We start from the raw sequence: 57,671 nt of genomic DNA, 5'->3' as shown, positions 1-57,671 counted from the left end.
CCTCAATCACATGCCCCGAGATCCCCTATGCAAGTATGCATAATCACAAAGAGGTATATGCAAAAATGCATAACCCACGGAGATCGAGATCACCCAAATGTTAGCTAGGGCCTGTTGACCTTTTGAGAACAAATTTTGTTCTAATTGAGCACGTTCAAATCGCGGCAGGAGGCTTGGAGTATAGTTATTCTATATAAAAGCCGAGTAATAAAGAGTTGAACGTGCTCAAGACGAACCCTGCGGGCAGCGTCTGTATCATTTTTCTACTGCGTTATCGCTCATTGATATAGCACACTAGATTACAATCGCTCTGCCTTGTATAAAATCGATACAGAGTGCTGCAAAAATGAACGCGAAAGATAAACAGGCCCTAGATAAGAAATCGCTAATTCGCGTAATACAGCACAGTTTATTGCATCGGAAAAATGTAACATTTCCGCATGAAACGCTTACTTATCTGCCTACTATTTATCAGCTTTCCTGCACTGACACAGGAGAGCATCGTCTTTGGCGTCCACTCTAAGACCGCGCCGCTAGAGTGGCGCAACAACGGTGTTGACCAAGGCTTCAACATAGAGCTGATGCACAGAATAGGCCAGCTGATCGACAGGCGGATCATCATCCGCCGCAAGAGCTTTCAGCAGCTGGTAAAAGATGTGCACAATCCCGGCAGCGACATAGATGTGATCGCCGTGGTCAGCCCGGTGAATCTGGATCGCAAACTCAGCCAGTCCGATCCCATCTATGCCACCCACGCCAAGGCCTACACCCTACAAGGCAAGGCACTGATCAACAGCTGGACAGATCTGGTGGGTAAACGGGTTGCCATCAAGAAAGGCGCCTTCGTCGACGTCTATCTCTCAGGCTATCCGCAAAAATTTAACCGCGTCGATGTCGACCTGTATGAAACCGGCTTCAAGCAGCTGATTGAGGGCGAAGTGGATGTGGTGATCGCCGAGAGCTTCGTGGCCCGCCGCCTGCTGCCACTCTACCCTTCGGTGCGCAGCTCCAGCGACGCCCTCATCTACGGTGCCTTCAACTTCGTCTGTAACGGCAAAAAGTCGCAGCTGATGCATGAGATCAACGACGCCCTGCGCCAGCTCAAGCTGTCGGGTGAATATGACCGCCTGGTCAACAAGTGGTTTGGTACCGGCCGCGAGAAAGTCGACCTGACCTCGACAGAGAAACGTATGTTTTCTCTGGCGATCTTAGTCGCCATCGTCTCGGCGAGCGGCATGATCTACACAGGCTTCATCAGTGCCAGCCTGCGCAGGCGCAAGAAGGCGCTGGACGCCGAGCTCATTCAGCGCCGCCGGGTCGAGGCGGAGATCTCCAACATCTCCAAACAGTTCCAGTCTGTGCTGGACGGTATTCCTCACGGGGTCACCATAGTCAACCGCGAGCTACAGCGCCTGTGGAGTAACGACAACAATGTGCACCTGCTGATCTCGGAAGCCTTTCATTACATAGATAACCAGGCGTTCGACCTCAGGCCCGCCGTGCTGCAGGTACTCACCCAGCAAAAATCACTGATCGCCGATATGATGTATCAGGAGCAATATTGGCAGCTGCAGATCCACCCCATCGCCAACGATCAGGTGGTGATCCTGCTTGAGGAGAGCACGGAGCAACATCAATTGCGTCAGGCCAACGAAGAGGCCAGTCGTCTTGCATCCCTTGGGGAGCTTTCTGCCGGCATCGCCCACGAGATCAATAACCCGACCGGGCTCATCCTGCACGCCATCTCGCTATTCTCGGCGGCGATGAAAGACTTAAGGCCCGCAGCCAACTACTATCAGCAGCACAACCCCTTCTGGCAGGTAGCCGGCCTGCCTCCCGGCCAAGCCATAGATGAGATGGGCGTGAGCTGCGACACCATAGAGGAGGCCGCCAAGCGCATCAGCCGTATCGTCAAGGATCTCAAGCGCTACGCCCTGCCTAATCTCACCCAGGAACATACTCCGGTGTGCCTCAACGAGGTGGTCGAGGTGGCGCTGCGTCTCACCGCTAACCAGACCAAGACCCGCCAGATCACTAAGCTGCTGCACCTGCCCAGCCCGAAAATTATGGGGGATGCCCAGCAGCTGCATCAGGTGTTAATCAACCTTATCCAAAACGCCTGCCATGCCTGTCCACCCCATGAGGGCAGCATTCAGATCAGCACCCAGATTAGCCAGGGGCGCGCCATCATCAATGTCAACGACAATGGCTGCGGCATGGACAGCAATACCCTTAAGCGCATCACTGAGCCCTTCTTCACCACCCGGCGCACCGAGGGCGGCAGCGGCCTGGGCCTGTCGGTCTGCAGCCGTATCATCAAGGAGCATCAGGGGCAGATGCAGATCCACTCGACACCCGGTAAGGGTACCCGTATCCAACTTAGTTTTGCCTTGGTTCAGGAGTAGCAACGACAGATGAAACTTGCACGCAATATCCTATTGGTCGACGACGAGGCCTCCTGGCTACGCACGCTGGCGGTAACCCTCAACCGTCTGGTCCCCGAGGCAGAGATAGATACCTGTGTCGACAGCCGCCAGGTGCTCAACCGCCTAGAGGTAGGCGACTATGCCCTGGTGCTACTCGATCTCACCATGCCATTTCATTCGGGCGAAGAGCTGCTTGGGATGATCCGCGCCGAACATCCCAATACCCGGGTGATCATAGTCACTGGCGTCAACGAGGTGGATACTGCGGTGCGCTGCATCAAGCATGGCGCCTACGACTACTTCATCAAGACAGACAATGTCAGCGACTTAGCCCATACGGTACGCCGCGCACTTGAGGTGGTGGGGCTAGAGCGCAACTATCTACATATCAAGGAGCGCTTTCTCAGCCGCACCTTAGATAACCCCAAGGCCTTTAATAATATTCTTACCTGCGAGCCTGCGCTGCTGGATCAGTTTCGCTATCTCGAGGCCGTCGCCTTCAGCCCTGAGCCTCTGCTGATTTACGGCGAGAGCGGCACGGGCAAGAGTGAATTCGCCCGCTCCTGTCACCAGCTGTTCAGTCCAGAGCAGCCCTTTGTCAGCCTCAACCTGGCGGGCATCAACAGCGACACCTTCGAGCTCAAGCTCTGTGGCCGCCTGAGCCATAAGCCTAATGGTGAGCTCGATGCGGTGACCGGCTTGCTCCATCAGGCAGGCAGTGGCGTCCTCTACCTGAGTGAGATAGGCGCCCTCCCCCTGAGCGCCCAGATCATCCTGCTGGAGCTTATCGAGAGCAGAAGCTACTCCCCCCAGGGCAGCGACAGTCGTTTCCCCATAAAGTGTAAGTTTGTGGTCTCCACCCAGGATGATCTACTTGCGCTGAACAAGGCGGGCGAGTTTCGTAGCGATCTCCTCTACCGCCTGCGCGCCCACAAGATAAAGCTGCCTAGGCTGGCGGAGAGACCGCTGGATATCGCCATGTTGATCAACCACTTCATTGCCGAGGCCGCCGAGGAGATGTCCCTTAGTGCTCCACAGCAACCCAGGGATCTGGCGCCCAAACTACTGGACTATGACTTTCCTGGGAACCTCAATGAGCTCAAGGGTATGGTATTCGATGCCGTCAGTCGCAGCGACGGCGTCACCCTCAACATCTCCCCCTTCATGGAGGCGGTGAAGGAGCATAAGTCACTCACGGCTACGCCTGGAGATCACATCATCTTTCCAAAGTCCCTGCCGACGCTGGCCGAGATGAACCAGGCCCTGATCGACGAGGCCATGAGCCGCACGGCCAACAATCAGACGGCGGCGGCGCAGATGCTGGGAATAAGCCAGAGCGCCCTCAGCCGGCGATTGACCAAGGGACACTGACCAAGGGACACTGACCAAGGGGCACTGACCAAGGGGCACTGACCAAGGGGCACTGATCAAGGGGCACTGACCAAGGGGCACTGACCAAGGGGCACTGACCAAGGGGCACTGCTCCGAGTAGCCTATCGAGAGGTTAGAAGCTAAAGCAATAAAAAAGGGACGCGTAGCGTCCCTTTTTACTCTCAAGCGAATAAGTTAAAGGAGCTCCAATGTCTTAGTCGCAAGCAAATTGTTATTGAGATCAGATAATTCCACTGTCAATTTACCCTTGAACAGCTCATCGTCGCCAAACGAGATACGCGTACTCCATGTGTCCTCCTGGCTTCCCCACAAGAAGTTCGTCTGCACTATCTCTTTGCGTCCCTTATCGTCCTCTTTAGTCCACTTGGCGATAAAGGCGACCTTGCTCTGTTGATCCACGCCTTTTTGCGGCTCAACTTCGAAGACCATTCCTAACACCAGGCTGGGTGAGGCATCAAAACGCTTACGCTTCTCGTAAATCCTATACTTCTTGTAATAACGACTGTATTCGATTGCGCCGGCTTCAACACCCTCTAACATCACTTGCACATCCGAGACGCCATACTCCTGTTTAACCAAATCCTGGATGAGCTGAATCTCTTTGGCATCAAAATGTCCGTAAGTATAAAGCTGGCTTATTATCCAATGCAGCAACTTACGCGAATCGTCAGTCACGGCATTTTTCTGATCTTTCTTCGGCAAGTCCACCAACTTAGAGAGCGCAAGCAGTTCGGTGCAGCGCTTCACATCTCTCAACTCATCCTTGGCGAGGCAGTATATTTTCCCCATCCTCAGTTGAGATCGCGCATCATAACCCTGCTCCACCGCAGCGCTATAAAACTCCACCGCCTTGGCCAGATCCTGAGTCACCTCTTCGCCCTCATCGTATAACAAGCCGAGCCAATTACTGGCCGACGCATAACCTAAGGAGGAACCTATCTCTACCCAGCTTATCCCATCCGCCACCAGACGAGTGCCTTCCTGACTGTCATCGACCCCCATCAGCTCTGTGGTCTGCTTCCCTTGAGTCTCTTTAAGCAACTGCTTGCCCTTTTGCACCAGCTTAACCCCATAGTTATAGGCAGAGCGTCCATCGCCGGCTAACGCGGCTTGATGATAATAGGCAAGTGCCTGAGAAGGACTATTTTCAACTTTATTATCAAAGTTATAGCCATCGGCAATGATAGCCAGGTCATAGCCCAGCTGGTGTGCAAGTTCAGGTTTTACGCCCGCCATCTCATGGTATTCAGACAGCGCCAAGGTTCGTTTCAAATAATCGGCCACATAAGCATTTTCATGTTGCTGCCAATACCAAGTATTCTGACCGTGCGCCGTCTTGTCATAATAAAGGTGCTCGACCCGCTTACCTTGTTTCTCGAGCACATATTGCATACGTTGCGAGTGTTCAAAGTCGGCGATACGATCCTCTTTACCGGCAATTAGCAGCACTGGTGCTTCTATCTTATCGGCCAGATAGACGGGGGAATACTTCAACAAGTCGTCACTCAGTTCACCCACAACTTCACTCACTGCCTTGCGATATTCCTCTAGCACCTTGTAGTTGCTACCATTAAACAAAAGCGGGAGGTCATAGACACCGTAGGCACCAATGGCGCATTGATAATCTTTAGGATGCTTGATCGCTAACATCAATGCAGAATAGCCACCATAACTCGCCCCCATGGCGCACATCTTCTCGAAGGAATATTGTTTCCTGACATGATTAACCGCAGCCGTGATATCTTGCTCAATCGCCTTACCAAACTCGCCCTTACCGCTATTTAGGAAAGACTTGCCATACCCCTCGGAGCCTCGGAAATTTACCCTTAAGACAGCAAAACCACGGCTTGCAAAATACTGAGTATCATTATTGAAGTAGTTATAGTCACGTATACCGATAGGTCCACCATGGGGCATAACAAGCAAGACACCATTACGACTCTGCTGATTCGGCAGTGTGAGATACCCTTCGACGTTAACACCAGGCACACTCTCTACGCTAAAGACCTGAGTGTCAGACAAGTCAAAGGCCATCAGGTCAGGATTCAGCTCAGTCAACAACTCAACTTTGTCCGCCTCTTGGTCATAGAGATAGTAGCTACCGGGATCATTTGAGGCATAGACAAATAATACTTGGTGCTTGTTATCAGGCGCGTAGGCACTAACGACCCCTTCTTTACCCTTGAAATGATGCTTAATCAGTGAGTCGCCTTCTGTCGTGCCACTATCGAGAAATTGGATAACATGCTGGCCATTCTCAACATAGGTCACCGAACTTATGCCATTGCCGGCATTATTCACCTCTCCGCTGACAAGATCATACTTAGGATGTTCATAGATAAGCTTACCAAGCTTTTGGCTAGCAATATCAAACTCATAGAGCGCAATCTTATCTGTGTTTTCGTTGCTCAAGACCGCCAGCTTATCATCGCCAATAAAGCCAATGGGGCTAAATTGCACCTTCTTATCAGTGATCTCAAACAGCTGCTTCCAGCGTCGATCTGTCAACTCTCGATAAAGCACTTCCCCCTTCATCGCCTCAATATCAACGGTCACGGCAAACAAGGCTTTGCGTATACTGTCCCAACCAAAAAAAGCCACATCTTTAAGTTTTTGTTCGACAAGGCTGCCCTTGTCGAAATCTTTATCCAGCAACTGTGCCAGGGTCAGTTTATAGAGTTGGTAGCTGAGTCGTCCGTCATAGCGATTCTTGGCGAAAAGCACATGGTTGGGCTCATCAACAAGCGGATCCACTAGGTAGCTATCGTTTGGCAGCGGCACCAACTCAGAGGTAAACTTTCCCTCCTTCTCTGACAGCTTGAGTAGCACATGCCTAGATTCACCACGCTTTACATAATGGATATAGAGCACTTCATCATTGATCCAACTATATTCACTCAGTCGCTCATCGCTATCGAATGAGCCGATATGTTGATACTCCTTGTCGCGAGTATCGATAAGTGAAATATAGGATTTGCCCTCCTCCACGATAAGCGCAGAGATATGCTTGCCATTTGGCGTAAATGTCACGTGGGACATCATGGGAGAGCGATAAAGCGTCGAAGCCGGGATAGGCAACGCATGAGTCGAAAGGCTAATGATTAACAGTGCTAAGGCGATCAAATACTTCATAGTGCAGCCTCCTTCGACTCGCTTAAGCCTTCTGCAAATTCGAGAAAGTTATCTTTTCCAGGGCCTGAATAACGCACCTGACGCGACTGCAAAATGTTAGGAAAAGAGGATTCGAGAAAACGCAGTGCCTTGGTTGAACGATTTTCGAGGATAATCTCTGCCGACGTGATTTCCCACAATCCCTGAATTTCTATGTTCAAGTCCCCCACATAGCTCACCTGATTCGGCCGGACTTCAAAATCCCAGTAGCCCTCCTCAAGCTCCATATAGACGTAGCGCCCAAACTTCACATCTTCGATTCGATAATGACCGGCTGGCACATCCACCAATATATAATTACTACCAAACTTAAGATCGCGCTCGGTCAACATCAGCTTGTTATCACCGCCGATAAGAATACTGTGTAATCCCCAATTGGTATCAACACCGATCAGCAGGTAACCACTGTTTTCAGCTAAGGTTTTATCAACATCTTTTGAAATGGACTGCAGCCTTTGGGCACAGCCAGAGAGGGTACTCACCACTATGATGAGTAATAAGCTCATGAATTGTTTCATCGAATTCCCTTTCGTCTATCTATTACAAGCGACGGTTAATTACCGTTTCTCATTTTCTAGTAATAAAGTGCTATATCAACCGCTCTAAAATACCCAAATAAAACAAAAAATCAACACTTTTAACAAACACTTAGTTAACCAAGCGCTAATACACATCGCTGATGAATGACGCTTGCTGGCACCCCTTTCCTCACAATCAAATAATAAAAAGGCCCGCCAGAGGCGGGCCAATTATCGATAAAATGAAACCGTAAGATTAACCTTAACTCACCTCACTGGTACGAGGCACAGTGACAGCCTGCTCCTCTTCATGGGCGTTCTCTGTGGCGTCGACTATGGTGAGCACGGCGGCGTCACCCACGACGTTACAAGAGGTCAGTACCATGTCGATCAGTCTATCCAGTGCCGCGACAATCACGAAGGCCTCGACTGGCAGACCCATCTGGTGAATCAGCACGCCGATCATCACCATGCCGCCGCCTGGCACGCCGCCTGCGCCAACAGACAGCAGGAAGATGCTGAACAGCAGGGCGGGCAGCTGATCCATGGCGATAGGAGCACCGAAGGAGTTAGCCACGAAGAAGATGGCGATGGTGATATAGATAGAGACGCCGCCCATGTTCATGGTCGCCCCCAGCGGCACGCCGAAACCGGCCACGGCGCGCTTCACGCCCAGCTTCTCGGTCAGGGTACGCATGGTGACAGGAATGGTGGCATTCGAGCTGGCGGTCGACAGAGAGAATAGGATCTGCTCCTGGGTCTTGGCGCGGAAGGTCTTGGCCGACACAGGGGTAAACAGGCTCACCGCCCAAGGGTAGACCACGAAGATCCACAGCAGCAGCAGGCTGAGGATCACCACCAGGTATTCGACAACGCTGAGGAATAGGCTAGCCTCCAGGGTCGCGCCCAGCTTAAACATCAGCGCAAACACACCAATCGGCGCCAGCTGCATCACCACACTGATAAGTTTCATCATCAGCTTGTTGCCTTCCGTGAAGCCTTGTTGCAACAGCGGCACGGCGCCATTCATCGCCTTGATGACACCACCTACCAGCAGCGCCATGAAGATCACCTGTAGCATGTTGCCCGAGGTGAAGGCGGCTACCGGGTTGCTCGGTACTATGTTGACGATAAGCTGCATCAGGTTAGGCAGCTCGGTTGCAGTGATCTCTGCGCCCGTGCCCCCCGTCATGTCTACCCCGAGTCCCGGCTTAAGCAGCAGGGCCACGGTCAGGGCGGCGAAGATGGCCACCAGGGTATTGATGATGTAGAAACCGAAGGTCTTGCCGCCAAGGCGACCGAAACTCTTGAGGTCGTCGAGTTCCAGCACGCCGCAGACGATGCTGACGAAGACCAGGGGCACCACCATCATCATGATCATGTTGACGAACATGGTACCTAAGCCGGAGGCGACCTCGACCAGGGTACCGGAGAAAAACCCGACATCGGCCAAGAAATATTGAATGATGCTACCCAGAATCAGGCCAGAAAAGAGGCCGATAAAGATGCGCGTTGAAAGTGATTTAGTCATATGCTTGCCTTGTTTTGCCGCGCATCTATCGTGCGCTTTTTTTCTTCTCCATCTAGCGTGGAGATAGTGATGAGAGCCGTGGCTCTGCCGTTACTGGTCAGTGATAGTGGATCATGCTAGTGATAATTTCAATCATAATCTGGGCAGGTTAACAGCCTACAAAAGGTGAAAGTAAAGAGGATCACAATGCAAGTCATTGATTTAAAAACACAAACATACACACCACCCGTTTAAGGCTAAATAACAAGTTTTACCTGTTAGCACAACAAACCAACAAGGCATTCACAAAATCCTCTCTCAAGCCAGTGAAACACGCCAGCAAGAACAAATTAACCAACATTAAACTCTGACATAACCACGATATTCAGTGAGAGTCATTACTCACAGGCAGAGGCTAGTGAGATCCACTAGGCATAGGCGAAAACACAGCAGATAGCCAAGAAGGCAGATAAACAAAAACCGCTAAACCAGCATTTTGATAAGCTACTGATTTAACGGTTTTAAGTGATTTTTAGCATCAGATAGCAACCGGATAAGCAGTCACTATATTGGTTAACACCTGATCACGGCTAATGCTTAAGCTTAAACTTAGGCCAACCATAACTCCACGTCACGTATGATGAAGTTGCCGCTATAGACAGGATGACGCTCGCCTATGGGCTCAAGCTCGAAATAGCGCCTGTGCTCCTCGGGCAGGCCTTCATAGCCACAGATCACCTGATACAGCCAGCTCTCGGTATCCCAGCTCAGCTCGTTGGCTCTATGATAGTCCAGCGCCGATTGTCTGAGTCCTGAGTCGATCACGGCGCAGAAATACTCATCCACCGCTAGCTTGAGCGGATTATCGGGAATATCGAAGTCTTCCGCCTCCACTAGCGCAAAAGGCACATCATGGTCACGCACCGAAAGATCACGGCCCGCGCGGCTGATGCTCTTGATCTGCGACACCATGGCCAGCAGTTCGGCTTCCTGACCTGTGTTGGTCACATCCACCGCCGCCGGTGCCAGAATCGCCTCGGCGCGATTAAACAGGGTCGGCAGCTGCTTGTGACTCACATGATCCGCCACCTCATAGTCTGGGTGCATATCCGTATAGAGCAGCCAGCCCTTGAGCAGGCGAGTACGCCCCAGGATCTGACGGAAACGGCCAAGTAGCTCCAGCAGGCGTCCCTGCACCACACTCAGTTCCTGGGTACAGTCACTCAGGGTCTCTTGTAAGCGGGTCACCAACAGCTTACGCAGCTCGCGGATATCGCCGGCAATCTGACCCAGCTCGCTAAACTGGAACATCTCCAGGCCGTTGAGCAGCTCGGTCACCTGACTCTGGGCCAGCTCATTTTCACGTATCTTGGCGTTGATGGTGCCTACATAACCGAATTCGTTGTTGATCCGGCTCCAGAGCACACGAATAGAGTACTTCAGCCCCTCGGTAAAGCTGTAGACCTGCTCGCTGAGATCGGCCAGATAGGCCTCGCTGGCGCCGTAATCGGCCGCCTGGCGAGCCTCCTTATAGTGATCCGCCAGGGTCTTGATGGTGGCAAGCGAAGAGCCAACATTGGCATCGATCTGTCGATTGCGCTCATCGCTCAGCACCTCTTCGAGCAGGGCGCGCACCGAGCGTTTCAGCCTCAGTCCCTGCTCGCCGTCGGGTTGCCACAAGATGTCGGCCTTACGCAGCTTGTCGATGGCACCGGCGCGTTCGCCCTCTTCGGTCACAGAGCCAGACAGATAGACATCCATGATGAGATCCGCATGGCGCCCCAGCTGCTTGAGTAGCGTGACCCCCGCCTGATGTAAGTTGCTACTCATATCAGATCAAGTCCCTCTGGGTTGCGGTTTCCGCCTGGGCCTCCAGGCTGAGTCCTTCGGTTTCATCGATAAAGCGGATCACCTCATAGAGATAGTCCAGCTTACCGGTGGCGATATAGATCTGCTTCTCCTGGTTGGGACGCAGCAGATATCCCAGCTCCACCAGGCGTTTAAACACCAACTTGATCTGCGCGTCCACCTGGGTAGAACTTGAGCCAAACAGACGATAGTGGCTGATCTTAGCCAGCTGCTCACGAAACGCCGGCGTATCTTCGATACGTGTCTGTAACTCATTGAGACGCACCGCCGCACCTTCTGACAGGGGCGCATCCTGGCCGCTGGCCTCTTGCACCAGCACCAACCACTCCACCAGTGGGATCAGCGCATGACAGATGTCGCGAAACTGACTGGAGATCACCTTACGCTCATCATCACCCAGTTGCAGATAGCCACAGAAGAACACCTCGCCCTCCCCGGCCGAGGCCAGGGTACGATTGATCTGATTCAGGTATTGCTCGACGCTGTCACGCGTGGTCTGGGATTTAAGCGCGCGCCAGGCGTCTTCGTTACTGGTTCGGCAGATAAACTCGCCGCGCAGCAAGGCTTCGATCAGGGCGCCCTGGCCCACGAGTACGGTTTGTGTGCTAGTGCTCATTTACACAGCCTCCTTGGCAAAACGCTGGCTCAGCTTATCGGCAATAGGGTTAACTTGCGGCTTAACCACCTGTAATTTCTTGGTTTGCTTATTGATGATGTATCGGTTGGCAAACAGGTTAAGCACCTCTGACTCAGGGTTCGGGAAGGCGCCCAGTACCGAGATGTTGTTGTTCTCACAGGCATCGAAGATCTTCTTCACGTTGCCGTGGTGCAGGGTACCCAGCTCGTCGATCGGCCAGTGAATGGTGACATCGGCGCGGCCACGCAGCAGGCGGGTGAAGGCCAGCAGGAACTTACACAAGATCAGATAGGCCATACCATGGCTCGACGACTCGTTGAGCTGACGGTCGGTACGGATCACCAGATCGCTGTTGCCCTCCTTGAGGCGCAGCTCGATCTCCAGCAGCTTGGCGATACCGCCAGTCAGGGCGGCGCGGCCAATAATATCCAAGGCGCGGCGCATGCTGCTGGTGTAGTGCTCGTCAGGCAGATCGGCAAAGCCTTCGGCCTTCCACTGTTTGAACGCCTTAACGAACTCCTCCAGCTCGGGCCAGAACTCGAGCTCGCTGATGCGTGAGCGGATACGCACCGCCGACTCGCTCACCCCGTCGAGGAACAGCTCTTCACCCACCTCGCGGGTGATGCGTGCACTCTGGGAGGCGATGCGGCGGTCGATATCCGCCAGCACGTCGTAAAACGCCGTCAGATCGATACCAAAGTTACGCCCCTGCTCTCGCAGCCCCATGATCGCCTGTGGCACCATTACGTTGAGCAGCTGCTCAAGCTGCGGCACCAGCTTGCGATAATCCAGCAGGCGAATGCCCTTGTCGTTGACGAAGCTCGACTCCTCGCGGGCGCGCTCCCAGGTCTCAGACAGGCTAGAGCCCGACTTGCTGGCGATCACCGAGTCGAAATGCTCGATATACTGCTTCACCGATCCCATCAGCTGATCCCGGCGCAGCAATAACTCTTCGCCCTGACGCAGACGCTCTGTGAGTCCACCCTGCATCTCATCCTGGCTCGATGGCAGCTTAAGCTCTGCCAGCTTGCGCATCACGGCGCGCAGCTTGGTCAGGTTCTCCGAGGCCTCCACCTGGATGGCATCGGACTGTTTACGCTCGCTATCATATTGCTGGCGCTGATGTTTAATCTCGTTGGCCTTAGTGGTGAGCTGTTGCGTCAGCTCGGTCACCGCCATCTTGACCTGACTCAGCTCGGTCTGCAGCTTAGGCTTACGGGCCAGCCAGGTGTGTTGATACCAGTCGTCGAAGCGCAGTACCTCGCTGCGGCGCTGCTCCGCCTTGCTGATGTTGCTCTCCAGCTCGCGGATCTCCTGCTTAAGCTTAAGGATCTTGTCTTCATCCACGCCGCGGGACTTCAGCTCATCCTTATACCACTGCTCGCAGGCCTTCTGCTCCGCCTTGGCCGCCTGGCGGCGATCGTTAATATTCTGCTTAACCTGGGAGAGCTGGGCATCCAGCGCGCCGACCACTTCCTGCCAGTAGGCCTTCTTCTCCATGCGCGCCTCGAGCGCCTGCTCGTTTTGTTCCTCGAGCCACTCCTGATGCTGAGCCTTAAGCTGTTTCATCTCGCTGTCGAGACGGGCGAGACGCTTCTGCGACTCGGCCTTACGGGCAGAGAGTGCCTGATTGATCTTCTCCTGCTCGGCGCGTTTCTCGTCGAACAGGCGGCGCAGATCGTCGCGGCTGTTCTTGTAGGCCGTCTTGGCAAAGGTGAGTTCGCGATTAAGCTTATCCAGCTCGGCATTGATGGCCACCAGGGCCTCCTCCGCCTCGGCCTGCAGCTGCTTGGCGCTGGCCAGCGCCTCCTCGGCCTCGCTGTAGCGGCCCCTGAGCTCCTGCTCCGAGGCAGCATATTCTGGAGTTGCCAGCGCCTTGAGATCCAGCTCGACGCCGCAGAAGCTGTCGCCGCCGGCCGACTTGGCCGGGTGCAGATCGCTGCGATGTAAAAGCTCTGGGTTGATCAGCTTGCCTATGCTCTCCTCCCAGCCGTCGACCTCCTTGCGCAGGTACTCAAGCAGGGTATGAGACTGAGGAAAGAGCACCTGATGCAGCTCATCCAGTGCGCCCTGACGCTCGATAACCCTTAACCCTGCCTGTCTCAGGCTCTCGTTGGCCTGGTCCCGCTTGGCTCTGAGCTTGCGCTCCTCGCCTGCCAGGCGATCCACCATGGCGTTGCACGCCTCCTGCTCCTCGTCGGCGCGGGAGATACGCTCGTCAAACACCGCCAGGGTCAGCTTCTCTTCTTCGCTGTAGGTGACGCCGTTGACCTGCATCTGCAGCTCGGCCGCCGTCAGCTTGAGCTGGTATTCCTGCTCGTTGTGCTTGGCACGGCCCGCCTCCATCTGCTCACGCCAGCTTTGCTCGAGAGCGGCCAGCTCCTCGCGGCCCGCCTCCTGCTGCTTGTCTCTGGCTTCACGATACTTATCTTGTTCCTTATCTAGCTGCTCCAGCTCGCGGTTGAGATTCTCGCCTATCTTGCTGCGACGGGCGTTGTAGGCCGCCTCTATATCCTGGTGCTTCTCGGTTTGCAGCTTATGACGCTCGGTCAGGTTCTCCAGGCTGGCGCGCCAGCTGGGCAGCTGCTCGAGATCCAGCTTGGCCTGCTCGATATCGGCATCGAGAAAACCTGCGTGCTGATCTTCGATGATATCCAGCTCATGCTCTATCTTGGCCACGTCGCCCTTGGCGGCAGAGAGATCCAGGTTGAGTTCGTCGCGCAGCTCCTTCCACTCATCGTCTAGCTGACGCAGCTTGTTGCCGAGATCTTTCGAGCGCTGCTGATTTAGCTCCTGACGCTCTATCTCCTGAGCCTCATCCTTGCCATAGCCGCGCTTCAGCCCAGCCAGGCGCTGCTCCGCGCTCAGCAGTTGGTTAAACTCCTGTTCCAGCTTGTCAAATTCGGGGCGGATCTGCTCAAAGCCCTGGATCAGCTGGCTCTCGCGGATCCAAGACTCGACCCGCTGCGGGTTGAGGCGTGAACTCGGCGGGTTAACCCCGTCCTCCTCCAGGATGGCGGCGATCATCGACTTGATGGTCTCCATCTTGCCCTCTTTAGAGTGCACCGCCTTGGCCAACTTCTCTATATGGCGCAGCGTGTGTTCGTGCTGACACAGAGAGAACTGGCGGGCGTAGGCGCGTAATTCGCTGCGGTTGCTGCCGGTGCTGAGCAGGGTGCGATCGTTTTGGATGATGGCGCGATACTCACGGGTGTTCAGCAAATTAGTCACCGCCACCCCGGCGCGTTTCATCTCCCGGCCGAGCTCGGCCATGTTATGGCAAAGAATCGACTCCCCTTGTTGCGACTTGACATAGTCTTCCAGCTCGAAGCCCTTGCCGATGAAACGGTAGTTGACCCCCTTGCCGTCACCTGCAGAGGCCAGTACAGCCTGGGTCAGCAGGCCATCGTCGCGGCGATACTCGTAGATGATATAGCTGGAATCATGGGGCAGATACCAACGCTCGAAGCTGTCACGGGTCGAGGGCACCACGCGGCTGGGGTACTCGCCATAAAACACGGGCACCAGACGCTGTAGTGTGGTCTTGCCCGAGGCGTTGGTACCACAAATGTTGGTGTGTCCATCGAGGGCGAGTTCCACAACGCCGGGGAGGTGCGTATTGATCAGCACGATACGATTTAAGCTTGGCATCTCTTTCCTTATCCAAACGAGCTTGTCGGCCGCCCAGCGGGGCGAGCAGCAAAGGGGAATAGCAAAACAATCCCACTAAAGTAAAACAAAGCTATCGGCTTGGCAATCTGGCCCGGGACTTGGGTGGGATAGTCGTTTAAAAAGCGTGCGTAACGCCCGATTTCAGGCGGTTTTCACGGCATGAATGAAGAAGACGGCAAGCATAAAGAGAACGAGTGATGTTCAGGATCGGCTCGTGGCGAATGCCAATGGCTAAATGCTTGGAACAGAAAATTGAGAGCTGGGAACAGGAAATGGAGAGCTGGGAACAGGAAATGGAGAGCTGGGGCCGCAATTTAGGCGTCGGGAGCAGAAATAGAAAGGGCCGGCAAGCGCCGACCCCAATTCAGCATGCCAGCAGACTAGTCGGCTTGCTGATAGCTGACGCGGCGCGCCTCATAGCGGGCCACCATCTCATCCATGCTTGCATCTTCCAGTGGACGCAGGCCGCTAAGCACCAGGGTCTTCTCACCCGTGCCCACCAGGGTGTCGCCGCAGTGCAGCTCAAACTTCAGGGTCACGTCGCCGCGCTTGCCGTCTATCTCAAGCGTCTGCTCCACCAGGTTGAGGGCGATGCTGTCGAAATCTAAGGTATTGAGATCGAACGACATGCTCTCATAGATCACCAGAGGACGGGCCGGGTTGATCATCATGCCGTGCTGCTTCATCAGCGGCACCAGCACATGGGTAAAGTTGAGCCCGGAGAAGGCCACATAGCTACGCACGAAGGACTCTGTCTGCACCTCGCACTCGGTTGTCTCGCCGCTGCGGCTCACACTCAGGTACTGCTTGTCCTTATCATCCAAGATGGCAAAGCTGTCACCGACCGCATCGGGAAACACCAGATTGACACCGCTGCCGACCATGCCCTCGAAACGAAATGTCATCTTCTGGCTCAGCCCATATTGTCCCAGCACCAAGGCAAACAGGAGATCTCCGGGTACGCAAAACTTCTTGGCATCGACATCGTGGATGGGATTAAAGTCCTGTGCGACCCCTTTGGCAAATTCGCTCGCCTGCTGGGCTGACACAGAGACCAATTGCTGTGCTTTATTAAAATAAGGACTTAGAAACATATCGGCTCGTCAATCAGGTGGTGTAAGAGTTAACTATAACAGTCAGTTAAAAATTTAAGGAGGCACAGTCTATAGCAAAACCCGCCAAACACTTCTCCGATGACTTGAGGAGCCCCTGTTTTGCCACCAATCTAGGCCGAAAGATCCGCCATTTCCCTGTCGCAACTCTCCTATCCCCTTGACTCGTCTATGACTTAAGCCCATCTACTCGATCGCTCAAACTGTGCCCAAACCATGCCTCAAGCTGAGTCTAAAACCAGAAGCAAGAATGCTGATTTTCCCCAAAACTCCTCTAAAGCTGCAAAAAAGATAAATTTTTTAAAATTAACAATGTCAGTCAACGTCAAGGGTTAAAAATCAGGAAAAACAACATCAAGCCATTGTTATAAAATGATTTTAAACCACACTAACGCTGCACTACCTGGGTACAAGCTCCTTTACCTTGACTTTACATTTGTTGATCTCAATCAAAAAACTTAATGATAATAGTTTGCATTACGATGCCTAGTTGATAGAATCGCCAGCAACTTAATAACCCTGATACAACAACTGGGAAGAGAAATGATGAAGAAAACGCTAATTGCCGCAGCACTGGTCAGCGCATTCGCTAGCCAAGCCGCTATCGCCTCAGATGAGACTCAAGAACTGCGTAAAGTGATCGAACAGCAACAGAAAGTGCTGAAAGATCTTGAGAAGCGTCTAGAGCAAACCGAGCAGCGTGTAGAGAAGACAGCCGACGCCGTTGAAGAAAGCAGCTCAGCCAAGAGCGCGACGACTATCGGTGGTTATGGTGAGCTTCACTACAACAACATCACTGACAACAAATCAGGTTCAGACAAGAAAGAGTTCGATTTCCACCGTTTCGTACTTTTCTTCGGCCACGAATTTACTTCAAACACACGTTTCTTCTCTGAAGTAGAGCTAGAGCACTCTATCTCTGGTGACGGCCAGAACGGTGAAGTCGAGCTAGAGCAGGCTTACATCGAGCACGATTTCAACGACATGCTGACAGGTAAGGCGGGTCTGTTCCTGATGCCAGTAGGTATCATCAACGAAACTCACGAGCCACCAGCATTCTACGGTGTTGAGCGTAACCCAGTTGAGAAAAACATCCTGCCTGCCACTTGGTGGGAAGCAGGTCTAAACCTAAACGTTAAGGCAGCCCCAGGCCTAGCCTTCGATGCAGCAGTCACTTCTGGCCTGAACGTTGGCGAAGACTACAAGATCCGTGGCGGTCGTCAGAAAGTTTCTAAGGCAAAAGCTGAAGATCTGGCGTACACAGCACGCGTTAAATACACTGCCGTTCCAGGTCTAGAGCTGGCTGCTACCGTGCAGTACCAATCTGATCTGACTCAAGGCCGTGGAGATGTCGATACCGCTTCTGCGACCCTATTGACTGCACACGCTATCTACAACATCGAAAACTTCACCGTTAAGGCACTTTATGCTCAGTGGGATATCGATGGTAAAGAAGCTGAAGCACTTGGCCGTGATGAGCAAACAGGTTGGTATATCGAGCCATCTTACCGTTTCAACGAAAGCTTTGGTGTCTTCGCTCGCTACAACGAGTATGACAACAACGCAGGTAACGGCGCCGACACTAAGGTCGAGCAAACTAACGTAGGTATCAACTACTGGTTGCACGAAAACGTTGTCTTCAAGGCCGACTACGAAAAAGTTGGTGGCGCTAAGGATGCCGACGGTTTCAACCTAGGCGTTGGCTACCAGTTCTAAGCCTTTGGCCCATCTAAGCCAATAGCAGATACCGCAGTGCTCAATGCTCCCATTGAGCACTGCCTATGGCTAAGCCACTTTACGAGGTGTCTTAGTCATAGTTAACAAGCACAATGAAACAACAGCTGAACGGATTCATTACCACAGGCCTCCTCCACTCTTGCTACCGGGTCATCCAATGAAGTCTCTCTCTATCAAACTTATATTTGCCTCACTCTTCACCGCCTTCTGCGTACAGGCCGCCAGCGTCTACCAAAGCAGTGAAGACTTTATCAGCCAGGCCTTTGCAGGCCCCATGCCCAAGGCTAAGGTCTACTGGTTAGAGGATAGCGACAAGCTGGTGATCGAAGATATCCTGGCGCATAAATTCAACAAGATGCGCCTTCGCTACTGGCTGCAACAAGGCGAGACAGTTTGGATCCTCGAAGAGATAGGCAAGGAGTCCCCCATCACGGTCGGCATTCATGTGAAAGACAAGGCGATAGTGCAGACCAAGGTGCTGGTCTACCGTGAGAGCCGCGGCGACGAGGTACGCCACGAGTTTTTCACCGATCAGTTTAAGCAGGCCAGGCTTACCGAGGAACATCAGCTGGATCGCAAGATAGATGGCATCACAGGGGCCACCCTGTCGGTACGCGCCCTGACTAAGCTATCACGCATCGCCCTCTATCTGGACGACAAGGTCAACAAGCCCTAAGCCTAGGTTGGCGTTATTCTAAAGGCTGTTATATGATGACCAGCGAGCAGGCTAGCCCTGCTCTTTTCGTATCCAACAGGCTGTCAGCGCCGGGCATCCATGAGTCTGCTTTCGGCCGCGCGCCAGATAATAGTCAGAATAAAGAACGCCATAGATGACAAACAAGCCCCGCCACCCCCATCGTAAACCCCTGTGGCAGAAACTCGCCAAGATCTTCCGCCCCTGGCACAGACGCTTAGGGATCGCCAGCGCCCTCTTAGTGGTCATGGTTGCAGTCACTGGCGTCTTAATCAACCACAGCAACGACTTCGCACTAGACAGCGCCCATGTACATCAGAGCTGGCTGCTGGATCACTATGGCATCAAGGCGCCTGGCCGGGTCGCCATCTTCGAAACACAGCCACTGCTCGCCACCAGTGATAACCTGCTCTGGCTAAAAGGCAAACCTGTATTAGAAGCCCAAGGGCCGCTGCTTGGTGCCCTAGCCTATGGCGAGCACTATGTGGCCATCGACGCCCAGCACCTCTATCTGCTGAGCCAAGACGGCGCATTGCTTGAACAGCAGGGCCGGGCAACCGGCCTGCCTCAAGATCTCAAAGCACTGGGCCTTCTGCCCACAGGTGACGGCCAGCAGCTATGGCTCGACACAGATTCGGGCAGTTATCTGAGCGATGCCGATCTCATCGAGTGGCAGGCGGCAAAGCCTCTGGTGACCCTCGACTGGCAGGCGCCGCTGGCCGATGACAAGAGTCACGCGCTCATCCAGGAGTTATCACTCAGCGCCCGCGCCATGCACCTCACTTGGGAGCGTGTGCTGCTGGACCTGCACAGCGGCCGCATCGTCGGGCTAGCCGGCTCGCTGATGATGGATCTCGTCGCCCTCTGTCTCATCTTCATGGCGATCTCCGGCCTCTATCTATGGCAACAGGCCAAGCCTAAGAAACGCCGTAAGTAACTAGGCCCTAACTTCTGCCACCAAGACAGAGAGCGCCATATAGCGCGGCTCAATCCAGCAATACAATAAAAAAGCTCACCTAAGGTGAGCTTTTTTATTAACTATGGAAAGCCTGATAGCGCCTAGCCGCCCATCAGCTTCTGCCACCATGACAGCGGATCGCCACAGTTCTTGGCCGGATGATAACTCTCACTCAAGGCCGGTAGCGCCACCACATTGTTGCAGCCCTTCTCCTTGGCGACGCCCGTCTTGGCATCGAAATATCCAGGCACCACACCACTTACCGGCGTACGTCTCAGGCCGATGGGCGCGCGCTGCTTGAGGAAGGCCTGGTAGACGGCCATGGCACCGCTGCTGCCATAGAGGCTGGTCTTGCCGTTGTCATCCAGCCCCACCCAGACGGCCGCCACGTTACGCTCATCGAATCCGGCAAACCAGGAGTCGCGCGAATCGTTACTGGTACCCGTCTTACCCGCCAGGGTCACGCCCGGGAAGGCTTGGCCCAACCTGGCGGCAGTGCCCGATTGCACCACCTGAGTCATGGCATGTTGCACCAGGAAGTCGCTGGCCACGGGGATCGCCTGATCCGTCGCGCGCTGACTGGCCGACAGAGGTTGATTATCGGCATCCAGCACATGGGTCACCGCACTCAGCTGACGGTAGCGACCGTTATCGGCCAGGGTCTGATACACCTGGGCCACCATCAAGGGCGAACCGTTGACCGCCCCCAGCAGCATGGAAGGATACTCGGGGATCGCCTCGTTCCAGCCAGACTTGGCCAGGGTGGTTGCCACAGCGTCTGTACCAATCGCCATCCCCAGGTTGACCGTCGGCACGTTCATCGACTTCTTGAAGGCGGTCAATAGCGGCACCTCGCCGGAGAACTGCTTGTTGACGTTTTGCGGCGACCAGGTCTTGCCATGGGAGTTGGTCAGAGTGATGGGCTCATCCTTTAACGGCGTCGCCAGGGTGTACTTGTCTCCATGGGTCAACGCCGTGGCATAGACGAACGGCTTGATCAGCGAGCCTATGGGGCGGCGGATCTCCACCGCGCGGTTAAAGCCTTGATAACTAGGCACCTTGTCGCCCACCATGGCGGCGATACCGGCAGAGTATTTGTCGGTGACCACCATGCCCACCTGCAGCGCCTTGTCGCGCTGCTCCAGGTTTTTCATGGTCGAGCGCACCGCCTGCTCCGCCGCCTCCTGGGCCAGGGGATCTAGGGTGGTGTAAACCTTGATGCCCGACTGCTGCAACAGGCTGTCGCCGAATCGGCGGGACAACTCGCCGCGCACCACGGCGAAGAAGGCCGGCAACTTCTGATGCACAGGCTTGCTCGCCTTACGCACACCGAGGGGAGATTCCACCGCGGCCTTGTACTGGGCCACCGGCAGCTGTCCCGACTCCATCAAGAGGCGCAGCACCAGATCCCGTCGCTCCTGAGCCCGCTCAGGATAACGCCAGGGGTTGTAGTAGGAAGGCCCCTTGATTGCCGCCACAAGGAAGGCCTGCTGCGGCAGGGTCAACTCGGCGATCGGCCGACCGAAATAGAACTGAGAGGCCAGGCCCATGCCGTGAACGGCGCGAGACTTATCCTGGCCCATATAGACCTCGTTGAGGTAGGCCTCAAGGATCTCATCCTTGTCGTAACGAAAATCGATAATGATCGCCATCAAGGCCTCTCTGAGCTTACGTATGATGGAGCGCTCACTGGAGAGGAAGAAGTTTTTCGCCAACTGCTGGGTCAGGGTCGAACCACCCTGCACAGTGCGCCCGGCGCTGATGTTGACCATGGCGGCACGTATGATGGCGAAGGGGTTAACCCCGTGATGCTCGTAGAAGCTCCTGTCTTCCACCAGGATCAGCGCATCGACGATCGCCTGGGGGAGCTTATCCGTGGCCACAAACAGCCGGTCTTCACCGTCGCCGGTGATCATGCGATCCAACAACACCGGCTCAAGGTGGAACACCGCCAGCTCGCGGTGATCGCTATTGCGCGACACCGAGGCGACCCCCTGACTGTCGAAGGTGATCATCACCCGCTGCGCCTCTTGGGATCCTTGGGGATGCAGGAAGGGACGACGCCAGAGATCCACCTTGGTCATGGAGGCAGAAAATTCCCCCACCTGGCGGGGGTTGGCCACCTTGCGGTAGCCCAGTAGCTTGAGCTCAGCGATCAGCTGAGCATGACTCACAGCGGCGCCGGGATAGAGGGCCATGGATCGGCTGAATACCTGCGCCGGCAGGTGCCACTTCTGCCCCTCAAACTTGCGGGCGATGATCTGATCCAGATAGATACTGTAGATGGTCATGGCGGCAATCAGGATCAGACCAAGCTTCCAGCTTAACGACCAGATCCTGCGTCCCCAACCCGGCCTCGCCGCAGCGGCACGCTTGCTCTTGGCCGTCTTACTCTTGCCCGACTTGCTACTAGCCGACTTGCCAGTAGAAGGCTTTCGAGTAGAAGACTGGCGGGGTCTGCGTGGTTTTGGTGTCTCTTTATTCGTCATCGTATTTCCAGTCAAACAGCAAAGGGGCTAAAGCCCCTTTGCTGACATCTTTTTCTTGGTCAATTTAGTCGGCAAGGTGTTGGCGGGATCGTCCGGCCACAGATGCTTGGGATAGCGCCCCTTCATCTCTTTCTTCACCTCGACATAGGGGCCCGCCCAGAAGTTGGCCAGATCCGCAGTCAGCGCCAGTGGTCGCATGGCCGGCGACAGCAGTTCCATGGTCACTGTCAACTTGCCCTGAGCCAGCCTGGGACTCTCGGCCATGCCCAGCGCCTCCTGCAGGCGCACACTCAGCAGGGCTCGCCCCGAATTTTCATATCGTATCGCCGCCCGAGTGCCCGTCTTCATCGGCCAATGGCTCGGCAGCGCCTCGTTTAACACTTGTTGTAGCCCCCACTCCATCCGATTCAGGAGCAAGGTATAGAAATCCAGTCCCTTGAGCTGAGTAAGACGGCGCACACCGTCGAGATAGGGGCCAAGCCACTCAGGCAGCGTCGCGAGCAAGGCCTGATCACTCAGATCGGGCCAATCACCCGGTTGGCCGAGCTGGCTTGCCAAGGCGATGCGCAGGCGAAGCTGCTCCACCTTATCATCAAAGCCCAGCAGGGAGAGACCCTTAGTGCAGATCAGCTGATAAACGGCCTGCTTGATCGTCTCTTCATCCAGGGTAGCCAGGGGGCGCTCCCGCAATATGATAGCGCCGATGCGCCGCTGAGTTAACCCGTAAAAGCGCGCCTTCTCCTCATCCCAGCCAGTCTCAACAACCGACTTCACCTGACTGGCCAGCGCCCCGTCAAACAGCGTCGCGTCCAGCTTGGCCGCCAGCAGCACCCGGCCACTGCTCTGGCCTTCACTCTCCTGAAACTGTGCTACCACCAGCCAGGGCTCACCCTGCAATGCATCGTCATCATTGAGGGCGACGCCTGCGCCGCAGGCCAGCTGATAGCCCTTGGCACCACGTGCCTTGGCGATGCGATCGGGAAAGGCCAGCGCCAGCAGGGTTGCGATATCTTGGTCGCGACTCTCGCTAATGGCTTTCACTATCTCCTTGCCTCGGCCGGCATCCATCCTGGTCAGATATTGCTGCGCCAACTTGGCCGTTTCACCGCTCCTGGCATCGCTCAGATAACGGCTGATATCGGCGCCGCGTCTCGCCAGGGCGCGAGATTCCAACAGCGCCGCCAGCACCGCCGCGAGCGGCAGGTAATAGGGCGCATCCATGCCGTCCATCTCCCTGGCGGCCAGCAGCATGTGCGCCAGGCGCGGATGACAGCCGAGGCGATAGGCGGCGCGGCCATGGGCGGTAATACGCCTGTCGCCATCCACCAGCGCCAAGGCTTGCAACAGATTCCAGGCTACCGTCTCGTTAGCCTCGGACGGGGGCGAGATCAGTGGCAGCGCATCGAGGGCATTCACGCCCCAAAATGCGGCGTCCAGAACTGCGTTGGTTAAGTCCCCATGGAGGATCTCGGGCTCATCGGCCTTGAGCAGACGCTCATGCTCCTGCTGCGGCCAGAGGCGAATGCAGTGGCCTTCACTCAGACGCCCTGCGCGGCCGCTACGCTGCGCCGCCGACGACTGGCTGATCCGTTTGAGTGACAGGCGGCTCACCGCCGTCCTAGGGTTGAAACTTGCCTGACGCTTAAAGCCTGCGTCCACCACCAGACGGATATCTTGAATGGTCAGACTCGACTCGGCCACGTTGGTGGCGAGCACCAGCTTACGCATCCCCGGCGGTGGCGGCGCGATGGCGCTGTCTTGTTGAGCCGGCGGCAGGGCGCCATAAAGCGGCGTAATTAAAAATTGCTTAGCATCGAGCCGTTCCGATAACAGGGTCTGTAGCCGCGCTATCTCTCGCTGGCCAGGCAGAAAGGCCAGCAATGAGCCCTCTTGATGCTCGGTCACCGCCTCGACGATCACCTTGGCCATATGCAGCAGCCAGTCCTGATGGGCGGCACCGGGGCGGTAACTCAGACTCACCGGGAAGCTGCGCCCCTCACTCACCAGGCTCGCCGCCTCGGGCATCAGCGCTTTTAGCGGCAAACCGTCTAGGGTGGCCGACATCGCCAGAATTTTAAGATCTTCGCGAAACGAGGCCTGTACCTCCAGCGCCAGTGCCAGGCCGAGATCTGTGGTGAGGTGGCGCTCATGGATCTCATCGAAGATGATCAAGCCGTAGCCAGATAGTTCAGGGTCTTGTTGAATCATCCGAGTTAATACGCCTTCGGTCACCACCTCGAGACGCGTCTTGGCGCTAACGCTCGACTCGCCGCGCACCCGAAAACCCACAGACTGACCCACGGCCTCCCCCCGCCTGGCGGCAATAAAATGCGCCACGCTGCGGGCCGCGATACGCCTTGGCTCGAGCATGAGGATCTTGCCCTCGATCTCAGGCCAGTCGAGCATGGCTAGCGGCAGTGCGGTCGACTTACCCGCACCGGTTGGCGCCTGCAGGATCAGCTGGGCGTTATCCGCCAGCGCCTGCTTAATCTCGCCAAGGAGTGACTGGATAGGGACAGAATTGGGTACAGGTTGGGCTGCTTGATTCAAGGGCGGTGTTCAATCGGCAAAAACTGGCGACAGTTTACTAAAGATGAGGCCAAAGCTAAACAGAGGAGTCCCTGCATAGGCCTTGCCTTAGGTTAACATCTCTTAACCTTCCAGCTCGCGATACCAGTGCAGTCCCTCACCCGAGGTCAGGGTCGCCAGCGGCGCGGGACAGGCTATGCCATAGCCCTGGCCAAACTCGACGCCCAGTTTTAGCAGGTGTTTGGCGATTTCGAGCGACTCGACAAACTCGGCCACTATCTCAAACTCCATGTCACGGCCGAGCTGACAGATGGCGGAGACGATGGCCTGGTCGGCGCGATCCTCACACAGGTGCTGAATGAACTGGCCGTCAATCTTCACATAATCGACATTGAGCAACTTAAGATAGGCAAAGCTGGAGAACCCTGAACCAAAGTCATCCAGCGCCAGCTTACAGCCAAGTGGCTTCACCGTATTGATTAGCCCGGTGGCATGATCCAGCTGGCTCACCGCCGCCGTCTCGGTGATCTCGAAACAGAGCTTACTCACCAGCTCGGGCTCGCCCAGCAGGCGCATCTCCAGCCAGTTGATAAATTCGCTGTCGCTGATGGAGAGCGCCGACAGGTTCACCGACACCATGGAGAGGGATTGCCACAGCGCCAGGTGTTCGCTGCCCCAACGCAGCAGCTTATCGATCACCCAGCGATCCAGCTTGGACGCCAGATTAAAACGCTCGGCGGCGGGCAGAAAGATCCCCGGTGGGATCAGCTCCCCCTCGGGTGAACGCATGCGCAGCAAGATCTCAAAGTGCAGCCCGTCGTCGTTGACATTCAGAGGCTCTATGGGCTGATAGAAGAGTTCAAACCTGTCATTCGCCAAGGCACCGACGATATCCACCGAGGCGTTCATCTCGGTATTGAGTTTCTCGACCACGGGATCCTGGGCACTATAGAAATACCAGGCGTTACCGCCCTTCTCCTTGACCAGACGACAGGCGGCACCGGCACGGCGCAACAGATCCGAGACAGAGTCGACCTCGCTCTCGCAGCGGGCCATCCCCATACTGACGCTCACGCTATGGCGGCGCCCCTCCCAGCAAAACTCATGGTTAGCCATCGCATGACAGATACGCTCGGCCACCTGCTCGGCACTCTGCGCATCGATATTGGGCATCAGGATGCCAAATTCATCGCCGCTGAGACGGGCGATAACATCTTCCTTGCGCACCAGCTGGCTCAGGCGGGCGGCCAGCTGGCACAAGAGCTGATCGCCGGCCCTGTGACCGCTGACATTATTGACTACCTGAAACCTGTCCAGGTTGATGAAGCCGACGAAGGTAGAGCGCTCGCACTGACAGGGATTGGCCAGATCATACAGGGCCTCGAAGTAGGCGCGATTGGGCAGCCCGGTCAGCGAGTCGAAATTGAGCGAAACGCTGCGCTCTTCGCTCTCCACAGCAGGCTCGCCCACGGGCTCCACCAGCATGAGAATGGGGCCGTCTTCACCGGACAGGCAGAGAAAGGTCACCTTGGACAAGTCATCGTCCAAGGCATATTTCAGCGGTACCTCGCAGCTGGATTGCTCCAGCAGCTGATCTCTCACCAGGGCCATGGTCTCGAGCAGACGCTTCTGCTCCCGCTTAGGCACCAGGCTCTCCACCTTCTGCAGCGTCTCCACTCGCAATATCTCGGCCGCACTCTGATTGTAACGAATCACCCTGTCATCCACGCCGATATGCACGCAGGGAATTGGCAGGCGATAGAGATGCTCGATACAGACCAGCTCGTTACTCTTGGCATTTAAACGCTGACGCGCCGCCTCTTGGGCCAGCCCCAGCATACTGCCGGCCAGCAGCAGATTGTGGCGAATAGCCTCGGGCCATTTGCCGTCACAGTCATAACGATAGGCGCCGAAGATATAGTGTCTCTCGCCGCCTACCGGCAAGAGTAACACGCTGCGGATCTTGGCCTGGTTGAGGCGCAGACGGCTGTCCTCATCATCGATGATAGCGGTCACATCTTCGACTATGGCAGGTTCGCGCAGGGAGGTGTAGGAGTGCAGGTGACGGTTATTGGCGACCCGACTGAGCAACATCTCGGCGTCGCGCTTACTGAAAATAGAGGCATCGGACTGGTACATGGCTTCTATCTGCACGGGCAGACGTCCCTTGCCGATACGTAACAGAAACAGGCCATCACACTGATTGCTGGCGGCAAGTTGCTGCAGAATAAGCTGCAGTTCCTCTTCCAGATCGTGCTCGCATAAGTAAGCAAGCGTCTGCTCTAGCGATAGGGGGCCCTGTTGCGTATCGGATGACATATACTATCTAGTCCTTAGATTGGCTAACCTGATACAAACACTGATTATAGTCAGAAATCATAGGATTACCTTATGATTAAAGTTGTAACGGCTAGCTGTGAGTGACTATAGGTTATATTTCGCTTTTACAGCGACACCAACAAATAAGTCGCTTAAAAATCAAGCCAGTAGAAAGCTCGACTCGTAGCATTTTTGTAACACACTTTAACCTTTATCGGCAACCAGGGGACCCCCAATGAAACGACTCTTTCTCGCCATCGCGCCCAATGCCGCACATCTGGCGCAGCTGACCCGGCTACAGGCGAGCTTAGACAAGCAGGGACGCCTAGTCCCCAGAGACAATCTGCACATGACCCTGGCCTTCCTCGGCCAGTGCAGCGATGACCAGCAAGAGGCGCTATGCGACACCCTAGACAGGCTCGCCCATCAACGCCGTCTGCCGGCATTCGAGGTGACCCTCAACACCCTGGACTATTGGCTTAAGCCTAAGATTATCTGTCTCAAGGGGGTGGCGCGGGATCCCCGGCTCATCAGCCTGTTCGATCTATGCCAAGGGCTGGCCCAGCAGCTCGGGTTACACACCAGCGAGCACAGCTTCACGCCCCATATCACCCTGATGCGTAAGGCCAAGGTGCTACCCGAGTTCAAGGCGCCTTCCCTCACTCTCTGCGGCCATGCCCTGCATCTATATCACTCTCAGAGTAGCGAGCAGGGCGTGCAGTATAAGGTATTGGCCTCCTGGCCGCTCACTGCCCCAAAAGCATAAAAAAACGCGCCAAATGGCGCGTTTTTCTCTTTCACTACAACTTAGTCCTGCAGCAGCTCGGCGATGGTCAACACGCCATGTGCGGTTGCCCCAGCGGCCCACAGGCCGTTAGCCGTATCGGCGAAGGCCGAGGCGAGATCCATATGCAACCACTGGGTGTCGTCTGACACGAAACGCCAGAGGAAACCGGCGGCATTTGAGGCGCCGCCCGCGCCGCCGCCTTTAACAGGACGGCTGTTGGCGGTATCGGCATAGGCAGATGGGCACATCTCTTTGTGCCAAGGCTCAAGTGGCAGCGGCCACACCTGCTCGGCCACGGCGGATGCCTTCTCCTGCGTGCGGCTGATCAGCTCACGGCTCGGCGAGAAGATGGCGTTGTAGGAGGTACCTACCGCCATCACGGCGGCACCGGTCAGGGTCGCGGCGTCGATCACTAGAGGCGCACCGGTTTCACAGGCGGCCTGCAGACCATCGGCCAGCACCAGACGCCCCTCGGCATCGGTATTAACCACCTCGACCGAGACACCATTCTTATAGGTGAGGATATCCCCCAGCTTATAGGCTCGGCCGCTGATCAGGTTCTCGGCGCAGCAGAGGAACAGCTTGATGCGCTTGTTCAGGCCAGACTTGATCGCCAGCCCCAAGGCCGCAGTCACTGTCGCCGCGCCGCCCATGTCGCACTTCATTCCCAGCATGCCTTCGGATGCCTTGATGCTGTAACCGCCCGAGTCGAAGGTGATCCCCTTACCCACCAGGGCCGCCGACACAGGAGCGTCTTCGCCCAGCGGGTTATAGTCCAGTTCCAGCAGCGCAGGTGGACGCTCGCTGCCACGACCGACAGAGTGAATGCCGATCCACTTCTCTTCCAGCAGGGCTTCCCCTTCTATGATGCGGTAGCTCACCTTGTCGCCGCCTACTTTGGTCAGCCACTGGGCCGCCTGGTTAGCCAGGGTCATTGGGGCCAGGTTTTCAGGAGTCTCGTTGATCAACTGTCGGGCGAAGGCCGCGCTATCGCGTCTGTCGTCCAGCACCTTCTTGACGGCATCGTCGCCGGTCCAGGCAATCTTGCCGATCTGCTTGGCGGTAGCAAAGCCCTGGGCGAAGGCCCACTGAGTGTGAAGATCCCACAGCTCGCCCTCGAGCGCCACCTCGTTGATCCCCTGACCGCGCAGCTTACGTGCCGCCTGCTGCACCTGGCGTAGCTGATCCCCCGCCTGCAGATGGATATTGGCTTGGCCCGTCGTAAAGGTCACATCTGCGCTGCCCCAATGGGCCGCTGGGGCGTCCTCGGTCAGATAAATCTTCATCACGTCACTCATAATTGTTCCTTGTCAGTACAGAGAGTGGCTAGGCCCTAGGGCCTGTTGATTTTTCGAGTTTAATTTTTGTTCAATCTAAACGCGTTTTGCACGAGGCGAGAGCCATGAAGCATAGTTACTCTATGTGAATGGCGAACAACAAAGTGCAGCACGCGTTTTGATGAACCCGTTGGGCAGCGTTTGTAGGCTATTTCTACAGCGTTATCGCCAGTTTGTGTAGAAGACTACACGACACGGGCTCTGCCTTGTATAAATCACCTTCAAACAGCTGCAAAAACAAACGGAAAAGATCAACAGGCCCTAGTGGGCCCGCCTAATAATGCAGCCAAGTATAACGCCAATCGCCCTGCATTATCTAACCGACTCACACTTAACCCTAAAAGGGCGCCGCGACAGCCCGCCGCCTAATAAGGTAGAATCCGTGCGCTAAGTATCGGCGTATCTCATTAGGGTGTCTCAGACACTAGGGCCCCAAACAGGCCCAAGACAGCTCCAAGTTCAGCCCTAAGCTCAGTCCCTAACTCAGCCAAAGACATATAAGCAGAACAACAAGGTCAAAAAGATGATTTTTACCCCCGCATTTGAACAAGGAAAGTTACTCAGACGCTATAAGCGCTTCCTCGCCGACGTACAGCTCAGCGACGGTTCGGAGATCACCATCCACTGCCCCAACACGGGCTCGATGCGCAACTGCCTGTTTCCCGGTGAGCCCGTCTGGTTCTCGACCTCAGATAATCCCAAGCGTAAATATGCCCACACCTGGGAACAGGCGGCCTCCGATGAGGGCCACATCATAGGGATCAACACGGGAAGGGCCAACGCCCTGGCGGCCGAGGCGATTGAGGCCGGGGTAATAAGCGAACTGACCGGCTACGACAGCCTGCGCCGCGAGGTCAAATATGGCAGCGAGAACAGCCGTATCGATCTGCTGCTCGAGAGCGAGGATAAACCCGCCTGCTATATAGAAGTCAAAAGTTGTACCTTATTAGAGCAGGGCCAGGGATACTTCCCCGATGCGGTGACCACCCGAGGCCAGAAACACCTGCGCGAACTGATGGAGATGGTCAAGCAGGGTCACAGGGCGGTGCTTTTATTTGTGGTGCAACATACTGGGATAACCACAGTGGCTGCGGCCCGCCATATCGACCCAGAGTACGCCGAACTGCTGACTCAGGCACACCAGGCCGGGGTGGAAATTCTCGCCTACAGGTGCGAACTCTCGCCCAGCGCCGCCAAGCTGATTAAATCCTGCCCTGTCAAGTTGTAAATAGACGGTAAAAGTTGAATTAATACGTAATAGAGGACATAGTCAAAAGATAAACTCATGGCAGCTTAAAAAATTTGCGTGGTATATCAGATTCTGATATAGATATCGGCCTTTAATAAAAGACGCCCTACAACGCAAATGATTAACAGGAGATGCGTTATGCCTGAAGGCACTAAAAAACTTGGCGTGCTCGCTATCGCAGGTGTAGATCCTTACCAGGAAAAACCGGGTGAGGAATATATGAATACCGCTCAACTGGGTCACTTCAAAAAGATTCTCGATGCTTGGCGTAGTCAGCTCCGTGAAGAAGTGGATCGCACCCTGAATCATATGCAAGATGAAGCGGCTAACTTCCCAGACCCTGTCGACCGTGCGGCTCAGGAAGAGGAGTTCAGTCTTGAACTACGCGCCCGTGACAGAGAGCGTAAGCTAATCAAGAAGATTGAAAAGACATTGCAGAAGATCGAAGACGACGATTTCGGTTTCTGTGATTCATGCGGTATCGAAATCGGTATCCGCCGTCTCGAAGCCCGTCCGACGGCCGACCTTTGTATCGACTGTAAGACGCTCGCCGAGATCAAAGAGAAACAGATGGCCGGTTAATCTGGCGAGAAGCGGGGCTTAGCCCCGCTTTTTTGTATCCAGTCGCCCCAATCAGCGACATAGAAAGTGTGAACAAAGGTTTTGCCGTGAGCCCCCAAGCAGACCCAACCCTCTTCCCCAATCACCCTAAGCTAGACGACAAGGCCTATATCGGCCGCTTCGCCCCCTCGCCCTCTGGGCCGCTGCACTTTGGCTCCCTTATCGCCGCACTGGGCAGCTATCTGCGAGCCCGTGCCGAGCAGGGTCAGTGGCTGGTGCGTATCGAAGATATCGACCCGCCCAGAGAGGTAGCCGGTGCCAGCGACCTCATCCTCAAGACTCTGGAGGCCTACGGCCTGCATTGGGACGGCGCAGTGCTCTATCAAAGCAGCCGCCTGGATGACTATCAGGCACGGCTTAACAGTCTGCTGGCAGAGGACATGGCCTACTACTGTCAATGCACTCGCAAGCAGATCCAGGCGATGGGCGGCACCTATGATGGCCGCTGCGCGAAGCGCACGCCGAAACACGACTCGGGGGCCATACGTATTCGCAATACTCTGGCCATCGACTGCTTTAACGATGAGCTACTGGGTGCAATAGAGGTAGAACCTGCGTTTGCCGCAGAGGACTTCATCATCAAGCGCCGCGACGGCCTCTACGCCTACCAGCTGGCGGTGGTGATGGACGATGCCTTTCAGGGCATTACCGAGGTGGTGCGCGGCGCCGACCTGCTCACCTCCAGCGCCCGACAGGCGACCCTGTTTTGCCTCTTTGGCGAACACACGCCTAAGTGGCTGCACCTGCCGCTGGCCTGCGCCCAGCCCGGGATGAAACTCTCGAAGCAGAATCACGCCCCGGCCATCGACCTTAAGGCGCCACAGGCCAGCATCAATGCGGCGCTCGCCTTCCTCGGGCAGCCCCCCTGCGAGCCCGACAGGGTCGAGATCATGCTGGCCCAGGCCGTCAGCCAGTTTGACCTGAGCCGAATCCCGCGCCAGCAGGAGATCATACTTCCGCCAGGCGCTTAAGTCCGCTAAGGCCATAAACCAAACCGCCGTCACGAAACCCGATTTGACTGGCTAAGTCCGGGTATACTCTTTAACCCATAATTGAGTTATGATAGCGGCCTAATTTTAACCCTGACTCAAGATCCAAGTTCGAGGTGTCCTATTTTTCGCCGTATTAGTCAATTCTGTAAGCAGCTTTTTGAAGACAATCAAAACACCACAGAATCCACACCAGAGGGACTAAGCCTGGAGATAGTTGCACGTAAACATCATGCAATCTCTCGCAAGCACATTAGCGAAAACGCTATTAAGGTACTCTATCGTCTACACAAATCTGGCTTTAAGGCCTATTTGGTGGGCGGCGGCGTGCGCGACATCCTCCTCGGTCTAGAGCCCAAGGATTTCGACGTGGTCACCAACGCCACGCCGGAAGAGATTAAGAAGCTATTTCGTAACTGCCGCCTGGTGGGACGCAGATTCCGTCTGGCCCATATCGTCTTCGGCCGCGACGTCATCGAGGTCGCGACCCTGAGGGGCCATCATGTAGATAGCGGCGAAAAGATCTCTAAGATCAACGCCGAGGGTCGCCTGCTGCGCGACAACGTCTACGGCACCATAGATGAAGACGCCGAGCGCCGCGACTTCACGGTTAACGCCCTCTATTACGATATCAGCGACTTCTCCATCCACAGCTATGGCGGCGGCCTGCAAGATCTCGAGTCTCGCACCCTGCGCCTCATCGGTGACCCACAGAAACGCTACCGCGAAGATCCCGTGCGTATGCTGCGCGCCGTACGTTTCGCCACTAAGCTGGGGATGAACATAGACAAGGCCGCGGCCGAGCCGATCCCCGAGCTGGCACCCCTGCTGAAAGATATTCCCGCCGCCCGCATGTATGAAGAGGTACTCAAACTCTTTTTCGCCGGTCAGGCACAGAACAACTACGTCATGATGCGCGACTTTGGCCTGTTTGCCCCCCTCTTTCCCCTGGTGGATAACCTGCTAGAGGAAGATCCCAAGGGGCCTAGTCACAAGATGATCAAGGCGATCATGCGCAACACTGACGAGCGGGTGCAGCAAGATAAGTCGGTCACGCCGGCCTTCTTCTACGCCGCCATGCTCTGGTACCCCCTCAGTCAACGGGCCGACGATATCGCCCTGGAGAGTGGACTGAGCCAATACGACGCTTTCTACGCCGCCATGGGCGATGTGATGGAGCAGCAGTGCCGCACCATCAGCATTCCCCGTCGCTTCAGCACCCCGGCCAAGGATATCTGGCAGCTGCAACTGAGATTCGAGCGAAACCAGGGCACACGTGCCTTCAAGTTTATCGAGCATCCTAAGTTCCGCGCCGCCTATGATCTGCTATTGCTGAGGGCGGAAGCCGAGGGCGGCAACCTGGCCAAGACGGCCGCCTGGTGGAAGAGCTTCGTCGAAGGCAGCGAAGAGCAGCGCAGCGTCATCGCCCGCAGCACCAACAAGGGTAGCCGCAACCGCAACAACCGCCGTCGTCGCAGCCCGAAGAAGACACCGAAAGCCGAATAATGCTAACCGTCTATGTCGCACTGGGGGCCAATCTCGCGTCCCCTAAAGCCCAACTGGATCAGGCCTGCCAGGCACTGAAGGCCCTGGCAAGCGACGGACGGGTGAGCGTCTCCCCCTATTACCAAAGTGCCCCCATGGGCGATGTGCCCCAGCCCGACTACCTCAATGCCGTGGCTTGCTTTACCACCACCCTCGCCCCACTGGCGCTACTCGATGCGCTGCAGGCGATCGAAAATCAGCAGGGCCGGATACGCCAGGTACGCTGGGGGGCCAGAACCTTAGATCTCGACCTGCTCCTCTATGGCGACTGGCAGCTGGATGTCCCCCGCCTCAAGGTGCCTCACTACGGCATGAAGAGCCGTAGCTTCGTATTAATTCCCCTGTCAGATCTGGCGCCAACGCTCATTCTCCCCTGCGGAACCCAACTCAGCTCACTGATCACCGAGGAACTTAAGAGGCAAGTTCAACAACTCGGCCCGGATCATTGAACTTAGGCCTCAGTTAGCTTATAAAGCACACTACTGCCCAGGCAGAACCCTTTTTTAAATCAAAGTTAAGACCAGCATTATGTCTAAGATAACCAGCTCTACCCTGCTGAAATTCAAGCAGGAAGGTAAGAAGTTCACTGCACTCACCGCTTATGATGCCAGCTTTGCCGGCGCCTTCGACAGCGAAGGGATCGACGTCCTCCTGGTGGGCGACTCGTTAGGCATGGTATTGCAGGGACACGACGACACCCTGCCGGTCACAGTCGAAGATATCGCCTACCACACCCGTTGTGTGCGTCGTGGCATCAAGCGTTCACTGCTGATCGCCGACATGCCCTTCATGAGCTACGCCACACCAGAGCAGGCGATGACCAATGCCACCGCCCTGATGCAGGCTGGCGCCAACATGGTGAAACTCGAAGGCGGTCACTGGCTGCTGGAAACCGTCACTAAGCTGACCGAGCGCGGCATTCCCGTGTGTGCCCACCTGGGACTCACCCCGCAATCTGTGCATGTCTTCGGCGGCTTCAAGGTACAGGGCCGTGACGCCGACAACGCCCAGCGCATCATAGATGAAGCCAAGGCGATCGAGGCGGCCGGTGCCCAGCTATTGGTGCTCGAGTGTATCCCGGCCGCGCTGGCAAAGAGCATCACAGAGGCCCTCACCATTCCCGTTATCGGCATTGGCGCAGGCGCCGACACCGACGGTCAGATCCTGGTGATGCACGACGTGCTGGGGATCTCCAGCGGCTACATTCCACGCTTCTCGAAGAACTATCTGGCCCAGACCGGCGAGATCCGCAGCGCCATTCGCGCCTATATCGAAGAGGTCGACACTGGCGTCTTCCCCGCCGCCGAGCATACATTTAGCTAAGAAAGGTTGCTGTAACATGTACACCACCCAAGATATCGCCGCGATCCGCACCCAGGTGCGTCAGTGGAAACATGCCGGCGAGACAGTGGCATTCGTGCCCACCATGGGCAATCTGCACCAGGGGCATATCACCCTGGTCACCGAGGCGCTTAAACGCGCCGATCACGTGGTGGTCTCCATCTTCGTAAACCCTATGCAGTTTGGACAGAATGAAGATCTGGATGCCTACCCGCGCACCCTGGCCGCCGATCAGGCCGCCCTCGAGGCCGCCGGTGCCGAGCTGTTGTTTACCCCAACACCGGCCATCATCTATCCCAAGGGGATGGATAAGCAGACCTTTGTCGAGGTGCCGGGCCTGTCTGAAGAGCTGTGCGGCGCTAGTCGCCCTGGGCACTTTCGCGGCGTCGCCACCATAGTCTGCAAGCTGTTCAACATAGTGCAGCCAGACGTGGCCCTGTTCGGCAAGAAGGACTTCCAGCAGCTGATGGTGATCAAGGCCATGGTTGAAGATCTGTCTCTGCCTATCGAGATCGTCGGTGTCGATACCATTCGTGAGAGCTCTGGCCTAGCCATGAGTTCACGCAATGGCTACCTGAGCGAAGCGCAGAAGCAGCAGGCGGCTCAGCTTAAGCGCACCCTGGATGAGATGGCCGAGGCGATCGCCAAGGGTCAAGCCATCCCTAATGTAGTGCAGCACGCTCAGGAACAGTTGCACCAGGCTGGGTTTAAGCCCGATTACCTGTCGGTGCGTAATGCCGCCGATCTGCGTGAAGTCCAGGACGACGATAAACAGCTGGTGATCCTGGCCGCCGCCTTTATGGGCAGCACCCGCCTGATCGACAACCTGAGCTTCGAACGCGCTTAAGCGCTTAAGCCCTGCACGTCCGAATTTAGGGCGTCCTTAAGCCTAGAAAGCTCTTAAACTTAGCGCGTCTTTAGCCTCTAATTTCGCTTCTCAGGCCCAATGCCTGGGAAGCGATTTTTCACTTTAGGCTCACTTTTTACCCAGCGCTTTCACTCAGCTCTTTATCTAAAAATTGCCCCAAAACTGCCCCAAAACAACTCAAAATAAGGTCAGTTTGATCATCTAAGTCCCTGGTAATGCACCAAAGTCGATCGGCCTGCCAGGCAAAAATGCCATTATTTTCAGAAATAAAATTACTTATTTGAGCGAAAGCCAATAAAGTGACCTGGATCCAGATCCCCTGCAATTCATTTACATGCATTTCAAGCGATTAAGCATGCTTTCTGGCTAACCTACTGAAATTAATTGGTAATACCTATTTACCAGAAATACCAGGCTCCAACAGAGGTTTCACAAGGTGATCTGGATCACTAAAGCCAAATTTCCACCACTAACTGATTAGATTCTAAACTGAAATTATCCGATCAGATATTTCCACTTTTGAGACCAAATTAGAGTAATAACTCTTAGTAAAATCCCATTTTCAGCTAAAAAGCGTCATGTAACTTTCAAAAAGTTATAAAAGCCCGCTCCGACCAGTGATATCGATCACACTTTCAGTTTAAGTGGTCAGACAAAGTTCACACCCATCTAACCCCATCTCACATAATCGGCACATAATGATCTAGATCATATTTGCATTTGGTGAATTAGCGTTTATTACGCATCAAGGATGAAAGGATTCCATTTGGGAATAGCTTCCGACAACACAAGATGCTGCAACGGACGAGTCAGCATCAACAACAACTAAAATAACCAAGTAAAGACAGTAAGAGGCAATCATGACCCTACTTCAACTACTCGCCAGTTTGACGCCTGTAATCAGCGTTATGCTATTTTTGGTGCTACTCAAGATGCCAGCATCTCGCGCCATGCCCATCTCCATGGTAATGACAGGCCTTGCCGCCGTCTTTATCTGGCAGATGGATACCACTATCTTAGGTGCCTCAGTGGTAGAAGGCCTACTCTCGGCCCTGACCCCACTCAGCATCATCTTCGGCGCCGTGTTCCTGTTGAACACCCTTAAATACTCGGGCGCCATGGACACCATCCGCGCCGGCTTTACCAACATCAGTGGTGATGCCCGCGTGCAGGTGATCATCATCTGTTGGTTATTTGGTTCGTTTATCGAAGGCTCTGCCGGTTTCGGTACCCCGGCCGCCATCGGCGCGCCGCTGCTGGTACTGCTAGGCGTGCCGCCTGTGGCAGCCGCCGTGGTTGCCCTGATCGCCGACTCTACCAGCGTCTCCTTCGGCGCCATCGGTCTGCCGGTGCTCTTCGGTATGGAACAGGGTCTGATGCAGGGTGGTGTCAGCATGGCTGCCGACCAGATTGCCCAGCACGGCACCAGCTTCGCCGACTATGCCCAGTTTATCGCCCTGCATATGATCACTATCGATCTGTTGACGGGTACCCTGATCCCGCTGGTATTGGTTTCTGTTCTCACCGGCTTCTTCGGCCGTAACAAGTCCTTCAAAGAGGGTCTGGCAATTTGGAAGTTTGCCCTGTTCGCCGGTCTCGCCTTTACCGTACCGGCTTGGCTTATCAACTACTTCGCCGGTCCTGAGTTCCCATCGGTTATCGGTGCACTAGTCGGTATGGCCCTGGTGATCCCAGTGGCGCGCAAGGGTCTGTTGCTACCTAAGACCCCCTGGAACGATTTCGCCGAAAACGACAACCAGACTCAGACCAAGATTGAAACCAAGGCACAGTTCTCTCAGGTTGCCGCCTGGACGCCTTACATCATCATGGCCGGCCTGCTAGTACTGTCTCGCACCGTTGCGCCGCTCAAGTCCTGGCTCACCAGCTTTAACATCAGCTGGACTAACCTGCTGGGTACCGAGCTAAAAGCCGGTTTCGCGACCCTGTATGCCCCTGGCGCCTTCTTCGTGCTGGTGTGTATCCTGGGCTTCGTGCTCTTCAAGATGAAGTCGCCAGCCATCAAGGAGTCGATCACCGTCTCTTGCAAGTCTATGCTGCCGACCATCATCTCCCTGGGCGCCTCTGTGCCTATGGTGAAGATCTTCCTGAACTCTGGCACCAACGAGGCGGGCCTGCAGTCTATGCCTGTTGCCCTGGCCGACATGCTGGCCGGTTCTATGGGCGCCATCTGGGCCTGGATGTCACCCATAGTGGGTATCTTCGGTGCCTTCCTATCTGGCTCGGCCACCTTCTCTAACATGATGTTCTCTGGCCTGCAGTACAGCGTGGCCGACAACATCGGCATGAACCACGCGTTAGTCCTGGCCCTACAAGGCATAGGTGCCAACGCAGGTAACATGATGTGTGTCATGAACGTGGTCGCCGCCGCTACCGTGGTAGGTATGGCAGGCCGCGAATCAGAAATTATCCGTAAAACCATGCCCGTTGCGCTCGGTTATGCCTTGATTGCAGGCACTATCGCTACCCTGTGGGGCGGTCTATAACAGATAACTCGAGAAAGGCGGACGTGATGAACCCGCCTTTTTGTGGGTCAAATAAAAGAGTAATGTTATGTCGATTAATTATTCAGCAGTAGTCGCAGATTTACGTGCAAAACTTGGTGTAGAAGCGGTATCAGACGATGCGGTACGTCGTTTCGCCTGGTCAACCGACGCCAGCTACTTCCGTATCGTGCCTGAGGTCGTGGTCCACGCCGAGACCCTGGAAGATGCCCGCGACACCCTAGAGGTCGCCCGCGCCCATAACGCCCCGGTCACTTTCCGCGCAGCAGGCACCAGCCTGTCAGGCCAGGCCATAGGTGAAGGCATCTTGTTGATCCTCGGCCACGACGGTTTTAGAAAGATCGCCGTCAGCGAAGATCACAACCAAATCTCGTTAGGCGCAGCCGTCATCGGTAGCGATGCCAACATGGCGCTCAAGCCGTTCAACAAGAAGATAGGGCCGGATCCGGCTACCCTGGCCTCGGCCATGGTGGGTGGTATCGTCTCTAACAACGCCTCGGGCATGTGCTGTGGTACGGCTCAGAACAGCTACCAGACCATCGCCTCGGCCAAGCTACTGTTTGCCGACGGTACCCGTCTGGACACAGGCTGTGAGCGCTCAAAGGAAGCGTTTCGCGAGTCACACAAGCAACTGCTGCAGGAGCTCACCGATCTCGCCAAGCTCACCGCCAGCAACCCGGTACTGGCCGATCGCATTCGCAAGAAATACTCCATCAAGAACACCACGGGCTACAGCATTAACGCCCTGGTGGACTTCGAGGATCCGTTCGAGCTGATCAACCACCTGATCGTCGGCGCCGAGGGCACCCTGGCCTTCGTCGAAGAGGTGACCTACAACACGGTCGATGAGGCCAAGTTCAAGGCCTCGGCCATGGCGGTATTCTTCAACATGGAAGATGCGGCCCGCGCCATTCCACCGATCAAATGCGACAGCGTAGCGGCCGCCGAGCTGCTGGACTGGGCGTCGATCAAGGCGGTGACCGGCAAGAAAGGGATGCCAGACTGGTTGAGCGAGCTGCCGGAAGGCGCCGCCATCCTGCTTATCGAATCCCGCGCCAACGACGATACGACCCTGGATGCCTACACCCAGGACGTGATCGCCAAGCTGGCCCATATCGAAACCGAGCGCCCTATCAGCTTCAGCCGTGACCCAGAGGTCTACAGCAAGTACTGGGCGATGCGCTCTGGCCTCTTCCCTATCATCGGCGGTGAGCGTCCGAAGGGCACCTCGGTGATCATCGAAGACGTGGCCTTCGAGCTGGAACACCTGGCCAATGCGGCGACCGATCTGACCGCCCTGTTCCACAAGCATGGCTACCCTGAAGGGGTGATCTACGGCCACGCACTGGCGGGTAACTTCCACTTCATCATCACACCGACCTTCGCCTCACAGGCTGATATCGAGCGCTTCCACGGCTTCATGCAAGACGTGGCCGAGATGGTGATCAACAAGTACGACGGCTCCATGAAGGCCGAGCACGGCACAGGCCGCGCAGTGGCACCATTCGTCGAGATGGAATGGGGCATGGATGCCTACACCCTGATGAAGCGCATCAAGCAGATCTTCGATCCCCAAGGCCTGCTTAACCCAGGTGTGATCCTCAACGACGATGCCAACGTGCACGTTAAGAACATCAAGCCATGCCCTGTGGTCGACGACTTTGTGGACAGATGTATCGAGTGTGGCTTCTGTGAGAAGACCTGTCCGACCTCGGCGCTTAACTTTACTCCGCGTCAGCGTATCGCCACCCTGCGTGAAATCGCGCGTCTGGAGGCCTCTGGCGACAAGCAGGCCGCCGAAGAGATGCGCGCCGCCGCCAAGTATGACGTGGTCGACACCTGCGCCGCCTGTCAGCTCTGTACCATCGCCTGTCCGGTGGACAACAGCATGGGTCAGTTGGTACGTAAGCTGAGAACCCCATACATCACGACGACCGAACAGAAGGTACTGGACTTCCAGGCCAAACACTTCGGCGCCGTCAACCAGGTGATCAGCACAGGTTTCGACGTGCTCAACATCATCCACAAGGTCACAGGCGACAGCGTCACCAACGGCCTGATGAAGGTGGGCCGCATGGTGTCCAAAGAGGTGCCTTACTGGAACCCGGACTTCGCCAAGGGCGGCAAGCTGCCTAAGCCAAGTCCAGCCTCGCCAGACAAGGAGACGATAGTCTACTTCCCGGCCTGTGGTGGTCGCACCTTCGGCCCGACGCCGAAAGATCCCGACAACCGCACCCTGCCTGAAGTCGTGGTCACCCTGCTGGAGCGCGCCGGTTACAACGTGGTCACTCCTGACAACACCCGTCATCTGTGCTGCGGCCAGATGTGGGAATCTAAGGGTGACTTCAAGAACGCCGATGCCAAGCGCGACGAGCTGATCGACGCCCTGAGCGCCCTGAGCGACAACGGCAAGGTGCCTGTAGTGGTGGATGCACTCTCCTGTACCTACCGTACACTGACGGGTAACCCTAAGGTGGAGATCACCGATCTGGTCGAGTTCATGCACGACAAGATCTTGCCTAAGCTCACCTTTACCAAGAAGGTCAACGTGGCACTGCACCTTGGCTGTAGCGCCCGCAAGATGAAGCTTGAGCCTAAGATGCAGGCCCTGGCCGATGCGTGTAGTAACGGCGTTAAGCTGCCGGAAGGAATTGAATGTTGTGGTTACGCCGGTGAGAAGGGCTTGTATAAGCCTGAGATCAACGCCAGCGCCCTGCGCAACATCAAGAAGCTGATCCCAGTGGACATCAAGGAGGGCTACTACGCCAACCGTATGTGCGAAGTGGGTCTGACCCAGCACAGCGGCATCTCCTATCGCCACCTGGCCTACCTGCTCGAAGAGTGTAGCCGCTAGGAGCAGCAACCGATTTAAGGTTTAGATAACCCCACCCAAGCAAACTCCGCGGTGTGACATTAGCTCACATCGCGGTTTTTTATCTCTACGCCTCTGAAAAACCGTGAAAACCACCTAAGTCATGCAAAATACTGGTGTTATTCCAGGAGTTGCGCCATAGTAATAGCTGTCCATGCCAGTGGCACACAGGCTGAAGATTTTAGCCATAGCCTGTAGAAGCTAGGGCTTGCCGACATGAACAAGGAACCAGGGAAATCACTCGTCGCGGCGACGCTCACCCAATTGATGCCGCCACCCCAAGACTCGACGCAGATAGAGGAATTATCGCTCCATGGGAAAACTGCTCTTAGCCATCGCACTCCTGCTGCTTCCCGGCCTGAGTCACGCCAGCAGCATCTATAAGTGTATCAAGGGCGATAAGGTGGTCTTCAGCCAGACCTCCTGTCCGAAAGAGTTTAAGCAACACCATATTCAGTACCAACTCGGCATCACGACTGAGATCGATAGCGATAAGCCTAAGGAGAAGCTCGACCCCCTGCAGGCGCTACTCAACAAGCGCACCCTGTCCCAGGAAAAGCTGTTACAGCTGATCGATGCGGAAGTCTACCGCCTCAAGCAGGAAAACAGCTATTATGAGATCCTGAGGGCCAGCGAGAAACAGAAGCTGGATCGCAAGCGCTACTGGCAGAAGCAGGCCAAGGACGACCCCGAGTTTCTCACCAAAGTCGATGAGATGAACAGCTACTTCGACGGCCTGATAAAGCTCAACAAGGACGCCATGTTCATGCTAAAGCAACATAAGCGGCGCATCACGGCGCCGGAGCAGGAAGAGCAGAGGGAGCAGAGGGAGCAGGCCGACAGGGGCGCGCCCCAGGTAGTGCAACACTAACATGAGCCGTAAAGCTTTGATGAAAGCCTTGCCGCATTGACCTCAGTCATGCAGCACTAACTTAAGTCGCGAGGCCACCATGAACAAGACCCAGTTGAGCCTGCTCATTATCGGCCTGCTTCTGCTGGGATTCTATCTGCGCCAAACCTTCTTCACGCCTGCCGATGACCCCAGAGAGATCAACGTCGACAGCTTCATCGACCATGCCCAATACCTGACGACCCAGAGCGAGGTGATAGCGCCTCTGGTATGTGCCAAGCTCGCCATCGACATGGGCTTTACCATAGACCAAAACCAGGTTAACCAAGCGCTGCGACAGACCCTCAAAGCCTATGACGACGATAAAGACGCCGCCCTGTATCTTTTTATCTATGTCAAAGGCTACGCCTTCGGACTGGCCCACGGCATAGAGGACAAACCCGGCGCCTACTTCCACCTAGGCTGCGACCAGAACCATCCCGAGGTTCAGATGGCCCCAGAGCAGACTCAAATATGACTATCCACTGGCCCTTACTGCTCAAGCTCACCAACGACAAGCAGTTGATGCTGTTAGATAGCGAGCAAGCCTGGCTCGATGAGCGCGACCATCTGCTTGGCCAATCCCTGCTGCTTATCGACAGCCAGGGCGTGAGTTATCACTGCCAAGATGGCGTTCTACTCCCCTCGGACGAGCAGATAGCCCTTTCACGAATAGTCCAATGGGTCAGCGACTATGCCTGCCAAAATGGTCATTTCTGCAGTGCCAAGATAGGCGCATACTGCCTGGCGCAGCTGTTTGATATGGTGCGCTATTTGGAAGATAGCTAGTCAATGCACGCCATGCATTAAAGAATACAGCCATAAAAAAGCCCCACCAATGTGGGGCTTTTTAGTTGGATTTGTCTGTCATGAACCAACTAGGTTCTCAAGCCTATGCCGCGGCTGATCAGGTAGTAGGCCAGCAACCAGAGGCCGGCGCAGAAGCCCACCATGACGGCAATCGACAGGCCAATGCCTATGTCGGCATAACCCAGGAAACCGTAACGGAACACGTTGATCATATAGACCACAGGGTTCAGCTGTGACACCCCCTGCCAGAAGCTCGGCAGCAGAGTCAGCGAGTAGAAGACACCGCCCAGATAGGTCAGCGGCGTCAACACGAAGGTGGGCACTATGCTGATGTCATCATAGCTCTTGGCGAACACGGCGTTGATCAGCCCCCCCAGGGCGAACAGGATAGAGGTCAGCAGTACGGTCAGGGCCACCAAGCCTGCGTGGTGCAGGCTGATATCCACGAAGAACATGGCCACCAGGGTCACTATGGTGCCGACACACAGGCCACGGGCCACACCACCGCCCACGTAACCGGCAATCATCACATAGTGAGGCACGGGCGCGACGATCAGCTCCTCCAGGTTGCGCTGAAACTTGGCACTGAAGAAGGATGACGCCACGTTGGAGTAGGAGGCGGTGATCACCGACATCATGATGAGGCCGGGGGCGATAAACTCCATGTAGCTGACGCCGCCCATCTCACCGATGCGCTTACCCACCAGATTACCGAAGATCAGGAAATACAGAGTCATAGAGATCGCCGGCGGCACCAGGGTCTGCACCCAGATACGGGTGAAACGGGTCACCTCCTTGATCAATATGCTCTTAAAGGCGGTAAAATAGACCTGCTTCATGTTCATGCTAGTGCTCATGCCTTAGCACCTCCCTTACCTTGTTCCACCAGCTCCACAAACAGCTCCTCCAATCGGTTAGCCTTGTTACGCATAGACAACACCTCTATCCCCTGCTCGGTAAGCTGGGCGAACACGCTGTTGATGCTATGGGCCTTCTCCACATCCACCTCTAATGTGTGTGGGTCGGTCAGGCGACAACTAATTCCGTCGAGGGTCGGCGCCTCGTTGATATCGGCCTTGAGGTCGAACACGAAGGTCTCCATGTTGAGGCGGCTGAGCAAGGATTTCATGCTGGTGCACTCCACCAGCTCGCCCTTGTCTATGATGCCAATGTTGCGGCACAGCATCTCGGCCTCTTCCAGGTAGTGGGTGGTCAGTATGATGGTCACCCCCTGGCGGTTAAGATCCGTCAGGAAGGTCCACATTGAACGTCTGAGCTCGATATCCACCCCGGCGGTGGGCTCATCCAGGATCAGCAGCTTGGGCTCGTGCATCAGGGCGCGGGCGATCATCAGGCGGCGCTTCATGCCGCCCGAAAGCGCGCGAGACGGGCTGTTGCGCTTGTCCCACAGGTCGAGCTGACTCAGGTATTTCTTGGCGCGATCGAAGGCCACCTCGCGAGACACACCGAAATAGCCGGCCTGATTGACCACTATCTGCAGCACTGTCTCAAACTGGTTGAAGTTAAACTCCTGGGGCACCAGGCCGATGGACATCTTGGCCAGCTCCAGCTGGGTGTCGATATCGTGTTCGAACACCTTCACCTTGCCGGAACTCTTCTGCACCAGGGAGCAGATCACCCCGATCGTGGTGGACTTGCCGGCGCCGTTGGGGCCCAGCAGGGCAAAGAAATCCCCCGCCTCGACCTTAAGGCTGATCCCTTTTACCGCTTCGACGCCGCCCTTGTAGGTTTTTCTGAGCGAGTCGATAACTAAAGCATATGGCTCTTTGGTCATTAGTGACTTCCGTTATCCTGATCTTGAAATTGGTATTGCTATTGCTATTGATATGAAAAAACAAAAACTCCCGCACAAAGCAGGAGTTTAAGATCTTAACTAAGGCGCGATTAATCTAAGGGTACGACTTTCGCTATGTAAGGCAGGTTACGATACTGCTCGGCATAGTCGATACCATAGCCGACGATAAACTCATCGGGGATGGTGAAGCCGATAAAGTCTACCGGTACATCAACCTCGCGACGCTCTGGCTTGTCCAGCAAGGTACAGAGGGCCAGACTCTTAGGTTCGCGCAGCAGTAGCATCTCGCGCACCTTGTTCAGGGTGTTACCCGAATCGATCAGGTCTTCGACGATCAACACGTCACGGCCTTCGATATCCGACTGTACATCCTTTAGGATCTTCACGTCGCGCGAGCTGGTCATGGCGTTGCCGTAGCTGGATACCGACATGAAATCGATCTCAACGTGGCCCTTGATGCGGCGGCAGAGGTCGGCCATAAAGACCACAGACCCCTTCAGCAGGCCAACCATTAGCAGGCGTTCGCTGTTGGCGTAATGGGCATTGATCTGCGCTGCCAGGATATCCAGTTGTTGTTCAATCTCATCTGCCGAGATCATCACTTCGGTAGTGTGTTTCATACTCTTCTCAAATTTGTGTTAATTGTCGCGGTTGTCGGCACTGTGCTTATCATAGCCCCAACGCTTGGTTAACCCGTGGTCGACACCCAGATGGTCTAAAATCCGAGCGACCATGAAGTCTACCAGATCTTCAATCGATTTGGGATCATGATAAAAGCCCGGCGCCGCCGGCATTATGGTGGCTCCCAGGCGCGAAAGTGACAGCATATGCTCTAAGTGTATGCTGCTAAAGGGGGTTTCTCTGGGTACTAAGATCAGCTGGCCACGCTCCTTGAGCACCACATCGGCGGCGCGCTCTAGCAGGCTATTGCTCATGCCGGTGGCCACCGCCGCCAGGGTGCCCGTGCTACAGGGGCAGATCACCATCTGTTTGGGCGCCGCCGAGCCAGAGGCTGGTGGCGAGAACCACTCCTCCTTGCCCAGCACATGCAATTCACCTGTTGGCTTTAGCCCCTGCTCGGCAAACAGCGCCAGCAGTTGCTCCTTAGCCTTGTCGCCGTTAGCACTGAGCTGCAAGCCGTGTTCGGTAGCCAGCACCACACGCGCCGCGCTGGAGATCATCAGAAACACCTGATAATCCGCCATCAGCAGACACTGCAATAACTTAAGTCCATATGGCGCCCCGCTGGCGCCGGTCCAGGCCAGGCTGATCGCCTTGGCCCGCTTGGGATAATTCATATCTCTCTCTTCGTTGAAGACCCGAGTCTAAGCCCGACTGGCTAGACTCATGCCTTGTTCTGTTCCAGCTTGTGCAGCAACTTGCCGTGTAGGCCACCGAAGCCGCCGTTGCTCATCACGATTATGGTGTCGCCGGGCCTCGCCGCCGCGGCCACGGTCTCGACCAGCTCATCTATCTGGTATAGCACAGTCACAGGCAACTCGGCCTTGGCCATCGCCGCTTCCACGTCCCAGTCGATGTTGTCCGCCTGATACAGGTAGGCTGCATCGGCCAGCGCCATGGACCCCGCCAGGGTATCCTTGTGCACGCCGCGTTTCATGGTGTTAGAGCGAGGCTCCAGCACAACTATGATGCGACCTTCACCCACCTTGGCGCGGCAGCCCTGTAGCGTGGTGGCAATCGCCGTCGGGTGGTGAGCAAAGTCGTCATACACGGCGATATCACTGACAGTGCCGATAAGCTCCATGCGACGCTTTGGCGGCGCGAAGCGGGTCAACGCCTCGATAGCCGCCGCAGGCTTGACGCCCACGTGACGGGCCGCGGCGATCGCCATGGTGGCGTTTTCCACGTTGTGCTGACCGATGAGTGACCAGTCGAGCACGCCCTGGGACTCACCGTCGAAGAAGAGCTCGAAGCTGTGGCCATCCTCGCTCAGCAGCTCGCTGTACCAACCTGGGCTACCCGCCACCAGGTTAAAGGTCTCCTGCTCGCTCCAGCAGCCCATGTCGATCACCTCGCGCACCGCGTCGCTGGCGGATGGCCAGATAACCTTGCCCTGACCCGGTACTGTTCTTATTACGTGATTAAACTGACGCTGGATCGCTTTTAAATCATCGAAGATATCGGCGTGATCGAACTCCAGGTTATTGATCACCAAAGTGCGCGGCTGATAGTGGACAAACTTAGAGCGCTTGTCGAAGAAGGCGCTGTCATACTCGTCCGCCTCCACCACGAAAAACGGCGAGTCGCCCAGGCGCGCCGACACGCCAAAGTTTTGCGGTACGCCGCCTATCAGGAAGCCCGGCGCATAGCCGCAATCTTCTAAGATCCACGCCAGCATGCTGGAGGTCGATGTCTTACCATGGGTACCCGACACCGCCAGCACCCAACGATTGGGCAGAATATGTTCGGCCAGAAACTGTGGCCCGGAGGTATATTTCAGGCCACGATTCAGCACAGCCTCGACACAGGGATTGCCACGACTCATGGCATTACCTATCACCACCAGATCCGGCGCCTCGTCCTCGTTTTGCCCCAGCTGACTTGGGTCGAAGCCCTGGATCAGTTCTATCCCCTGCTCCTCGAGCTGAGTGCTCATGGGCGGATAGACGTTGGCATCGCTGCCCGTGACCTTGTGACCGTTAGCGCGAGCAAGGAGTGCGAGACCACCCATAAAGGTGCCGCAGATCCCTAAGATATGTACATGCATTGGGGTTGGCTCTGGATAGGAATAATCTGGGGGTTATTCTAACGATTCGTGTCACCATTGTCAGTTAACAATGGTTTAAATAACTTTTTGATGACTAACGTCATGTTGATGGTTTATCCAAACTTCGTTTGGGATGGCTGACGCCGGTTTGCGGCCTTACGGCCGGATACTGATTTTCCAAACTCCGTTTGGATAAAAGTCGTGGAACTCCGTTCCACACCAAAGTATATGTAGCCTTTCGGCCTGAATTACGTTTTCCAAACTTCGTTTGGATTAACGTCGTGGGATTCCATCCCACAGCTGTAAATGTGCGGCCTTACGGCCGAGGTAAGTCGTGGAACTCCGTTCCACACCAGGGCAAGAGGGGGATCTCCAGCAATCCCCCTCTTGCATCTCCCCGTGCCGCCCCAGACGAAGTTGTGATCCCTACGTGGCTTATTGAAAATGACTGACGCTTCCGATGGGGCATCCAAGCCCCCCGGAAGCTAGCCTCACATCCATGTGAGTCTCACGCCATTTTCTGCTATCCACTCCGGCAACTTCGATGGGGACTAACTGTAGCTTCTACCGTATCTGTTCATGATGACATTTAGATTCTAACCAGCTTATACTTAACTTTCTCGTCACCTCTAAATCTCTTTTTCATCATAATATATGGTGAAATAGCTGCATCGATCTCGGATGCTTCTTCTGCCGTAAGAACTCTGATTTTAGAAACTCTGTTTCCAAAACCGCTAATTGAAGTACCGCATTCAACCACGTTAGCCCCGGAGAGCCACCAACGATCATGTATAGGAAAAGATTTGCTATCTCCACAACTAATAAAGATAAAATCAATTGATGGTGGTGAAGTCCTACTAATATTATCTTCCCAAAATTGAGAGAATCTGTCTTCCAAATCACCATCAGCTTCCAACTTCTTACATGACTCTAAACTTGTAACAATTATCAAGTCTACATTTGGATCTTTGGATATGACATTAGCTATAAACTCAAAATCCTCAACATGCAAATATGGGTCAACAATAGTTAACACTTTATTATTAGAATTCCCAAACCATTCCTTAATAAACTTCAAAGCATTTTCACCTTGCCCTTCAGATATAACTACTGACTTTTCATCGCTGTCATTAGAAACCAGTTCCAAATTATCACAACGTTCAGCCTCACTAAATATAGCATCAAAAACCAATATAATAGACGAGAAGATATCAAACAAAGGTCTAATAGTCTCTAGCACTTTCGATCGAGAAGGATTTATTACATATAGCGAATGAATGTAGTAACTTAGAACTTTATAAAGTCCATCTACGTCAGAATAATCCAAAGAATTAATATAGCTTTGTACATTAAATAACTTTGGCACGTGGCCACAATTTGAATTAACTATAGCTAACTGCTTCCAAAGTAAATCGGTAAGATCTGAGCTTTTATCTTCTTTAGATAAATCTTGATTACTTTGAAACCTTTTCTTTAATTCTTCTTCATTTTTTCGCTTTTTCATGCTGTCTTCGATAGACTTTTTTCTCGCAGGGTCATTATCAAGCATATTTACTAAAGACGAAGAAAATGCATCACCATAGGAATTTATCATATCTATTATTTCTAAGTTTGTTGAAGAATTAATCCTTTGGTGACTATCATTACAAATCATAAACGCTTTCTTCAAATTATCTTTAACACTTGCTTTATCGAAACTTCGATAATTATCACAAACAACTTTATATCTATTTACCTTTTCTATACTTGAAGACAACCTTTCTATTAAAGATACTGACTCTTGAAAAAGAGCCTTCCTTTTTAATTGATGAGATTCAGGTAAATTACTTGAAATCTGAGAAATAACAAACGAACGATCAGATATATTGTTAACCTGCCTCGCCATAGAAATGAGTTCATCCCAAGACTCATCGACAAGATCATCTGACATACTTTTAATTTCAGATAAAAACAATATTTTATAACCAAAATGAGAAATCCCTCCTTGTTTAGGGAAAGTATCAATATATTCCCGAATGAGACTTCCCAGAAGTTCATCTTCTTGAGTTTTACTAATCTTACTCTTTTTTCTAAGACCTTTAATTGCAGCTAAAACCCTTCTAATTTCAAAAAACTGATTTCCATCCTCCCGTATCAAACTTATTAACTTCAAGACTCGAATTAAGTCACGATAACCAATAGTATATTTATTCTTAATGGAATCATAAGGATCACCAATAATACAATCATTATATAAATAATCAATTGTCACATTGATCATCTTATCCATAATTCTACCAGTGCCCTTAGGAGCTTTATTAAACCAATATAAAAAAATATCATCATCATATACATTTATAACTGGAAGGGTATAAAACAAGATGATTAAGAATTCCTTTCCAGCGGTTTTAGAGTTTTTCTCTAAAATGGGAACGATATGATTCTCAATTATTTTCTTACTATAACTGTCTTTATCACTTTTTTGATAAGATGAAACTAACCGAGAAAAAAGTCGCGATTTTTTTATATCACTATTAATCGTTAATATCGATTTCACTATAAAATCAAAATCTTCTACCGAATCTTCATTAACTCTAGATAATATATAAAGACTTCTGATTGCCAACTCGATTGTATATATTTTAAAATCAATCTGCCCTTCGTTTGAATATCCAGTTTCTTCTACAACCTCAATTGCTTTCTCTTTAAATGAAAGCGAAACATCCCTATCAAATTTGAATAGCATTTCACAAGCATAAAACCTCAACTCAGACTTATTGTCATCACCATCACAATTAGAAATAGCGTCATTTATGCAATCAACAACATAACTTTCACTTTTAATAACACCAAGCTCTAACGCCTCACAATAAAGCATTATCAAACACCTTGATTTAACGTAGTTGTTATGTATTCTTTTAAAAAACTTTATAAGCTTATCTGTATTTTTCTTTGATGGTGAAAAATATTTATACTTTTCAACAACTAAATAATACAAATCCTCTCTATACTCTTCATCAGAAATTGATCTTACAATTGATACCAAGTCATTTACTGATTTATGATTTTTAATCAATTCAATATTTTTAAGATAACTATAAAGTGCAATAGACTTACCTTTGTTAACCCTAATTGAATTATTGAAACTTTCACACCAAAAAATAGCATTATCTATATCATACTTTGATTCGGCAGCTATAGACTCTTTCAATATTTCGATATGAAGAGCATCTGACTCTATTATTGTTTTAAAAGTATCCTGCTTTGTTTTATGGCAATCAAGTATGATGTTTGATATTTTATTAAACTTTTCAAAACCACAGATATGAGACAAGCAAGTAAGTTTAACAGATAAATCTTTTACAGAATCAATGTATTTTACCAAGTCATTTAGGGTCTCAACCTTTTTGTCTAAACTCCTCTCTTGGGTTATTATATTTAAAACAAGCCTGCAATAGTCAACTGTTGGACCTTTCTTTTTAAGAGTATTAAGTTGCGACTTTATTTTATTGACAACATCATCATTATTTTCTAATTCAGAAAAATTAAGGCACTCGGTAATATCTTGAAACAACGAAGCGTCAATAGAAAACTCTATTGATTCTATAATTTCATCCATTACCTTTCCTAAAATAATCACTGCATTTTGATTTTCTTTGTTATTTTTAAGCCAAGCTCTATAAAGAAATATACGGTCTCCACTTTCTGGAAACTTACTAAAAAATTCCAACAAACTATCAGGAGTTGCATCCTTATTTAAGCCTTTTATATTTTCAATAATAGTAGAACGAGTTAAATCTCTTGAGTTTTCCTTGCTGATATCTGTTGTAAAATTATCCCCATGACGCTGCAAACTCAATAAAGACAAATTGAGAAATGCAAAGTCTGACTTATTCTGCCCAGCCTGCCCTAAAGAATCCAATTTGTTAATTAAAATCAAAGCTTTATCAGGCATTATTGGAAGAAGATCAGCACAAATATCTACCACTCTTTCAGGACCTAGTTCATCAACATCGATTTTATCAAACAAGTAATCTATTTTATTGTATAAACTATCCTCTATACCGACTCCTTCTTTAATTTTTGACATGGCGTATATACAATACAGCTGTAACATCTCTTCTTCCGAACGAGCTTTCTGAATAAGCCTTATGGCCAGTGCAGACTCACCAGCAACAATGTGACATTTCAGTTGTTGCGCCATCAATTCAGAGTTATAGATACTAGACAACCCACTTTTTAAATACTTATACTTTATAAACTTATCTTTTATATCTAGTTTTTCACAAGCTTTAATTCCAAAGTTAATTATCTTATGAACTTCATTAAATGACTTTGATTTTTGATACCTATTAGATATATGCTCATCACTAATAACACCCAATACTTTGTCAAACTCATTTTTTTCAAAAAGATAATGTGCAGTTTTAGATGAGTTTAAAGAATCAAAATTATCACGAGTCAACCCCAAAAGTATATCTATATACTTATGTTTGTTATCGGAAACTTTCTTCTTACAAAAATTCAAAATAGCATTAGACTTAAAAACAATTAACTCATCCTCAAGCTTTAAAAAAGTCAATCCATTTAGAACCTCTATTAAATCTTTCTCGGTAGCATCTAAAGCAATACCAACTTCCACTAAAGAAACTGCATCAACTGAATAAGAGCAAATACCAATCAAGTCTCTAACGAAATCACTTCTTACCGTTCTACTCCATTCATTTTCATACAAACACTGAATGTCATCATTGGAATCACTAAATATATCATCAATTTCTATTCCACGTTCAACCATGTCTTTTATAAATGATATAGTTTCTGGCGAAGAACCAAATGACTCTCTTATCAAAACTATTGTAGTATCATCAACATTTGGCAAACATAGCTTAATTTCCTCTAGAGAAAAAACACTTAAACTATAGTCATGACACTTTTTAGATGTGACACCAACACTCTTTTTAGAATCATCTCTACTTATCAAGTATTTATAATTCACATCAGTTGGGAGCATCAAAAAAAACTCAGCAAGAAAATTGTTATCATTGTTTTCAAAAGAATACACACCATCAAATATGAAATAGACAACCTTTCCATTGTACTTTAAATGATAACTTAAAGTTGATATTAGCTTTTCTAGATCACTTTTAGAAACATCTTTGCTCACATCTTGCTGTGTAAAGTTCCCCATATAAGTTTTAATTTGAATATAAAGATCTTTATACACTTCCACATCATTAATAAATCCAACTCTTTCTTTATTAATAAAAAGAGAAATAGAATCATACTTTAGTTCTTCAAACACCTGCTTTAATATAGTTGTTTTTCCAATTGAAGAAGATGCATTCAAGTATAAAACCTGATTTTCTTTTAGATAATGCTTTATTGTTTCTATTTGCGAGTCTCTTCTAATTCCATATTCAACATCATGACAATTAAAAATTGAGTTCATGCTCGGATATTCTAATTCTTGTATCATATCTAATCTCTATAAGTAAAATTCACCAACCCTAACGAACCAACTGAAATATATCGCTATTTTTATTAGCCCACACATCCAGAACAGCTTACACTCATCCCTGCTGAATATTATTAATACAGTTTAAAATACAGGTACCTAGCAAGACTGTCTAGAGGCTTTCAGTCGTACTTTCGTTGTACAAATTTAAATACAACAATTACTTATTTAAAATATAAACATTAATAATCCTCACTACGAACCAAGTCCATACGATGGTCTCCCCCCAACAAAGTTGCGAACAAAAATAGATTTGAATAGTCGGATCAGAGTAAACTTTTACTTATTTGCTTCAATGCAGGTTGTGGCTACAGGGAATCCCCATCGAAGTTGCCGAAGGGCGTTGGAATAAATCACGTGAATCGGGCATGGATGCCCGATTAGCTTTCGGGGTACAGGATGTACCATCGGAAGCGTTAGTGATTTATCCATAAGCACGAGGAGCAACAACTTCGTCGGGGGCGTCAGGGAGGATGCAAGGAGGGCGAGGACGAACAGTCCTCCTTGCCCGGGTGTGGGATGGAATCCCACGACTTTTTTCGGCCAGAAGGCCGTATTCGTCTCAACGAGGGAAGCCCCCACGACGCTAATCCAAACAGAGTTTGGAAAACAAGTTAACGTCCGCATTCATAAAAATATCAACCACTTCCCTAAGTGCCTATACTACAAGTACAATGATAAGTCTTAGGATAAGTTGGCAAGACCAAAGGAAAGGCGATGACACTGAAGGAAGATGTCAACAAGCTCACTCAGGCCCTGGAGGCGATGCAATCACAACAGGCATCGGACCGCGCGGCGCTCACGAGTCAATTAGCGGAGTTTAGCCAGCAGCTGGCTGAGCTCAATGCGCGGGTAAATGCCCTGGAGGGCTATGACCAGCCCGAGGCTTCAGATCTGGCGCATTCCACTCCTACACACTCAACATCTGCGCACTCAACATCTGCGCCAAGCCAATCAAGCCAATACTTGCCATGGCAGACGCATTCTGGACAAGCCCAGCCTGAGCAAACTCACTTAGCGTCAGCGCAAGTTCAGTCAGCGCAGCTAGAGTTAGAGCAGACACAGTCCCCCCAGCAAGGCGAACTCAGCCAGCAGGCCGATACCAGCTATCGCCACGACGCCTGGCAGCGCCAGACGCCTCAACCAGAGGAACAAGTTAAAACTTCGGCTCGCACAACGAAAACCACAAAACAGAAGGCCGCCACTCCAGGTATTGGCCAACAGCTGGCCAACTCGGCGGCTCAGCTGCAGGGCTCATTGGGACAGCTGGTCAACCTGCTGCTCGGCCCCTTCGGCGGCCTCGGCGAGCAGGCCAAGGCCTTCTATCAACACTATCAAGCCAAAGGACAAGGCGCGGTGTTTCTGATGACACTGGCGGGCATCATCACCCTCACCCTGGGCTTTGGCTACCTGCTGCAATACTCCATCAACCACTGGTTCTCCGAGCTGGGTAAGGCACTGCTCGGCCTGGTAACGGCCAATACCGTCATTGCTGTCGGCCTCTTTATCCGGCGGGCCAGGCCCGGTATGGAGGACTATGCTTCGGGCATAGTGGGCCTTGGCGTCATATTGAATTATCTCTGTATCTATTTCCTCGGCCCCTATTTTGAGCTGATCCCGGAGAGCGCCGCCTTCTCGCTGATGCTGGTCAACACCCTCCTGGGTTATGGCCTGGCGATGAAGCTGGAGACCAAGGTGGTGGCCATCATCGCCCTGTGCGGCGGCTCCCTGGCGCCGCTTATGCTGCTCGATGCCAGCCAGGCACCGCTGCTCTATCTGCCCTACTTGCTGATCATAGGTGCCTGCTCTCTGGTGCAGAGTCATAGGCTGAATTGGCCCGTGCTGATCGAGATAACGGCACTGCTGCATATCGCATGTGTGCAGCTGCTGGGCTTCTTTCTGTTTCTGCCGCTGGCCCCCATCGGCCCCATGGAGATGCTGGCACTGGCGGGCATCAATGCCCTCTTCTACCTCTATGGCCTGGGTAGCCTCTGGTTACAGGCCAAGCGGGAGCCCAGTGCGCGCCTGCTCATGGTGCCCGTGGCCATGCTCTGTTTTACCCTCTATACCCTGGGGGAGTTTACCGCCTACGCCGGCGAGCTGTTCGCGATCAATGGCGTTATCTGCGCCCTGCTCTATTGGAAGATACGGCGTGATAGCCTGATTGCGCCGCTGATGCTGGCGGCGGCCGGGGTGTTTGCCGGGGTGGCGGCGCTCTACCTCATCAGCGCCGATCTGCTTGGTTTAGTGCTGTTGATCGAAGCCCTACTGCTGCTCTGGCTCGGCGCTAAACATGACTTTATCGCGATTCGCACCGAGGCCTATATCCTGTTGGCGATGGGCCTTGGCAGCAACCTGCTGACCCTGTTCGACAGCTTGGCAGTGAGTCACCGCGAGCCGGGTGGCGCCGCGGGAATGAGCGATAACCTCATCCTCATTCTCACCCTTACACTAAGCTGCGCCGCCTGTTATCAGGCGATACGCCTGATTGATGCCCTAGGGGATAGGCTTGCCGGGACGGAGCGACTCCTGCGCCGCGCCCTGCAGGGCGTTTTTGGTCAGCTGCTGGCGATCACCGCGCTGTTTATCGGCTACTGCTTGAGCCCAGACTTCTATCTCAATGGGCTGCCACTGATCGCCCTGATGCTGCTCTATCTTGGTAAGCGAAACGAGCTGCGCTTTACCGAGATCATGGCCTGGTTCTGGCTACTGCCGCTAGGTGGCCTCATCATGCTCGGCATGCTAGAGGCGGGCAGCGTCAACTTTGCCCAGCAGCCTCTCAACGCCAAGCTGGCGCGTATCGAGCTGTTTACCAGTCTGCTGTTGGCCTACTACTGGTACAAAAAATACTCCCCGCAATCGCCTCTGGTGCGTCTGGCCTACTATGTGCAACTGGGCTGTTATCTGGCCGTGCCACTCATCCTGCTGCCCAAGGTGCTTCGCAGCTATCTGGCGCTGCTGCCCATCTACCTCTGGTTGGCCAGCGCCATGGCCCTCGGCCTCGCGAGGTTCGTGCGCCATAGGAGTCTGGTGATTGAGACGCAAGTGCTGTGTGCAACGGCCATGCTGTTCACCGCTGTGAGCTGCCTAGACAACCAATGGCAGGGGCTTGTCGCCCTCGTCCTGGGCGCTCTGGCGATGGGAACTGTGCTTATCCGTTATCAAAGACTCAACCGCCGCTGGCGCCTGTTGCTGCGCTTCCCATGGCAGTTGACCCCCTTCTATTTTGCCTTGGTAGTCGCCGTCGCCGTGCAGACCCTGTCCGGGCTCATCGCCCCGGGATGGACACTGGTGTTCCTCGGGTTAACGACCTACTTTGCCTTGCTGCTTGAGCGAGACAATGCCCTGGGCAGACGTTTCGCCGAGGCGCTAAGACCCGGCTATGGCCTGGCCTACGCCTCGCTCATCTCGCTGCCGCTGGCGCCCATCATATTGCACGGTGATCGCCCCCTGGGGTTGGATGTCAGCAGCCTGCTGTTTAGCCTCAGCGAGCTAGGCATATTGGTGGTACTCGCCTGGTATCTCAGGGGCAAGCGACTGGGGGTTCAGGCACACAGGAAATTGCTGCCAAAACCCGCCCTGTTATGGGGCTGGCACAGCCTGCTGGCGGTGAGCTATTTCCTCTGGAGCTATCAGCTGGGGGATCAGATAGCCGCGCCTGTCAGCAGTATCTTGCTGGTGAGTCACGGCAGCGCGCTCATGTTCCTCAGCCTGCGACCTCGACAGGCCAGCCTGGTACGACTGGCCGGCATCTTGTTTGGTCTCGCCTGTCTCAAGGTGCTGTTTATCGACATGGCCTCCTTCGTGCTGGTGCAGAAGGTGGTCGCCTTCATCATCATAGGCATCATTTTGCTGACGGTGGCCTACTTCTACCAGAAGCAGAAGAACCGCCTGCCGACGCCTCAATAGTCACTCTTCCCCCCATGTGGCAGTTAAGGCTGCCACATGGGGAACTTTGGCTTACTCCCCCTAAAGCTCGGTATCGGCAGACTTTGATGAAGCTCTACAGCAAGGCTTACCGCCGGCTAACTGTGATGTCACCCGCAGAATTTTTAACCAATCCGTGCTAAAAGAAACCTTCATCAACTGGTTAATTTTTAGGCATAAGATCTATAATTTTTGCCTGTTAACGCCATCGAAACCTGCCGATAGAGGGATATGTCATGCTAAAGAAAGTGAGCCGACTCGATTACTATACCCTGCAGGTATTTATCGGACTGGTTGAACTCAAGAGTGGCAGTGCGGTGGCCGAGCGATTACGTACCACTCAGTCTAAGGTAAGCCGCAGCCTTACCTGCCTGCGGGAGGTGCTGGAAGACGAGCTCTTTATCCGTCAGCAATATGGCTTCGAACCTAATCAGGTCGCCCTCACCATCTACCCCATGGTCAAGACCATAGTGGAGCAGTACGACAAAATAGTGGCCGCCACCATAGACAAGGTAGCCGAGCCCTATCAACTCAGTGTCGCCATCTATGAGCAGTGGTCGCTGATGGCGATGAACTGTGTACACAACACCTGCAACTGCATCGAGGGTGGGGTCAATATCAATATTCAACCCTGGACAGATAAGGTCAATCAACGCCTGTGTCAGGGCAAGGTCGACTGCAGCATCTCCACCGAGCCGATCAACCACCCCATGGTGAACAACTTTAAGCTGGGGGATATCACCCACTTCTTCATCGTCGCCCGACAGGATCATCCCATTCTTCACAGCGAGGATCCGCTGCGGCAGATGTTTGATTACCCTATCGCCCTGGTTAATACCC

The 57,671-nt window shown here is 53.4% G+C and carries 37 protein-coding genes (1 of these 37 only partly in view); 20 read left to right on the top strand and 17 right to left on the bottom strand.

The annotated features are described in order from the left end of the window. Positions 1–440: 440 nt before the first annotated feature. Together L2731_RS06635 and L2731_RS06630 are read left to right on the top strand one after the other, a co-directional pair. Positions 441–2,405 carry an ATP-binding protein gene (locus tag L2731_RS06635; protein ID WP_249252361.1) on the top strand — a complete coding sequence of 655 codons (1,965 nt, stop codon included), beginning with the start codon at positions 441–443 and terminating at the stop codon, positions 2,403–2,405. Between the two features lie 9 nt (positions 2,406–2,414). Continuing rightward, positions 2,415–3,797, top strand: coding sequence for a sigma-54-dependent transcriptional regulator (locus L2731_RS06630; protein ID WP_239849646.1), 1,383 nt, complete (start codon positions 2,415–2,417; stop codon positions 3,795–3,797). Between the two features lie 195 nt (positions 3,798–3,992). On the opposite strand, the gene L2731_RS06625 is transcribed toward L2731_RS06630, so the two are convergent. The 7 genes from L2731_RS06625 to L2731_RS06595 all read right to left on the bottom strand — a co-directional run bounded on the left by L2731_RS06625 (position 3,993) and on the right by L2731_RS06595 (position 16,289). After that, the gene (locus tag L2731_RS06625; protein ID WP_249252360.1) at positions 3,993–6,950 is read right to left on the bottom strand and encodes a prolyl oligopeptidase family serine peptidase; all 2,958 of its coding nucleotides are present in this window, start codon (positions 6,948–6,950) and stop codon (positions 3,993–3,995) included. Then, positions 6,947–7,507 (bottom strand): hypothetical protein, encoded by a 561-nt coding sequence (locus tag L2731_RS06620; RefSeq protein ID WP_249252359.1) that lies wholly within the window; start codon positions 7,505–7,507, stop codon positions 6,947–6,949. The genes L2731_RS06625 and L2731_RS06620 overlap by 4 nt, the downstream gene beginning before the upstream one ends. 262 nt (positions 7,508–7,769) lie before the next feature. Next, positions 7,770–9,038, bottom strand: a complete 1,269-nt coding sequence (locus tag L2731_RS06615) for a dicarboxylate/amino acid:cation symporter (RefSeq protein WP_249252358.1) — start codon at positions 9,036–9,038, stop codon at positions 7,770–7,772. A gap of 588 nt (positions 9,039–9,626) precedes the next feature. After that, complete coding sequence (locus tag L2731_RS06610; RefSeq protein ID WP_249252357.1) at positions 9,627–10,847, bottom strand: phosphoenolpyruvate carboxylase; 1,221 nt, start codon at positions 10,845–10,847, stop codon at positions 9,627–9,629. A gap of 1 nt (position 10,848) precedes the next feature. Then, positions 10,849–11,502, bottom strand: coding sequence for a condensin complex protein MksE (locus L2731_RS06605; RefSeq protein ID WP_041510107.1), 654 nt, complete (start codon positions 11,500–11,502; stop codon positions 10,849–10,851). Then, the gene (locus L2731_RS06600; protein ID WP_249252355.1) at positions 11,503–15,174 is read right to left on the bottom strand and encodes an ATP-binding protein; all 3,672 of its coding nucleotides are present in this window, start codon (positions 15,172–15,174) and stop codon (positions 11,503–11,505) included. Positions 15,175–15,575: 401 nt separating this feature from the next. Further along, positions 15,576–16,289: a DUF3581 domain-containing protein gene (locus L2731_RS06595; protein ID WP_239849641.1), complete on the bottom strand. Its 714-nt coding sequence runs from the start codon at positions 16,287–16,289 to the stop codon at positions 15,576–15,578. Between the two features lie 564 nt (positions 16,290–16,853). On the opposite strand from L2731_RS06595, the gene L2731_RS06590 reads away from it, so the two are divergent. The 3 genes from L2731_RS06590 (at position 16,854) to L2731_RS06580 (ending at position 19,675) form a co-directional block, all read left to right on the top strand. Further along, positions 16,854–18,023 carry a porin gene (locus L2731_RS06590; RefSeq protein WP_239851007.1) on the top strand — a complete coding sequence of 390 codons (1,170 nt, stop codon included), beginning with the start codon at positions 16,854–16,856 and terminating at the stop codon, positions 18,021–18,023. Between the two features lie 178 nt (positions 18,024–18,201). Further along, a complete protein-coding gene (locus tag L2731_RS06585) occupies positions 18,202–18,720 on the top strand; it encodes an FMN-binding protein (RefSeq protein ID WP_239849640.1) in 519 nt (172 codons plus the stop codon). 154 nt (positions 18,721–18,874) lie between these two features. After that, entirely contained in the window at positions 18,875–19,675 is an 801-nt protein-coding gene (locus L2731_RS06580) for a PepSY-associated TM helix domain-containing protein (RefSeq protein ID WP_249252354.1), read from the top strand. A 122-nt stretch (positions 19,676–19,797) separates the two neighbouring features. Here L2731_RS06580 and mrcB read toward each other — a convergent pair whose 3' ends face one another. The 3 genes from mrcB to L2731_RS06565 form a co-directional block, all read right to left on the bottom strand. Further along, positions 19,798–22,185: a penicillin-binding protein 1B gene (gene mrcB, locus L2731_RS06575; protein ID WP_249252353.1), complete on the bottom strand. Its 2,388-nt coding sequence runs from the start codon at positions 22,183–22,185 to the stop codon at positions 19,798–19,800. A 27-nt stretch (positions 22,186–22,212) separates the two neighbouring features. Then, positions 22,213–24,735 carry an ATP-dependent helicase HrpB gene (gene hrpB / locus L2731_RS06570; RefSeq protein WP_249252352.1) on the bottom strand — a complete coding sequence of 841 codons (2,523 nt, stop codon included), beginning with the start codon at positions 24,733–24,735 and terminating at the stop codon, positions 22,213–22,215. 102 nt (positions 24,736–24,837) lie between these two features. Next, on the bottom strand, positions 24,838–27,033 hold the full coding sequence (locus L2731_RS06565) for a putative bifunctional diguanylate cyclase/phosphodiesterase (RefSeq protein WP_249252351.1): 2,196 nt from the start codon (positions 27,031–27,033) through the stop codon (positions 24,838–24,840). 235 nt (positions 27,034–27,268) lie between these two features. On the opposite strand from L2731_RS06565, the gene thpR reads away from it, so the two are divergent. Next, the gene (gene thpR, locus L2731_RS06560) at positions 27,269–27,799 is read left to right on the top strand and encodes an RNA 2',3'-cyclic phosphodiesterase (protein ID WP_249252350.1); all 531 of its coding nucleotides are present in this window, start codon (positions 27,269–27,271) and stop codon (positions 27,797–27,799) included. Positions 27,800–27,840: 41 nt separating this feature from the next. Here the strand turns inward: thpR and pepB are convergent, their stop codons facing one another. After that, a complete protein-coding gene (gene pepB / locus L2731_RS06555) occupies positions 27,841–29,118 on the bottom strand; it encodes an aminopeptidase PepB (RefSeq protein WP_239849634.1) in 1,278 nt (425 codons plus the stop codon). A gap of 562 nt (positions 29,119–29,680) precedes the next feature. Between pepB and sfsA the strand changes: the two genes are divergently transcribed. The 12 genes from sfsA to L2731_RS06490 all read left to right on the top strand — a co-directional run bounded on the left by sfsA (position 29,681) and on the right by L2731_RS06490 (position 42,842). Beyond that, positions 29,681–30,385, top strand: a complete 705-nt coding sequence (sfsA, locus tag L2731_RS06545; RefSeq protein ID WP_249252349.1) for a DNA/RNA nuclease SfsA — start codon at positions 29,681–29,683, stop codon at positions 30,383–30,385. Between the two features lie 159 nt (positions 30,386–30,544). Continuing rightward, complete coding sequence (gene dksA / locus L2731_RS06540) at positions 30,545–30,988, top strand: RNA polymerase-binding protein DksA (RefSeq protein ID WP_011866925.1); 444 nt, start codon at positions 30,545–30,547, stop codon at positions 30,986–30,988. Positions 30,989–31,074: 86 nt separating this feature from the next. Further along, positions 31,075–31,998, top strand: a complete 924-nt coding sequence (gene gluQRS, locus L2731_RS06535) for a tRNA glutamyl-Q(34) synthetase GluQRS (protein WP_249252348.1) — start codon at positions 31,075–31,077, stop codon at positions 31,996–31,998. 81 nt (positions 31,999–32,079) lie between these two features. Then, positions 32,080–33,522, top strand: a complete 1,443-nt coding sequence (gene pcnB / locus L2731_RS06530; RefSeq protein ID WP_249252346.1) for a polynucleotide adenylyltransferase PcnB — start codon at positions 32,080–32,082, stop codon at positions 33,520–33,522. Next, positions 33,522–34,010 carry a 2-amino-4-hydroxy-6-hydroxymethyldihydropteridine diphosphokinase gene (gene folK, locus L2731_RS06525; RefSeq protein WP_249252344.1) on the top strand — a complete coding sequence of 163 codons (489 nt, stop codon included), beginning with the start codon at positions 33,522–33,524 and terminating at the stop codon, positions 34,008–34,010. The genes pcnB and folK overlap by 1 nt, the downstream gene beginning before the upstream one ends. Before the next feature lie 79 nt (positions 34,011–34,089). Further along, positions 34,090–34,884 carry a 3-methyl-2-oxobutanoate hydroxymethyltransferase gene (gene panB / locus L2731_RS06520; protein WP_160797849.1) on the top strand — a complete coding sequence of 265 codons (795 nt, stop codon included), beginning with the start codon at positions 34,090–34,092 and terminating at the stop codon, positions 34,882–34,884. 16 nt (positions 34,885–34,900) lie between these two features. Then, a complete protein-coding gene (gene panC / locus L2731_RS06515; protein WP_249252343.1) occupies positions 34,901–35,749 on the top strand; it encodes a pantoate--beta-alanine ligase in 849 nt (282 codons plus the stop codon). A gap of 881 nt (positions 35,750–36,630) precedes the next feature. Continuing rightward, positions 36,631–38,274 carry an L-lactate permease gene (locus L2731_RS06510; protein ID WP_239849628.1) on the top strand — a complete coding sequence of 548 codons (1,644 nt, stop codon included), beginning with the start codon at positions 36,631–36,633 and terminating at the stop codon, positions 38,272–38,274. Positions 38,275–38,341: 67 nt separating this feature from the next. Next, complete coding sequence (locus L2731_RS06505) at positions 38,342–41,146, top strand: FAD-binding and (Fe-S)-binding domain-containing protein (protein ID WP_249252342.1); 2,805 nt, start codon at positions 38,342–38,344, stop codon at positions 41,144–41,146. Between the two features lie 331 nt (positions 41,147–41,477). Next, on the top strand, positions 41,478–42,035 hold the full coding sequence (locus L2731_RS06500) for a DUF4124 domain-containing protein (RefSeq protein ID WP_249252340.1): 558 nt from the start codon (positions 41,478–41,480) through the stop codon (positions 42,033–42,035). 79 nt (positions 42,036–42,114) lie between these two features. Further along, complete coding sequence (locus L2731_RS06495) at positions 42,115–42,531, top strand: hypothetical protein (protein WP_239849625.1); 417 nt, start codon at positions 42,115–42,117, stop codon at positions 42,529–42,531. After that, positions 42,528–42,842, top strand: coding sequence for a DUF4144 family protein (locus L2731_RS06490; protein ID WP_249252339.1), 315 nt, complete (start codon positions 42,528–42,530; stop codon positions 42,840–42,842). Before L2731_RS06495 ends, L2731_RS06490 begins: the two co-directional genes overlap by 4 nt. 89 nt (positions 42,843–42,931) lie before the next feature. Here L2731_RS06490 and L2731_RS06485 read toward each other — a convergent pair whose 3' ends face one another. The 6 genes from L2731_RS06485 to L2731_RS06460 all read right to left on the bottom strand — a co-directional run bounded on the left by L2731_RS06485 (position 42,932) and on the right by L2731_RS06460 (position 52,865). After that, positions 42,932–43,702 carry an ABC transporter permease gene (locus L2731_RS06485; protein ID WP_041510088.1) on the bottom strand — a complete coding sequence of 257 codons (771 nt, stop codon included), beginning with the start codon at positions 43,700–43,702 and terminating at the stop codon, positions 42,932–42,934. A gap of 14 nt (positions 43,703–43,716) precedes the next feature. Then, positions 43,717–44,658 (bottom strand): ABC transporter ATP-binding protein, encoded by a 942-nt coding sequence (locus L2731_RS06480; RefSeq protein WP_249252338.1) that lies wholly within the window; start codon positions 44,656–44,658, stop codon positions 43,717–43,719. 110 nt (positions 44,659–44,768) lie between these two features. Further along, entirely contained in the window at positions 44,769–45,299 is a 531-nt protein-coding gene (gene hpt, locus L2731_RS06475; protein ID WP_011866938.1) for a hypoxanthine phosphoribosyltransferase, read from the bottom strand. Positions 45,300–45,317: 18 nt separating this feature from the next. Then, positions 45,318–45,977, bottom strand: a complete 660-nt coding sequence (locus tag L2731_RS06470; RefSeq protein WP_041510085.1) for a flavin prenyltransferase UbiX — start codon at positions 45,975–45,977, stop codon at positions 45,318–45,320. A 47-nt stretch (positions 45,978–46,024) separates the two neighbouring features. Then, on the bottom strand, positions 46,025–47,407 hold the full coding sequence (gene mpl / locus L2731_RS06465; RefSeq protein ID WP_249252336.1) for a UDP-N-acetylmuramate:L-alanyl-gamma-D-glutamyl-meso-diaminopimelate ligase: 1,383 nt from the start codon (positions 47,405–47,407) through the stop codon (positions 46,025–46,027). Positions 47,408–47,996: 589 nt separating this feature from the next. Further along, complete coding sequence (locus L2731_RS06460; protein ID WP_249252335.1) at positions 47,997–52,865, bottom strand: hypothetical protein; 4,869 nt, start codon at positions 52,863–52,865, stop codon at positions 47,997–47,999. 756 nt (positions 52,866–53,621) lie between these two features. On the opposite strand from L2731_RS06460, the gene L2731_RS06455 reads away from it, so the two are divergent. Beyond that, a complete protein-coding gene (locus tag L2731_RS06455) occupies positions 53,622–56,813 on the top strand; it encodes a DUF2339 domain-containing protein (RefSeq protein WP_249252333.1) in 3,192 nt (1,063 codons plus the stop codon). A gap of 254 nt (positions 56,814–57,067) precedes the next feature. Then, a protein-coding gene (locus tag L2731_RS06450; RefSeq protein WP_249252332.1) for a LysR family transcriptional regulator crosses the window boundary here: on the top strand, positions 57,068–57,671 show its 5' portion. Its footprint extends 389 nt past the window's final position; only the first 604 of its 993 coding nucleotides appear in the window; the start codon lies at positions 57,068–57,070; its stop codon lies beyond the right edge, outside the window.

The organism is Shewanella aquimarina, assembly GCF_023349185.1.
Taxonomy (GTDB): Bacteria; Pseudomonadota; Gammaproteobacteria; order Enterobacterales; family Shewanellaceae; genus Shewanella; species Shewanella aquimarina.
Note: the sequence above shows the minus strand (reverse complement) of the source record. Positions and strands in the feature narration are given on the sequence as shown.

Bases quoted from the DNA above. Each gene is read 5' to 3' on its own strand.
- panB (WP_160797849.1), top strand. From the start codon at position 34,090: ATGTCTAAGATAACCAGCTCTACCCTGCTGAAATTCAAGCAGGAAGGT.
- L2731_RS06620 (WP_249252359.1), bottom strand. From the start codon at position 7,507: ATGAAACAATTCATGAGCTTATTACTCATCATAGTGGTGAGTACCCTC.
- L2731_RS06595 (WP_239849641.1), bottom strand. From the start codon at position 16,289: ATGTTTCTAAGTCCTTATTTTAATAAAGCACAGCAATTGGTCTCTGTG.
- L2731_RS06460 (WP_249252335.1), bottom strand. From the start codon at position 52,865: ATGATACAAGAATTAGAATATCCGAGCATGAACTCAATTTTTAATTGT.
- L2731_RS06505 (WP_249252342.1), top strand. From the start codon at position 38,342: ATGTCGATTAATTATTCAGCAGTAGTCGCAGATTTACGTGCAAAACTT.
- L2731_RS06495 (WP_239849625.1), top strand. From the start codon at position 42,115: ATGAACAAGACCCAGTTGAGCCTGCTCATTATCGGCCTGCTTCTGCTG.
- sfsA (WP_249252349.1), top strand. From the start codon at position 29,681: ATGATTTTTACCCCCGCATTTGAACAAGGAAAGTTACTCAGACGCTAT.
- L2731_RS06590 (WP_239851007.1), top strand. From the start codon at position 16,854: ATGAAGAAAACGCTAATTGCCGCAGCACTGGTCAGCGCATTCGCTAGC.
- L2731_RS06565 (WP_249252351.1), bottom strand. From the start codon at position 27,033: ATGTCATCCGATACGCAACAGGGCCCCCTATCGCTAGAGCAGACGCTT.
- L2731_RS06635 (WP_249252361.1), top strand. From the start codon at position 441: ATGAAACGCTTACTTATCTGCCTACTATTTATCAGCTTTCCTGCACTG.
- folK (WP_249252344.1), top strand. From the start codon at position 33,522: ATGCTAACCGTCTATGTCGCACTGGGGGCCAATCTCGCGTCCCCTAAA.
- L2731_RS06580 (WP_249252354.1), top strand. From the start codon at position 18,875: ATGACAAACAAGCCCCGCCACCCCCATCGTAAACCCCTGTGGCAGAAA.
- L2731_RS06500 (WP_249252340.1), top strand. From the start codon at position 41,478: ATGGGAAAACTGCTCTTAGCCATCGCACTCCTGCTGCTTCCCGGCCTG.
- L2731_RS06605 (WP_041510107.1), bottom strand. From the start codon at position 11,502: ATGAGCACTAGCACACAAACCGTACTCGTGGGCCAGGGCGCCCTGATC.
- panC (WP_249252343.1), top strand. From the start codon at position 34,901: ATGTACACCACCCAAGATATCGCCGCGATCCGCACCCAGGTGCGTCAG.
- L2731_RS06480 (WP_249252338.1), bottom strand. From the start codon at position 44,658: ATGACCAAAGAGCCATATGCTTTAGTTATCGACTCGCTCAGAAAAACC.
- mrcB (WP_249252353.1), bottom strand. From the start codon at position 22,185: ATGACGAATAAAGAGACACCAAAACCACGCAGACCCCGCCAGTCTTCT.
- mpl (WP_249252336.1), bottom strand. From the start codon at position 47,407: ATGCATGTACATATCTTAGGGATCTGCGGCACCTTTATGGGTGGTCTC.
- L2731_RS06455 (WP_249252333.1), top strand. From the start codon at position 53,622: ATGACACTGAAGGAAGATGTCAACAAGCTCACTCAGGCCCTGGAGGCG.
- L2731_RS06585 (WP_239849640.1), top strand. From the start codon at position 18,202: ATGAAGTCTCTCTCTATCAAACTTATATTTGCCTCACTCTTCACCGCC.
- thpR (WP_249252350.1), top strand. From the start codon at position 27,269: ATGAAACGACTCTTTCTCGCCATCGCGCCCAATGCCGCACATCTGGCG.
- L2731_RS06615 (WP_249252358.1), bottom strand. From the start codon at position 9,038: ATGACTAAATCACTTTCAACGCGCATCTTTATCGGCCTCTTTTCTGGC.
- L2731_RS06625 (WP_249252360.1), bottom strand. From the start codon at position 6,950: ATGAAGTATTTGATCGCCTTAGCACTGTTAATCATTAGCCTTTCGACT.
- L2731_RS06630 (WP_239849646.1), top strand. From the start codon at position 2,415: ATGAAACTTGCACGCAATATCCTATTGGTCGACGACGAGGCCTCCTGG.
- dksA (WP_011866925.1), top strand. From the start codon at position 30,545: ATGCCTGAAGGCACTAAAAAACTTGGCGTGCTCGCTATCGCAGGTGTA.
- L2731_RS06600 (WP_249252355.1), bottom strand. From the start codon at position 15,174: ATGCCAAGCTTAAATCGTATCGTGCTGATCAATACGCACCTCCCCGGC.
- L2731_RS06510 (WP_239849628.1), top strand. From the start codon at position 36,631: ATGACCCTACTTCAACTACTCGCCAGTTTGACGCCTGTAATCAGCGTT.
- pepB (WP_239849634.1), bottom strand. From the start codon at position 29,118: ATGAGTGACGTGATGAAGATTTATCTGACCGAGGACGCCCCAGCGGCC.
- L2731_RS06610 (WP_249252357.1), bottom strand. From the start codon at position 10,847: ATGAGTAGCAACTTACATCAGGCGGGGGTCACGCTACTCAAGCAGCTG.
- L2731_RS06485 (WP_041510088.1), bottom strand. From the start codon at position 43,702: ATGAAGCAGGTCTATTTTACCGCCTTTAAGAGCATATTGATCAAGGAG.
- L2731_RS06490 (WP_249252339.1), top strand. From the start codon at position 42,528: ATGACTATCCACTGGCCCTTACTGCTCAAGCTCACCAACGACAAGCAG.
- hpt (WP_011866938.1), bottom strand. From the start codon at position 45,299: ATGAAACACACTACCGAAGTGATGATCTCGGCAGATGAGATTGAACAA.
- L2731_RS06470 (WP_041510085.1), bottom strand. From the start codon at position 45,977: ATGAATTATCCCAAGCGGGCCAAGGCGATCAGCCTGGCCTGGACCGGC.